The following is a 56,201-nucleotide window of genomic DNA, read 5'->3' as shown; positions in this document are numbered from 1 at the left end:
CCGCGCGGCGACATGATCGCCTTTACCAAGCAGAACAAGGGCCGCTTCCACATCGGCGTGATGCGCACCGATGGCGGCGAGGAGCGGCTGCTGACCGCCTCCTTCCTGGACGAAGGGCCGACCTGGGCGCCCAATGGCCGGGTGATCATGTTCACCCGCGAAAGCCAGGGCAGCGCCGGGCGCGCGCTGCTCTACTCGGTGGACATCACCGGCCGCAATCTGAAACCTGTGAAAACTCCGGACGGGGCATCGGATCCGGCCTGGTCGCCATTGCAGAAATAATGGAATAGATAAGGCGGGGATACCCGCTTGGAACCTGATCCGGGCCTGTGTTAATTTCCGGTCAAGAAACGCAAAAGGGATAGGCAGAAGACATGAGCAGTTTGAAATTGGCAATTGCGGCTGTTGCCGTCCTGGGCCTTGCGGCCTGCAGCAACAACCGGTGGGATGACACCGCAAATGGCGCCGGCGCCGGCGCAGGGGGCGGCGTGGGGGCAGGGGCCCTGGATCCGGCAAGCCCGGCCTATTTCCAGCAGACCGTCGGCGACCGGGTGCTGTTCCTGGTGGACCAGTCGACGCTGACGCCGGAGGCGCAGGGCATCCTGCAGGGCCAGGCTCGCTGGCTGACACAGAACGCCGATTATGTTGTCACCATCGAGGGCCACGCCGACGAGCAGGGCACCCGCGAATACAACCTCGCCCTCGGCGCCCGCCGGGCCAACGCCGCGCGGGAATACCTGATTTCCCAAGGGGTTGCTGGCCACCGCCTCAAGGTTGTCAGCTACGGCAAGGAGCGCCCGCTGGAAATCTGCTCGAACGAGGCCTGCTATTCCAAGAACCGCCGCGCGGTCACCGTGCTGGCCGGCGGGCTGACGGGGTAACGCCATGAAGTGCCTGCGCACCACCCTTCTGGCCTCAGCACTGATTCTGCCGCTGCCGCTGGCGGCGCAGGACAGCCAGACGCTGGCGGACATCCGCCAGGAGCTGACCGTCCTGCATGTGGAAATCCAGCGGCTGAAGCGGGAGATGTCGACAACCGGCGCCCCCTCGGCGGATGTGTCGGGGGACACGGTCCTGGACCGGGTCGCCGCGATCGAGAGCGAACTGCAGCGGCTGACCCTGCAGACCGAGCAGATGAATCACCGGATCGACCGCATCGTGACCGATGGCACCAACCGGATCGGCGACCTGGAGTTCCGCCTGGTTGAGCTGGAGGGCGGCGATCTCGGCGCGCTGAAGGAAACCACGACGCTGGGCGGCGGCGAGCTGCCTGCCTCCGGCGGCGCGGCGCTGCCCGCTGCCGGCGCTGAAACCTCTGGCGGCGGGACCGGCGGCGGTGAACTGGCCATCGGCGAGCAGGCGGATTTTGATGCCGCCGAGCAGCTGCTGGCGGACGGGGCCTATCAGGACGCTGCAGAAAAATTCGCAGCCTTCAATCAGTCATACCCGGGCAGCCCGCTGGCGCCCGCGGCCGAATTCAGCCGCGGCAAGGCGCTGGACGGGCTGGGGGATACCCGCGAAGCGGCGCGCGCCTATCTGGCGGCCTTCACCGGCAATTCCGCCGGGCCGGTGGCGCCCAAGGCCCTGTTTGAACTGGGCGCGGCCCTGGGCCGGCTGGGTCAGACCGATCAGGCCTGCGTGACGCTGTCGGAAGTCGGCGTGCGTTTTCCTGGTGCCGCGCAACAGGCTGAGGCCGCGGCAGAAATGGCCAAGCTGGGCTGTTCTTGACGGGGCTGCGGCGCGATATCCTGGGGCTGCTGCGCGGACAGTTTCAGCCCAGGCTGACCGGCAAACTCGGCATTGCCGTGTCCGGCGGCAGCGATTCGATGGCGCTGATGCATTTGATGAAGGAAGCCTTTGAGGGCGAGCCGGTCGATTTGCTGGCCGCAACCGTGGACCACGGATTGCGGCAGGAATCAGAAGCGGAGGCCAACTGGGTTGGCAAGGCCGCTGCCGCGCTTGGGATCACGCATGAGGTGATCCGCTGGGAAGACGGGCCTGGGCAGGGCAATCTGCAGAAACAGGCCCGTGAAGCGCGCTATGATCTGCTGTGCGCCTGGGCCAGGCGCAATGGCATCTCCACCCTTTGCGTGGCGCATACGGCGGACGATCAGGCAGAAACGCTGCTGATGCGGATGGCCCGGGCCTCTGGCGTGTCCGGGCTTTCGGGCATGCCGCCGCGCCGGGTGCACAAGGGCGTCACCCTGGTGCGGCCGCTGCTGGAGGTGACCCGCACCGAGTTGCGCCAGTACCTTCAGGAGCGCGGCATCGAATGGTGCGAGGACCCCAGCAACAGCGATCTGCGCTTTGAACGGGTGCGGGCACGCCGCGCCCTGGCTGATCTGGCGCCGCTGGGCCTGACGCCGACGGTGCTGTCCCGGGTTGCCGAAAATATGAACAAGGCCCGCGAGGCGCTGGACTGGTACGTGTTCCTGGCGGCGCGCGACATGGCCCACGTGCAGGCCGGCGCGGTGGTCCTGTGCCAGCGGAAATTCCGCACCTTGCCCAGCGAGACCGGCTACCGGCTGCTGGTCAAGGCCATCCAATGGTTGGCGGGATCCCCCTATCCGCCGCGCCGGGTGCCGATGGAAATCGCCGTTCTTGCCGCCCGGGGCGGCGGCGCGGCGACCGTGTCGGGCTGCCATCTCCTGACAACATCCAAACAGATCTGGATCTGCCGCGAGGCCAAGGCGGTTGCCGGCGTCACCTCGCTTCCCGGCCAGATCTGGGACGACCGCTGGAAGGTTTTCGGAGGCGACGCAAAGGGTTGCGAAGTGCGCCCTCTGGGGCGCGAGGGGCTGTTTGAATGCCCGTCCTGGCGGGCTACCGGCGTGCCGGGCACCGTGCTGGAGTCCTCGCCGGCAGTCTGGCGCGGCGCCGAACTGGCGGCTGCACCGGTGGCTGGACTGGGCAATGGATGGACGGCGGAACCGGTGGCAAACGAAGAAGAGTTCTTTGCATCCCTTTTATCGCATTGAACCTGCCCGAATGATCCTTATTTTAAGCACAACGCAGGCGGCCCGACGGGTGCGCCTATCTGATAGGGAGAACTTTCCTTGGGCAACGCTCGCAATATCGCCTTTTGGGTTGTTCTGTTTCTGCTGATTCTGGCGCTGTTCAATCTGTTCAGCGGTTCCGGCAGCACGATGCAGAGCCGTGAACGCACTTTCTCGGACTTCGTCAGTTCGGTGGAGACCGGCAAGGTCAGCACCGTCACCCTGGACGGGGAGCAGGTCCGCTACACCACGACCGACGGGCAGAACTACGTCACCATCAAGCCGGCTGATGCCGAAGTCACCGCGCTGCTGATCGAAAAGAACATTCCGGTGCGCGCCGAGAAACAGCAGCAGTCGGGCTTCCAGTCCTTCCTGATCACGCTTCTGCCGTTCCTGCTGCTGATCGGCGTCTGGATCTACTTTATGAACCGGATGCAGGGCGGCGGCAAAGGCGGCGCCATGGGATTCGGCAAATCCAAGGCCAAGATGCTGACCGAGAAGCACGGCCGCGTCACCTTTGACGACGTGGCGGGCATCGACGAGGCCAAGGAAGAACTGGAAGAGATCGTTGAATTCCTGCGCAACCCGCAGAAATTCTCGCGCCTCGGCGGCAAGATCCCCAAGGGTGCGCTGCTGGTCGGCCCTCCGGGCACCGGTAAAACCCTGCTGGCCCGCGCCATTGCAGGCGAGGCTGGCGTGCCGTTCTTCACCATCTCCGGCTCAGACTTCGTCGAGATGTTCGTCGGCGTCGGCGCCTCCCGTGTGCGCGACATGTTCGAGCAGGCCAAGAAAAACGCTCCCTGCATCGTCTTCATCGACGAGATCGACGCCGTGGGCCGCCACCGCGGCGCCGGCTATGGCGGCGGCAACGATGAGCGCGAGCAGACCCTGAACCAGCTCTTGGTGGAGATGGACGGTTTTGAGGCCAACGAGGGCGTCATCATCCTGGCCGCCACCAACCGCAAGGACGTGCTGGATCCGGCGCTGCTGCGCCCGGGGCGGTTTGACCGCAACGTGACCGTCGGCAACCCCGACATCAAAGGCCGCGAGAAGATCCTGGCGGTGCACGCCCGCAAGACCCCGCTGGGTCCGGACGTGGACCTGCGCATCATCGCCCGCGGCACCCCCGGGTTCTCCGGCGCCGATCTGGCCAACCTGGTCAATGAGGCCGCGCTGATGGCCGCCCGCGTCGGCCGCCGCTTTGTCACCATGGAGGATTTCGAATCCGCCAAGGACAAGGTGATGATGGGGGCAGAGCGCCGCTCGATGGTGCTGACCCAGGACCAGAAGGAAAAGACCGCCTACCACGAGGCCGGCCACGCGGTTGTCGGCATGGCGCTGCCGCTGTGCGATCCGGTATACAAGGCGACGATCATCCCGCGCGGCGGCGCGCTGGGGATGGTGGTGTCGCTGCCTGAGATGGACCGCCTGAACTACCACCGCGATGAGTGCCAGCAGAAACTGGCGATGACCATGGCGGGCAAGGCCGCAGAAGTCATCAAGTATGGCGAGGACCATGTCTCCAACGGTCCGGCCGGCGACATCCAGCAGGCCAGCCAGCTGGCGCGTGCCATGGTGCTGCGCTGGGGCATGTCGGACAAGGTCGGCAACATCGACTATGCCGAGGCCCACGAAGGCTACTCCGGCAACACTGCGGGTTTCTCGGTTTCTGCGAACACCAAGGAGCTGATCGAGGAAGAGGTGAAGCGCTTCATCCAGCAGGGCTATGAACAGGCGCTGGAGATCCTCAAGGACAAGACCGAGGAATGGGAGCGTCTGGCGCAGGGCCTTCTGGAATACGAGACTCTGACCGGCGACGAAATCAAGCGCGTGATGAATGGCGAGCCGCCGCAGGCCGGCGACGACGAGGACGACAGCGAGGATCAGGGCAACGCCTCTGTCACCGCAATCCCCAAGGCGAAGCCCAAGAAGACCCCGCCAGAGGGCGGCATGGAGCCCGAACCCTCCGCCTGATACCCTCTTGATACACCAAGGCTTGACCCCCGGATGCCGCTGGCCTCCGGGGGTTTTGCATTCACGGCGCTGAACCTTGGAATCACCAAAGAACATCGCCGCGCCTCTGGCGCCACCCCGCGCCGGCTGTATGCTCGCGGCAACGTCAAAGGACCATGCGAGGGAGAGCAGGCATGCCGGTGCTGCGGAAAACGGACTTCACGGGTGAAATCGTGTGGCTGGGCCATGTGCCTGCAGCCAGCGGCCTGCAGGCTGTGGCGTCGGAAACCTTGGACCTGGGATTTACCGGCATTGCCGGTGAGCGCCACGAGGGCGAAAACCGCGTGTCCTGCGTGCGGGTCAAGAACCTCTACCCGGAAGGCACCGAAATCCGCAACGTGCGCCAGCTGACCATCCTGTCCGAAGAGGAACTGGCGCTGATCGCGGCAGACATGGGGATGGGCAGCGTTAATCCGGCGCATCTGGGCGCCACCATCGTGCTGCGCGGCATCCCGGATTTCACCTTCGTGCCGCCGTCCTCTCGCCTGCAGGGGCCTGACGGGGTGACGCTGACGGTGGACATGGAAAACCGCCCTTGCGTCCTGCCGGGCCGCGAGATCGAGAAGGACCACTCGGGCTTTGGCGCCCGCTTCAAACCGGCGGCGCAGAACCGCCGGGGAATCACCGCCTGGGTCGAACGCCCCGGGTGCCTGCAGTTGGGCGGCGAACTGGCGCTCTTTGTCCCGGATCAGCGCGCCTGGGCGCCCTAGGCGGCCGTTTTCGGGGAAATCCGTTTCCTTTAAGGAACCCTTGCAGGGCCTGCGACAGACCCCACGCCGCATCGAGGCGTGATAATGTCGGAAATCACGCGCGTATTGTGCCGCATTTTGGCTAAGTCTACCGCCAAACCGGCATTCCCGTGCCGGCGATTGTATGCAAACTCAGCAGGAACCTTGCCATGAGCTACAAGAGTGACATCGAGATTGCGCGTGAGGCGCAGAAGAAGCCGATCCAGGAGATTGGCGCGAAGATCGGGATTTCCAGCGATGACCTGCTGCCCTACGGCCATGACAAGGCGAAGGTGAGCCAGGCGTTCATCAACTCTGTGCAGTCCAAGGAAGACGGCAAGCTGATCCTGGTGACCGCGATCAACCCGACGCCGGCGGGCGAAGGCAAGACCACCACCACCGTGGGCCTGGGCGACGGCCTGAACCGGATCGGCAAGAACGCGATGATCTGCATCCGCGAAGCGAGCCTCGGCCCGAACTTCGGCATGAAGGGCGGCGCGGCAGGCGGCGGTTATGCGCAAGTAGTGCCGATGGAGGAGATGAACCTCCATTTCACCGGCGACTTCCACGCCATCACCTCGGCCCACTCGCTGCTCAGCGCGATGATCGACAACCACATCTACTGGGGCAATGAGTGCGACATCGACACCCGCCGCGTCGCCTGGCGCCGGGTGGTCGACATGAACGACCGCGCCCTGCGCCAGATCACCGCGTCTCTGGGCGGCGTCTCCAACGGCTTCCCGCGCGAAGCCGGCTTTGACATCACCGTGGCGTCGGAAGTGATGGCGATCCTGTGCCTCGCGAACGACCTCAAGGACCTGGAAAAGCGCCTGGGCGACATCATCGTGGCCTACCGCCGCGACAAGACCCCGGTCTACTGCCGCGACATCAAGGCCGAAGGCGCGATGACCGTTCTCTTGAAGGACGCGATGCAGCCGAACCTGGTGCAGACCCTGGAAAACAACCCGGCGTTTGTCCACGGCGGCCCGTTCGCCAACATCGCCCACGGCTGCAACTCGGTCATTGCCACCAAGACCGCGCTGAAGGTTGCCGACTACGTCGTCACCGAGGCAGGCTTCGGTGCTGACCTCGGTGCCGAGAAGTTCATGAACATCAAGTGCCGCAAGGCAGGCATCGCGCCGTCGGCGGTGGTGCTGGTGGCCACCGTGCGTGCGATGAAGATGAACGGCGGCGTTGCCAAGGCGGACCTCGGCGCGGAAAACGTTGCTGCGGTGAACTCCGGCTGCGCCAACCTCGGCCGCCACATCGAGAACGTCAAATCCTTCGGCGTGCCGGTTGTGGTTGCGATCAACCACTTCGTCACCGACACCGATGCCGAAGTGGACGCGGTCAAGGCCTATTGCGCCACCCACGGCGTCGAGGCGGTGCTGTCGCGCCACTGGGAGCTGGGCTCCGAAGGCTCCGCGCCGCTGGCCGAGAAAGTTGTCGAGATCGTCGACGCCGGTTCCGCCAACTTCTCGCCGATCTACCCGGACGACATGCCGCTGTTCGAGAAGATCGAGACCATCGCCAAGCGCATCTACCGCGCCGACGAGGTGCTGGCGGACAACAAGATCCGCACCCAGCTGAAGGAATGGGAAGCCGCGGGCTACGGCAACCTGCCGGTCTGCATGGCCAAGACCCAGTACTCCTTCTCGACCGACCCGTCCTTGCGCGGTGCGCCGGTGGGCCATTCGGTGCCGGTGCGCGAAGTGCGCCTGTCGGCCGGTGCCGGCTTCATCGTGGCGGTCTGCGGCGAGATCATGACCATGCCGGGCCTGCCGCGCAAACCGGCGGCGGAAACCATCCGCCTGAATGCGGACGGCCAGATCGAAGGCTTGTTCTAAGACAGGATATGCGACATTCAGCGGCCCGGGGGCATCCCCGGGCCGCTGGAGTTTCAAGCGCAATCCGAAAAGTGGGAACCGGTTTTCGGAAACAATTGCGCGACCACAAAAAATGGTCAGAACCTCACATGGCCCAAAGCAATGAAAGCCGAGGTTCTGACGCATGAGCACAGAGACACCGCCGGAAGACTGTTCCTCGATGGAGGCGCTGCGCGCGGAAATTGACAGGCTCGATATTGAGCTGGTGCAACGCCTGGCCGCCCGGGCGGGGTATATCGACCGGGCGATCCAGCTGAAGCAGCTCAACGGCTGGCCGGCGCGGATCCCGGAGCGGGTTGAGGAAGTGGTCATGAATGCCCGCGCCGCCGCGCAAAGGGAGGGGCTGGACCCCGATCTGATCGAAAGCCTGTGGCGGCAGCTGGTGGACTGGTCGATTGCCCGCGAGGCGCGGGTGATCCGGGAGGAGTGATGCTGAGCAGGGCCACCTGCGGCTCGGGCATCGCGACCAACTGAAGTGAATAGGCGGGCCGAATGCCTGCGCAGGAAAGGAAGAGAGCAAATGGCAGCAACTCTGATTGACGGCAAGGCCTTTGCGGCCAAGGTGCGCGGCCAGGTGGCCGAACATGTCGCCCGGCTGAAGGAAGAAAACGGCATCACCCCCGGCCTGGCGGTGGTGCTGGTCGGCGAGGACCCGGCGTCGCAAGTCTATGTGCGCTCTAAGGGCAAGCAGACCGTCGAGGCCGGCATGAACTCCTATGAGCACAAGCTGGACGCGGACACCTCGGAAGCCGACCTGCTGGCGGTGGTTGAGCAGCTGAACAATGATCCGTCGGTGCATGGCATCCTGGTGCAGCTGCCGCTGCCGAAACACCTGGACGAGGATCTGATCATCAACTCGATCGCGCCGGAGAAGGACGTCGATGGCTTCCACATCTCCAACGTGGGCCTCTTGGGCACCGGCCAGAAATCGATGGTGCCCTGCACGCCCTTGGGCTGCCTGATGATGCTGCGCGAGCACCACGGCAGCCTGTCGGGCATGGACGCGGTTGTCATTGGCCGCTCCAACATCGTCGGCAAGCCGATGGCGCAGCTCTTGCTGGGCGACAGCTGCACCGTGACCATCGCGCATTCGCGCACCAAGGACCTTCCGGAGGTGGTGCGCCGCGCCGACATCGTGGTTGCCGCGGTGGGCCGCCCGGAAATGGTGCCGGGCGACTGGATCAAGGACGGCGCCACGGTGATCGACGTGGGCATCAACCGGATCGAGCGCGATGGCAAGAACGTGCTGGTGGGCGACGTCGACTTCGCCTCCGCCGCGGAACGCGCCGGCGCCATCACGCCTGTTCCCGGCGGCGTCGGCCCGATGACGATTGCGTGCCTGCTGGCCAACACCGTCACCGCCTGCTGCCGCGCAAACAACCTCCCGGAACCAGAAGGCCTCACCGCCTGACGCGCAGACCATTGAGCGTTGAATGAAAAAACACCCGCCGGAACCACTCCGGCGGGTGTTTTTTTAAAGTAGGCAGGGCGGGGACTAAGCGGAGACGGGGACCATGGTGCCTTGCAGGAGGGCGACCAGCTTTTCCTCTTGGCCCGTCACTGCGTGGACCTCTGCCGTGACGATCACCAGCCTGCGGCCGGGTTTGATTACCTTGCCGGTGGCGCGCAGGAGATCCCCGGCACCAGGGGCGAGCAGATTGATCTTCATCTCCGCCGTCATCACTTCGCTGTCCTCCGGCATCAGGGTCAGCGCCGCATAGCCTGCCGCCGTGTCGCCGATGGCAAAGCTGAGGGCGGCATGGGCCACACCGTGCTGCTGGCGGCTGCCGGGCAGGATCGGAGCGGTGATCACCACTTCGCCGGGGGCGACGCTGGCGATCTCTGCGCCCAGCGTCTGCATCATGCTTTGCCTGGCGAAACTGCTGCGGATGCGGTGGTCCATCAATTCTGTCCTTCTGCTGCTGAATGCCAGCATAGAGACGGCACAACCGCCATGGGCCTGTGACGCTGCGCCACTTAGCGGGGCATTGGCACCGGCAGCGCTTGCGCACCGGTCAGGATTGCCAGCGCATCTGCCGCCATCAGCGAGGTGAGCGCGGGATCACTGCTGCGCAGGCCGCCCGTATAGGTGCCGAAGGCCGGCAGGATCAGCCGCGACCGGTCCAGCAGGAAGCAGGGGCGGGAGGTGCTGCGCACACGTGCCTTGGGGTGGTAGTGGCCGGAGACTTCCGCCTTGGCAGCAGGATCGGCAATATGGCGGAAGGTGAGGGGGGCAAGATGCAGCTCTGCCATCTGCTCGCCACCCAGGTCCGCAGGTGCCGGGTCGTGGTTGCCGGTGATCCAGATCCAGCGGCGGCCCTGAAGCAGGGCGGCCAATTGCGATTGCTCCGCATCCGGCAACGCCCGCGAGGCGGCGTCATCGTCGAAACTGTCACCGAGGCAGACTACCGTGTCAGGCTGCAGGGCAGACACCAGTTCGGCAAGGCGGATTAGTGTGTCCCGGGTTTCATAGGGCGGCAGGGCGCTGCCGCCGCGCCGGATGTGGCGCTCGGATTTTCCCAGATGCAGGTCAGAGACGCAGAGCAGGCGGTGCTCCGCCCACCACAGCGCACCGGAGCTGAGGGCGGTCAGGCGGGTGCCTGCGAGAGAGAAGTCATATCCGGTCATGGCTTGGGTTTACCGGTCACAGTCGGGCTGGCAAGGGCTATTGCGGCAGCTGGTCCAGCCCGGATTGCCGCATCAGCGCCGCGGCCTCCTGCTGCAGCAGTTTCTCCTCCGCCGCGCCTTTGACCGGGACCTTTCCAGCCTCCAGCAGTAAGGGGGCCGCGAGGGGGGAAATCCGGCCCAGCCGCCTGAGCGTGATACGGCCGCGTGTCCGCTCCAGCATCTCCTCGATGCGGCCGAAATCCACCAGCCCGCGCAGGGCTTCCTCGCGGGTGACGTCCATCAGCAGGTGATCAGGGTCGTATTTCCTGAGCGTGTCATAGAGGATGTCGGAGGAAAACGCCGCCTGCCGCCCGTTCTTGCGTGCGCCCGGCGTGTTGCGCTCTATGAGGCCCGCGATGGTGGCTGCACCGCGGAAGGCGCGTTTCATCACCGCATTGCCGGCCAGCCAGCCCTCCAGCCCGTCACGCAAGGCGTCCGGGCCGAACAGCGGGGCTGGGTCTGCGATCTCTTGCAGCCCCCAGATCAGGGTGGCGTAGTCGGTGGCGACAAAACCCAAGGGATCAAGCCCCAGTTCCTCCATCCGTTTGGTCAGCAAGAGGCCCAGGGTCTGCTGGGCGTTGCGGCCGGCGAAGCCGTAGATGCAGATGTGCTTGCGGCTGTCATGCGGGAAGCTCTCGATCAGCAATTGGCCTGCGCGGGGCAGTTCGGAGACTTCGCGCTGCAGCTCCAGCCACTCGGCGGTGTGACGGGGCAGGGAGGGCCAGCTGTCCTGTTTAAACATCTTCAGGATGCGGGCGCTGAGCTGGGTGGAGGTGGCGAATTTGGTGCCGGAGAACACCGCGATCTTGGGCTTCCTGCCCGGATTACGGCTGACCTCGACGGTCATTTCGCGCAGCCCCTCGTAGCGCACGGTCTGGCCGCCGATCAGAAAGGTGTCGCCGGGGGTCAGAGTGGCAGCAAAGGCTTCCTCCACCTCGCCCAAGGGCTTGCCGCCGCGGCTGCGTTTCAGGCGGACCTTGATCAGGTCGGCGTCCTGGATGGTGCCGAGGTTCATGCGGATGCGCTGCGCCGCGCGCGGGTCGCGCAGCTGCCACTTGCCGTCCGGGCGCTGCAGCAGGCGCTGCCATTGGTCGTATGCTTTCAGCGCGTAACCGCCGGTGGCGCAGAAGGTGAGGCAGGCATCAAACGCGGCGCGGGTCAGGCTGGAATAGGCGCCGGCTTGGGTCATCTCTGCATAAAGCTCATTTGCGTCAAACGGGCCGGCGCAGGCGGCGATCAGGATGTGCTGGCACAGCACGTCGCGGGGGCCGGGCCCGCGCGGGTCGCCGTCCAGATCGTTTTCGCGCACGGCCTCCAGTGCGGCGCGGCATTCGACCACTTCAAAGCGGTTGGCAGGCACCAGCAGCGCCTTGGACGGCGCGTTGTAGCGGTGGTTGGCGCGGCCGATGCGCTGCACCAGGCGTTTCACGTTCTTGGGCGCACCGATCTGGATCACCAGATCCACGTCGCCCCAGTCAATGCCGAGGTCCAGCGAGCCGGTGCAGATGATCGCGCGCAGCTCGCCTCGGACCATCGCCGCCTCCACCCGCTCCCGCTGAACCCGGTCGAGCGAACCGTGGTGGATGCCGATCGGCAGCGCGTCCTCATTGGCAAGCCAGAGGTTGTGAAAGAAGATCTCGGCCTGAGCGCGGGTGTTGTGGAAGATCAGCGTGGTCTTGTGGGCCTTGATCTGCTCCATCACCGCCGGGATTGCATAGGCCGCGCCGCCGCCGGCCCAGGGCGGGGCTTCTTTGGTTTCCAGCATCCTTATGTCCGGTGCAGGGCCGGGATCGGCCAGCACGATATCGCAGGGGTCGGGATGGCGGGCGAGGTAGCGGGCAATGGCCTGCGGGTCGTCCACCGTGGCCGACAGGCCCACCCGGCGCAGATCCGGACACAACGTCTGCAGCCGCGCCAGCGCCAGCATCAGCTGGTCGCCGCGCTTGCTTTCGGCCAGCGCGTGGATCTCATCCACCACCACCCGCCTGAGGCCCTTGAAGGTCCGTGCGGCGTCCTCGTAGGAGGTGAGCAACGCCAGGCTTTCGGGGGTGGTCAGCAGGATATGCGGCGGGTCGGCGCGCTGGCGCTTCTTGCGGCTGGCCGGCGTGTCGCCAGTCCGGTCGTCGATGCGGATTGGCAGGCCGATTTCCTCAACCGGCGCGCGCAGGTTGCGCTTGATATCCGCGGCCAGCGCCTTGAGCGGCGAGATATAGAGCGTGTGCAGCCCGTCGTGGGACCCATCGGCCAGTTCCGCCAGTGTCGGCAGGAAGCCCGCCATGGTCTTGCCGCCGCCGGTCGGGGCGATCAGCAGGGTGCAGGGCGCCCCGGCCCGCTCCAGCATGGCGCGCTGGTGCGGGTGGATGGTCCAGCCGCGGGCACTGAACCAGGTTTCAATGGACTTTGGGAGTTCGCTCATCCGTCCTTATTAGAGGAAGGCCCAAAACTTTTCGAAAAGTTTTGGCAAGAGTTTTTGAAAACTCTTGCCGCCACCGGAGCCAGTCCCGGTGTCACTTTACGATGTGCTCGTCCTTGACGAACATGTTCGCCCAGGCCCGGTCGATCAGCTCCGGCGACATCTGGTAGGGGATGCCCTCGAACTCGCAGATGGAAATCATCTGGTCGATCAGGAACACCGGCTGGTAGTTGGCGTAGATGTTGTTGATCGTCGGGTACTTCTTCTTCAGCAGATGCACCAGCGCCGCCTCGTCCAGCGGCATGCCCTTCTTGCGGGCCACCATGGCAAAGATCTTGAGGAAGTTCTCCTGGTTCGGCCCGTCGATCTTGATCTTGAAGAAGATCCGGCGCAGCGCCGCCTGGTCAAAGATCTCATTCGGGTGGAAGTTGGTGGAGAAGATCACCAGCGTGTCAAAGGGCACTTCGAATTTTTCGCCCGATTGCAGCGCCAGGATGTCCTTGCTTTCTTCCAGCGGAACAATCCAGCGGTTGACCAGCGACTGCGGCGGCTCTGCCTGGCGGCCGAGGTCGTCGACGATGAAGATGCCGCCGGTGGATTTCAGCTGCAGCGGCGCCTGATAGGTGCGTGCAGTCGGGTTGTAGACCAGGTCCAGCATGTCCAGCGACAGTTCGCCGCCGGTGATCACGGTGGGGCGTTCGCACATCACGTAACGCTCGTCAAAACGGCGGCGGCGGCGCAGCGCGTTGGGATCTTCCTGCTCCTGCTCGACCGCGGTGTGCACGATCGGATCATAGACGGTGATCACCTGGCCCGCGTATTCGATGGCGCGCGGCACATAGACATGATCCCCCAGCGCATCGCGGATGCCGTTGGAGATCGAGGACTTACCGTTCCCCGGCGGGCCGTACATCAGGATCGAACGGCCGGCGCTCACCGCCGGGCCGAGGTGATCCAGCAGGCTGTCCGGCAGCACCAGATGGCCCATCGCATTGGTCAGCTGGTCCCGGGTCACCTGGATGTTGCGGATCGACTGGCGCTTCACCTGTTCGCGATAGACCGCCAGCGGAACCGGCATGGCACCGAAGTATTCGGACTGGCTCAGCGCATCCAGCGCCCGCGCCTTGCCCGCATCGGTCAGCTGGTAGCCCATTTCGTTGCCGCTGTTGGCATTCAGCGTGCCGGTGGCCTCCAGCAGGCGCTGCTCGCGGGCCATGTCCACCAGCTCCTGGGTGACAGAGGACGGCAGGCAGATCGCCTCGGCGATCTCGGTCACATTTTCCACGTTTTTGCGGAAGATGGTCTTGAGCAGGATATCCCGCATCATCACCACCGGCAGCTGCATCTGTTCCAGCCCCTTGGGGGCGGGCGGGGCCACAACGGCGAGGTTTTGCATGTTCATGGCGGTGCCTGTTCCTGATATCCGTATCCGGCCCCGGCAGACGGGGCGCTTCTGGAAACAGACTATTCAGGACTGTGGCAACAGCGGGGCAGAGCTGCAGCATTTCCGCGAAAGCGCCGTGAAATCCGTCACGGGCCGAACCATCAGGGGCACCGCCGGCGCGCGGCGGTGCCTGACGGCATCAGCTGCCGAACTTGGCAGCCAGGCCCAGGTAGATGGCCAGCGTGGCCCCCAGGCACAGGCCCATCGGGAAGCTCTTGCCGGTGTCCCAGCTTTGCCATTGCGGCGCCAGCTGCCGCAGGCGGGTGTATTTGGCAATCCGGTGCGCGGTAAAGCCGGCCAGCAGGGTGGCGGCAAAAACCACCATCAGGAACCGCAAGTCACCCAGCGCGATGAACGGCGCCGCGGCGCCCGCAAACTTGGCGTCGCCGGCGCCAACGGCCCCGGCGGCATAGAACAGGAACCCCAGGGCGATGCCGATGGGCAGATGCAGCAGCTGCCAGCCGTAGTCTGCCCAGCTGGGCATAACCAGAGCGCCGATCACCACATAGACCGCCGCCAGCAGGTCAACGGCCCAATTGGGAATACGCATGCCGCGCAGGTCAGTCAGCGCCACCGTGTAGCACAGCGGCAGCACGAACGGCAGGAACCACAGGGCGGCATGGGCCGGGAACTGCATGGCTCAGCCGTTTTCCAGCGCCGCCAAAGAGCGCGCGGCCTCTTCAAAGTGCTGCGGGTGGGTGGCAATCGCTTCGCGCAGCAGGTTTTCGCCCACCTTGACGTCGCCCTGCTTGATCGCGGACAGCGCCAGCGTGTGCAGCAGCAGGGCGCGTTCGGTCTGTTTCAGCGGGATCACCGGCAGGCTGTAATTGCGCTGTGCGCCGCGGGCCAGAACAAGGTTGTTCTTGGCGGTGAACAGGCTCTGGTCCTGACGGATCGCGTCGCCGAACAGCCGCTCGGCGCCTGTGAAATCGCCGCGGGTCAGCTTGGAGTAACCCCAGTTATTCATGATCTTGGCGGGCGTGGTGGTCAGCCCAACCGCGATTTCATAAAAGCTGTCGGCGCGCTTCCAGTCCTTGTTGGCGTCGGCGACAACAGCCTCGAGCCGGTAACGCTCATAGGTTTCATAGGTCGGCGGCACCTTGTCCAGTTCCGCCTTGGCCTCATCCCAAGCACCGCTGCGCACCAGCGCGCCGGCAAGGTGGACGCGGTCCTCGCTGGTGGTATCCTTCATTGACACAACCTGCTTCCAGGCAACGGCGGCTTCGGTGTTGCGCTTGGCGCGGATCAGCGAATGCGCCAGGCCGCGGTGCAGTTCGATCCGGTCCGGGCTGTTCCTGATGGTGCGCTGGAAATGGGCCACCGCTTCATTCGGGTCGGCCACGTTCAGCATCACATCGTTGAGATTGCTTTCGTCGATGACGTTCACTTCCTGCAAGGCACGTTCGACGGATTCATCGGCTTTGTCCGCGCAGGCCGACAGGACCAGCGCCCCTGCCAGAGAAGCGGATAGGATAATCTGCTGGCGCATTGGTGCGTCCCTTTTACTGCTCTGCCTCTGTTATGGTGTCTGGCGAATCAGGTAGCTGCCGCCGCCCTGCCGCACCAATTTGTAGTCTTCTTTTTGCGGAGCAGTATGCGCAGGATTTTCAAGTTTTGCGAGAGCCAGGCGCAAATTATCGCGGATTGCGTCACTTTCGCCATTGTCGAGCGCGTAGGCGCGATGGAACACCTGCACGGCTTCGGCGGTCTTGCCGCGTTCCATCAGCGTAACACCCAGATTGTTCATCGGTTCCGGCCAGTCCGGATCGGCGGCCACGGCCTGGCGCAGCAGGTCCTCGGCCTGTCCCAGCCGCCGCAGGCCCAGCTGGGCGCTGCCCATGCCGGACAGGACTTCCGGTGTCAGACCATGATCCAGCGCTGCCCGGGTAAAGGCCTCAAGCGCCAGATTGTACTCTCCCGCAGCCATCAGCCGGTTGCCGACCACCAGCCCGTCGGCCTCTTCGCCGCGCAGGTCCGCGCCCGGCGCCCAGGGGCTGCCCTTGTCTTGTCTCAAACCGCCCGGCGCACATGAAGCCGCCAGCGCAACAGCGCTGGCGGCGGTGAGGGCCAGGAGCAGCCGGGCAGCGGGTGCCCGTTCTGTCAAATTCATTATTGGGGTCCCAGATTGCCCAGATTTGCGATGTTCTGCGCCGAAGGGCCGACCAGGATGATCAGCAGCGGCGGAACTGTCAGCCCCATTGTGGCAAGTGTCATCTTCACAGGCAACTTGTTTGCGGCCTCTTCTGCCCGCATCACCCGTTTGTCGCGCATCTCGCCCGCGTAAACCCGCAGCGCGTCGGCGATCGAGGTGCCAAAGCTGGAGGATTGGATCATCACCGTCACAAAGGAGGAGACATCCATCACCCCGCAGCGGGTGGCGAAATCGCGCAGCACCTTGTCCTTGTCCTTGCCCGCCTTCATTTCATGGGCAACCACCTGGAATTCCTCCGACAGTTCCGGGTAGGAACTGTGCAGCTCCGCGGCCACCCTTACGATGGCCTGATCCAGCGACTGGCCTGCCTCGACGCAGACCAGCATCATGTCCAGCGCATCCGGGAACGCGTCAGTGATCGCCTCCTTGCGGGCCGCGATGCGCCGGGTGATCCAGTAACGCGGCAGGAAATAGCACGCAGCCGCCGGGGCGAGGATGCGGATGGCCATCTGCTGGCCGTCAAATTCCACATCCGCCTTCAGAACGTAGACAAAGAACAGTCCGCCCATCAGCCCGACCAGCCCCAGCGCAAACTGGGCAAAGTGGAACAGCCGCACGGAGTCTTTGGAGATATAGCCCGCCTGCCGCAGTTTCAGCGCCATCGCGGACAGCTCTTCCTCGTTCTGAGGTTCCAGGAAATTGGCGAATTTCTGCAGCTGTTCATTGCGGCCGGTCTGCCGCAGCCGCTCTTTCTGCGGCGACTGCCGGGTTTCCGGCCTGATGTTCTTCTGCAGCTTCTTCAGCGGGTCTTCCCGCTGGTTCATCAGCAGCGGAATGGCCAGCAGGATCATGAACAAGCCCGCAATGCCAAGCGCCAGAAGCGGGCCGAACGGGCCGAACTGCGAGGTGAGGAAGTCTTCGATACTGGTCAGAAAATCCACGGTCCGCTCCTTAGACTTTGATGTTGGTCAGCACGCGCATGACAATCAAATTGACGGTCAGCATGATGCCAACTGCGAAACAGGCAGGGATAAACCAGGCATGGTCCATCACGTCGTCATAGTAGTTGGGGTCCTTGACCAGGATCCCGATCAGGCACAGCAGCGGGAAACCGGACAGGAACTTGCCGGACCACTGCGCCTCGGCGGTGATCGCCTTGACGCGGCGGAACAGGCGGAAGCGGGCGCGGATCACCTTTGCCAGGCCGGCCAGGACTTCGGCCAGGTTGCCGCCCGATTGCTGCTGGATGGTCACCGCAACCGCCAGGAACCGCATGTCCTGCATGTCCAGCCGCTCTGCCATCTCCTTGAGCGCCTCGCCGACATCACGGCCATAGGCGCATTCATCGGAGATGACGCCGAATTCTGTGGCCAGCGGGTCCTCGACTTCGTTGGCAACGATCTGAATGGCGGAGGTGAACGGGTGGCCGACGCGCAAGGAGCGCACCATCAATTCCACCGCATCCGGCAGCTGTTCCTCGATCAGCGCCATGCGCTTGGCCGCCTTCTTGTTGACCCAGAAGAACACCGCGCCGACACCGATGATCACGGCACCCAGAATGCGGACCGGCAGCGGCGCCGCAGTGCCGATGCTGAGCCCGACAAAGGCCAGCCCGGCCAGCCCGGCCATGATCACGATCAGCTGTTTGGGGGAAAAGGCGATGGCCGCCTTCTGCGCCCGTTCGGACAGCAGCGAATACAGCGGGATCGACTGCGATTTGGCGTGCTGGCCCATCTCCTTGCGCAGCTGCTCCAGCACCTGCTCGCGGTTGTTGCCCTTCTCCATCATTTCCAGCCGGCGGTTGACCTTGCTGTTCAGGCTGATGGATTTGCCAAAGACAAACAGATACAGGCCTTCAACCAGCGCCAGGATCCCAAAGAAGATCGCGCCGTAGATAAGCGGTTCGGCACTCAGTTCCATCAGCGCGGCTCCATCGTGGTGGGTTCATAGATCGACGGCGGCAGGTCGTAGCCCCACAGGCGGAACCGCTCCGAGAAGTGGCTGCGCACGCCGGTCGCGGTGAAGTGGCCGATGATCTTGTTGTCCGGGGTCAGGCCGACGCGCTGGAACCGGAAGAGTTCCTGCATCGAGATCACGTCGCCTTCCATGCCGGTGATTTCGGTGATCGAGGTCATCCGGCGCGAACCGTCCTGCAGGCGCGAGGCCTGCACGATCAGGTTCACAGCCGAGGCGATCTGGCTGCGCACCGCCTTGATCGGCATCTCGATCCCGGCCATGGCGATCATATTTTCCAGACGCGAAATGCCGTCGCGGGCAGAGTTGGCGTGGATCGTGGTCATCGAGCCGTCGTGGCCGGTGTTCATGGCCTGCAGCATGTCGATCACTTCCTCGCCGCGGGTCTCGCCGACGATGATGCGGTCGGGGCGCATCCGCAGCGCGTTTTTCAGACAATCGCGGGGCGAAACCTCGCCTTTGCCTTCCACGTTGGGCGGGCGGCTTTCCATCCGGCCCACATGGGTCTGCTGCAGCTGAAGTTCCGCGGTGTCCTCAATGGTCAGAATGCGCTCCGCGTTGTCGATGAAGGAGGACAGCGCATTGAGCGTGGTGGTTTTACCGGACCCGGTACCGCCAGAAACGATGACATTCAGGCGGGTCGAGACAGCGGCCTGCAGATAGGCTGCCATTTCCTCGGTGAAGGCGCCGAATTGCACCAGGTCATCGATGCCCAGCTTGTCCTTTTTGAACTTCCGGATCGACACCAGCGACCCGTCCACCGCAATCGGCGGCACCATCGCGTTGAAACGCGAGCCATCGGCCAGGCGGGCGTCCACATAGGGGTTGCTCTCATCGACGCGGCGGCCCACTGCGGACACGATCTTGTCGATGATCCGCATCAGGTGCTTCTCATCCTTGAACCCGATGTCGCTGAGTTCCAGCTTACCGCTGCGCTCGACAAAGATCTGGTGCGGGCCGTTCACCAGGATATCGCTGACCGTCTCGTCCTGCAGCAGGGTTTCCAGCGGACCAAGCCCGGTCACCTCGTCATAGAGTTCCTTGTTCAGCGTCTGCCGGTCCTCGCGGTTCAGCACGATGCTCTTTTCGGCCAGGATCTCCGTCGAGATGTTGGAGATCTCCGACCGCAGCTCGGCCTCGCCCGCGCGCTCCAGCGCCGCCAGGTTCAGGTTCTCCAGAAGCTCCCGGTGCAGCTGGATCTTGATCTCGTTCAGCCGCTCCTTGCGCTTGCGTTCCTTGTCCATCGGGGCCGCTTCGGCCTCCTTGCGCTGGACCGGGCGCCGCAGGCTGACTGCCGGCTTGCCGTTTGCACCCGCGGCCGGCGCCGGAGCCGGAGCCGGAGCAGCAGGTTTCGCGGCCTGTTTCTTGTACTTGGAAAACATCAACTCACCCCCAATTCAAGCCGTTCAGGCGGCTTCTGCTTCACTGCGGCCCAGCTCGTGCAGCGAGGCTGCAAGCTTGGCGATTTCCTTGCGCAACGGGTTCTTCGCGGCAGAGACGGCCAGCGGCAGGCCGTGGTCGCAGCTCTGCAGGATCTGCTTGCCGCCGTCAGGCAGCTGCAGGTCGATCGAAATCCCCAGGGATTCGGCCATCCGCTTGACCCGGCTCTTGCCGGTCAGATCGGTGAACTTGGGCGCCCGGTTCAGCGCAAAACGCAGCTTCTCGAACGGCAGGTCTTCGGCCTGCAGCGCCCGCTTCAGCCGCAGCGCGTTCTGGGCCGAGCGCATATCCAGCTCGATCAGCGCAAAATAGACATGCGCCAGGTTCAGCACCGTTTCGGTCCACTGCACCAGCGTGTGCGGCATATCGATGACGACGAAATCGAAATGGCTGCGGGCCAGCGCGATGACCCGGGTGATGTCCTCGGGCGACAGCAGATCCAGCGGCACCATTTCGGCCGGCGCGGTCAGGACCTGCAGCCTCTCCTGGAACGGGATCAGGGCCTGGCCGAACAGATCCTCGTCCATGTTCTCCGGTTCGCCCAGCATCTCCATCACCGCGTCGCGGCGCGGCAGGTCCAGATAGGTTGCGGCCGAGCCCGCCTGCAAATCGAGGTCCAGCAGGCAGACGGTCGGCTCTTCATGCTCGCTGAGCGCCGCAAGCTCCCAGGCCAGGTTGACCGCCATGGTGGTGGAGCCGGTGCCGCCGGCCAGGCCGTGGCAGACGATCACCGCGCCTTCGCGCTGGCTGCCGGACTGCAGCTGTTTCTGGTTCGGCGCCGCCGCCGCCGGGGCCGGCGCCTGCAGCCGCTCGATGGCCGCCTGCAGCTCCTGTTCCGGCAGAGGGTAGGGGACAAATTCGTCCGCACCCTGGCGCAGCAGCGTGTGCAGCGCGGCCGGGGTCACGTCCTCGGCGATCAGAATCACCTTGATGCCGCGCGCCTTGGCCTGGGTGATGATCTCTCCCATCAGCGGCAGGTCGCCCTCGTCGGCACTGTCGATGGCCAGGGCGATGAATTGCAGCGGTTCCGCTTCCGCCTGGCCAAAGAATGCCAGCGCCTCGGTAAAGCCCAGATCGCCCCAGGCCTCACCCAGAGCGGATTCCATGTCTTCAATCAGGAGGTCGAAATTCTGCACGTCGCGGCTGACTGTGCAGGCAACAATCGCAGGTGTTTCTGTTTGCGGCATACCGCTGCTCATCGCCATCATCCTTGTTCACTTGGGCAGACCGGGCTTTGCGCACAGTCCACCTCTTGGAAACAATGTCGGCGGCAATCTAGGCGATATTGGGGCCAAAAATCCCCAAATATGGGGAATTGTTACTACTTCGTAACCGGCGGACCGCCAGGGGCAGGGCCTGTCGATCCTGCATTTCCGGCGTATGACCCGCTGCAAATCAGCGGCTTTGACGCCTTGGATTTGACGGATTTTGCCCTGAACTGCGTTAGGCCCGCTTGAATTTGAGCCGCTCTTTCAGCGGCTCATGCCTGATCAGGAACAATGTCAGGAAAACCGGCGGTGCAAAAAGAAGAAGGGCCCTGATCCCAGGGCCCGCCTTATTAACCTTCGTCGGTCGATGTGACCGCCAGAGTGGTCGGCGGCACAGCACTTTCGATATACTCGCGGTAAATGACCCTGGCGTATTTGCCGTCCAGCAGGGTCGGGTGCCGCTTCAGGAAGCCGCTGACCTCGGTCACGGTGCGGCGGTTGCGGCGCTCGCGGTCCGGCGTCGGAATCAGCGGCTGCGTCTCGCCAAAGGAGACCACCGCCTCAAGCCGGTTGCGGCTGATGCCGCGCGACACCAGGTAGTTGACCGCCGCGCGCGCCCGGCGCAGGCCAAGCGACTTGTTGTAGGCGTTGCTGCCCACCGCATCGGTGTGGCCGAACACCCGGAACCGCACTTCGGGGAACTGCTTGATCCAATGCGCCTGCCGGTCCAGCACCGCGCGGGCGTCCTGATCCAGGCGTGCGCTGTCGAAGTCAAAATTGATGGTGTTAGGCACTTCCTTGGCGAACCGGCCGGCCAGCTGAATGGCATAGCTGCGGTCGCCCTTCATGACCGCGGCGTTGGTTGCGGCCGCGTCACCGAAATGCTTTTGCTGCTGTGCGCTGAAACCCGTGGCGTCAGTGCAGGCTGCGGCACTCAGCATCAGGCCGGCCCAGGCGATTTTTCTGATCATCCGCTCAATTCCCTCTGCTTAGTCCAGCACGTAGCCGTAGGAGCCGTTGAAGTCCTGACGCGCAACCTCTGCAGCGGCGCCTTTTGCATTGCGCTCCGTCTTGCCGAACAGGAACAGCTCCCCTTCGCTGGGCGCCTTCACCCGGTCGGTCGGCAGCACCAAAGCCTCGCCGCGGGTCGGGGTGACCAGATGCGCGCTGACAATGATAACCAGCTCCGATTGCGAATGCTGGAAATCGGAGCTGCGGAACAGGGCGCCGAGGATCGGCACGTCACCCAGCCAGGGCACCTGTGCGTTGTTGTCGAGGAAGTTGTCTTCGATCAGGCCGGCAATGGCAAAGCTTTCACCATCCCGCAGCTCAACCGTGGTCGAGGCTTCACGGCGGGTGAAGGCGCTGACAGTCAGGTTGTTCAGGGTGAAGCCGTTGCTCGGGTCCAGTGCGGACACTGCCGCCACCAGTTCAAGGTTGATCAGATCGCCGTCGACAACGCGGGGGATGAAGCTTAGCTCGATGCCGAAGGGCTTGTATTCAATGCTGATTTCCCCTTCGTTCCCGGTGGTGGGGACGGGGTATTCGCCGCCTGCCAGGAAGTTCGCTTCCTGCCCGGACAGGGCCGAAAGGTTCGGCTCGGCCAGGGTGCGGACCAGCCCCTTGCGCTCCAGTGCTTCCAGCAGCAGGCGCACGCGGGCATTGCCAACACCGAAATCAAACAGGAATGCGCCCTGGATATCGGTCTGGGGTACGATCGTTTCTGAATTAAGGCCGTTGTCTGAAAGCAGCATGGTGCCGGTCTCAATTGCCTTGTTGCTCGAACCGGTCGCCAGCGACGCGCTCAGCGATTTGGTCACCGACCGCTGCATCTCGGCGAATCGGACTTCCAGCATGACCTGCTGAATGCCGCCAACCGACATCAGGTTGCTGACACGCTCAGGCGCATAGCGCTCCGCCAGGTCCAGCGCCCGCTGCAGGCGGGCAGAGCTGGACACCACGCCCGACAGCACGATGCCGTCGTTTGCAGTGCGCACTTCGATTGTCTCGTTCGGCAGGATCTGGCGCAGGCGCTCCTTGAACTCGGTCACATCCGCAGCCACCCGCACTTCCACGTTTGTGATCAGCTGGCCGGCCCCGTCAAGCAGCGTCAATGTGGTCAGACCCGGGGATTTGCCCAGCACATAAATAGTGCGGTCGGACAGGGACGAGATGTCCGCGATGCCCGGATTCGCGATGCTGAGTTCCGCAAAGGGGGTTTCGCTTTCAACCACCACGGCGCGGTTCATGGGCACATCCAGCGTCGCCGCCGTGCCTTTTTTCACCACCCGCAAGGATTGTGCCGATGCCCCATCCGCACCTGGTATGCCAATAAACGATAGACCCAAAAGGGCCGCCGCAACGAACCTACGAATTGTCATGTGACCTGCCTTTCCGATCACGCCTCATTATTCGGGTCTTTATGCCCGCTCTTTCCGGCACTGTGGGACAGTTCCCGAATTATTGCAAGAATCAATGGCTTCGAAGCCTTTCTTAAGCAGCGCGGCATGTGGGGCCTAAGCAACAGGCAATTCAGCCGCGCTCCGGGAGGAGGCGCGGCTGAAGCTTGTAATTTCCTGTAATGGAACGGAAATCTCAGTTGGTGCAGGGGATCGGAATGGCCACAACTTCTGCGCCGCGGCGGGTGCGGATGGTGCAGACTTGTTCCCGTTCAACCTCCTGCGGTGCTTCGATTGCGCCAAGGCCCAGAAGCTTGCGCTGGTCCACTTCGATGACCGAGGCAATGCTGTCATCGCCTGCACCCACCAGCGCCAGCGTCAGCTTGCCGGTGCTCTGCGCCTGGGCCAGGGCGGCAACTTGTTCGGGCCGCGCTGCAACTGTGACGGTACGGGCAATGACGGCCCCATCGATATCGTTGCTGGCCTTCTGGTCCACCGCGATCAGTTCCACATTGGTCTCGATCAGCCGGGTAAAGTCACCCTGTGTGGCGCCGGCCTGACGCACCTGGCCGGACCAGTAGATATCAACCTTGTCGCCGGGGCGCAGGAAGCCGGACACGCCAGAGGACACATCCACACGGATTGCAAAGGCACGCATGCCGCGTTCCAGCCGCGAGGTGATGCCCGCGTCTTCCCCGGGCAGGGTGACCTTGCTGGCCATGATCGCCTCGTTCTTCTCCATGGTGCGCAGAATCACGCGGGGCGTGTCGTCCGATCCCGGCGGGAACAGCGCTTCAAGGCTGGTGAAGACGCCTTCCGGCAGGCTTTCCTTGGGCCAGCGGACCTGACGCACGCTTTCCTTGGTCAGGCGGTGGCCGTATTTCAGAGTGTCCGTCGCTACAAAGATGTCGACAGTGGGAATGTTTTCCACCCGGGCCGCGCGTTCCTGGGCCAGAGCGTTCTGGTAGGAACTTACATATTTTTTTGCCATCATGACTGCACCGCCGGCAAGAGCGAGACCGACAATCAGGACCATACCGAATACGAGCCGCATGGGGGATTTCCTTCTGTGCTGCTGCCAAGTGTATTTTTGGCAAGGAACTGAATTACTGATACGTACAGCCGGTGACATCCGGCTGTTTTATCGAGACCTGTGCAAACCGGGAGTGGTGTACAGTTACTGCTGCAGTTGCGCGTCATAGACTGTCTTGGCGTTGGCGGCCGTTGCCTCCAGATACGCTCCTGTTCCAACGCGGAGCGATCTGACACCGTCGGTTACCGACAGCACTGCCATCGCGCCCAGGCCAACCACTGATGCTGTCAGAACAACCCAATCAACTGTGACCGCACCGTGCTCGTCAGACAGGAACCTTGAAAGCATGGTCTTCATGGGTGTTCCTCCCCTGGGTGTATTGATTTCTACGGCATATGGGCCGCGCCTTTTTCCAAGGCGCGGCCCTTGGCCAACTGGCATATCCGAGCAGGTAACTTTTCAGTTAGCCTGGAATTACTGGCTCAGGTCCAGACCGGTCTGATCGATGGTGCCGCCAGTTGCGGTCAGGAAGGTGCCGGTGTTGGTTGCAACGGTGTCGATGCCATCGCTGATCGAGGTGTATGCAACGCCAGCCAGAGCGGCAACAGCTGCGGTCAGAACGACCCAGTCAACAGTCACGGCGCCGTCTTCGTCTTTGCGGAAGTTTTTGATGAACTTGATCATAGTTTGGTCCCTCCAAAGGATCTCAGAATTTGGTTCATCCCGCCGTCGCTCTGGAACCTGCTCTCTCACCAGCTTTGGTTCCTGTCCGGCTTGGATGAGTACATATAGCCAGTGCAGCGTGGCAGGATTTGGGCTGAAAGCCGCAAAACGCTGCCCAATTTTAACTTTTCAACAATATCTCCCGTAACTTGCTGTTTTTGCGGGGTTAAAAAATCATTACCAGCGGGACTCCCGTGGTATTTTCGCGCCAGTTGGGGGCAAATATGGCGATTACGCCAGATTCCGGGGCGGAAAAGCTGGTATTCGCCCGCCGCTTTTCCGAGTCTCGGGCGATAAAAACCAACGGCAGGCAGAGCAATGTCCGTGCGAAACGCAATTTTGTCGGCAGCCCTGTGCGCCTTGCCCCTGACGGCGGCGGGGCAGGAGGCGCCCAAGCCCTTTCCCGCGTTCGAAGCAAAGCGGGTCAAACCGCCCGCACCGGGGTCCGGCAAGCGCATCACCGTGCAGATCGAGCCCGCGCCCGAGCCGGAGGCGGACACAGCAGCCCCGGCCGCGCCCGCCGCCGGGCAACCCGCCGCGCCGTCTGCCGGGCGCTACACCTGGTTCTGGGACAAGGTTGCGCCGGGGCTAGAGGGGGCCGGGCCGGGCAGGCTGGACGATGCCATGCAGGCCCTCAAAGGCGCCAAGGGGCTGGCAGCCCCGCGGCTGCAGCTGATGCAGGACATCGTACAGGAGCGCGGCGTGCAGATTCTGACCGAAAGCGCCGGCACCCAGGTCTCTCCGGCCTTGGTTCTTGCAGTGATTGCCGTCGAATCCGCCGGTAAACCTGATGCGGTCAGCTCTGCCGGGGCGCAGGGGCTGATGCAGCTGATGCCGGACACCGCCGCGCGGTTCGGGGTCAGCGATGCGCTGGAGGCCAAGCAGAACATTTCCGGCGGCGTCCGCTATCTGGATTGGCTGATGAAGGAGTTCGGGGGCGATCCGATGCTGGTGCTGGCGGGCTACAACGCAGGCGAGGGCGCGGTGCGGAGCCACAAGGGCGTGCCGCCCTATGCCGAGACGCGCGATTACGTGCCCAAGGTGCTGGCCGCCTATCAGGTGGCGCGCGGATTGTGCACCACACCGCAGATGTTCCTGTCTGACGGCTGCGTCTTCCGGATGCAGAACTAACGCTGCAACCGGCGGCTCAACCGGATCGTGGCTGGGACGGCGAGCCCGGGCAGGTGTTCGCCCGGCGGGGCTGTGCTGCTTGTCCCAGGCAAAGGGTGTTGCGTACCCACCGTACGCCCCCTTCACGCAATCCTCATGCCCCTCTGCCATACTCCCGGATGATCGCGATCCCCCGCCATGGCTCCGCGCATGGGCCATGATACGAGGCGCAGGCATCTTTGGGCTGCCTGCGCGACACCCCGGAGACCGGCCCTGACAAAAAGGGGGTCGTCCAGGATATCCTGTCCGAGCAGGCCCCCGGCGGGGTCTGTCCAACTCCATCCGGCGGCGGCGCCCCCTTAACTGGGACACAGCGCAGAACCGAACGGAAAGACCGGAACAACAGAGACCCGCAGAAAAGAAAAAACCGCCCAGGCAGATGCGCCCCGGCGGCTCGAAGGCCTACGGCAGAGGCAGGCGTTTGGCTATGTTCGCGGCAGCAGCGCCGCGTCAGTCCACGATGGTGGCTTCGGTGGCTGCACGCAGCTCGTCTTCGCTGACGCCCTCGGCGCATTCCACGATTTTCAAGCCGCCCTCGACCACATCCAGCACGCCGAGGTTGGTGATGATGCGGTCGACCACGCCGCGGCCGGTCAGCGGCAGGGTGCATTCCTTCAGCACCTTGCTGTCGCCATGCTTGTTGGCGTGATCCATCACCACCACCACGCGGCCGACGCCGGCCACCAGGTCCATGGCGCCGCCCATGCCCTTGACCAGCTTGCCGGGGATCATCCAGTTCGCCAGGTCGCCGTTCTCGGCCACTTCCATCGCGCCCAGGATCGCCATCGCGATCTTGCCGCCGCGGATCATCGCAAACGATTGCGCGCTGTCGAAATAGGCGGTCTGCGGCAGTTCGGTGATGGTCTGCTTGCCGGCGTTGATCAGGTCGGCATCCTCTTCGCCCTCAATCGGGAAGGGGCCCATGCCCAGCATGCCGTTTTCCGACTGCAGGGTCACTTCCACACCCTCGGGGATGTAGTTGGAGACCAGCGTGGGGATGCCGATGCCAAGGTTCACATACCAGCCGTCCTGCAGTTCCTGCGCGGCGCGTGCCGCCATCTGATTGCGGTCCCAAGGCATTAGGCTTGCTCCTTCTTCTGACGGACGGTGCGCTGTTCGATGCGTTTCTCGTGGTCGCCCTTGATGATGCGGTGCACATAGATGCCGGGCAGGTGGATCGCATCCGGGTCCAGCGAGCCGGTGGGCACGATCTCTTCAACCTCGACCACGCAGACCTTGCCGCAGGTCGCGGCCGGCGCGTTAAAGTTGCGGGCGGTCTTGCGGAACACCAGGTTGCCGGTCTCATCCGCTTTCCAGGCCTTGATGATGGCGAGGTCGGCAAAGATGCCTTCCTCCATGATGTAGTCCTCCATCGCGCCGTCCGGCCCGGTGGGGAACTGCTTCTCCATCTTGCCCTCGGCAATCACGGTGCCAACGCCGGTCTTGGTGAAAAAGCCCGGGATGCCCGCGCCGCCGGCGCGCATGCGCTCCGCCAGGGTGCCCTGCGGGTTGAACTCCAGTTCCAGCTCGCCCGACAGGTACTGGCGCATGAACTCGGCGTTTTCCCCCACGTAGGAGGAGATCATCTTCTTCACCTGCCGGGTCTGCAGCAGGATGCCGATGCCAAAATCATCAACGCCCGCGTTGTTGGAGGCAAAGGTCAGGTCCTTGGTGCCCGCGTCCTTGATCGCCTGCAACAGCAGCTCGGGGATGCCGCAGAGGCCAAAGCCGCCCGCGGCGATGAACATGCCGTCGTGAAGCAGCCCGTCGAGCGCTTCAGCGGCGCTGGAATATACCTTTTTCATGGAGATCTCCCATTATGCCGGTTGCGCTGAGTTCTGGCGCCCGGGCGGTGCAGAGTCAATGAATACGGAGAGGGCTGCGTATTTCTACGGACCGGAGGGCGGTCCGCCTTGACCGGCGGCCCGCCAGTGCCCGGGGCTCAGCCGGGCAGGGCGTCTTCGGCGTATTGGGCCGCGAAGGCTGCGCTGGGCGGGATCGGGGTGATAACATCGATCAGCACGCCGTTCGGGTCCGCCGTGATGAAATGGCGCTGCCCGAAGTCCTCGTCCACAAGCGGTTTCAGTATCGGCAGGCCAGCGCCGGTTAGCCGGGTGTATTCAGCTGCGGCGTCCTCTACCTCGAAGTTCAGGATGACACCGGCACTGCTGCCGCGCCCGGCCTCTGGGATCGTGGGGTGCGAGTCATCCAGGATTGCCAGGTTCACCGCCGGGTCGGTGCAGGACTGCAGATGCACGTACCAGTCTGCCTCGAATGCCGGCCGGAAGCCAAAGTGGGTTTGGTAGAATGCGGCGGTGCCCGCGACGTCGCTTGTTTGCAGCACCGGGTAGTATTGAGTCACTTTCATCTTGCACCTCTTCTGAAAAGCATACAGGCTGTATGTACGTGGAAATAAACATACAGGCTGCATGTATGCAAGAGGGAAATGCCCCCGTCCCAAACACCGCACGCCGGGCCGCCATGCGCGAGCGGCTGATCGCTGCCGCCCGCACTCTGTTTTCGGAAAAGGGCTACGCCGAGACTTCAACGCCGGAAATCGTCAAGGCCGCGGAGGTCACACGCGGCGCGCTTTACCATCACTTTGATGGCAAGGAGGCGCTGTTCCGCGCTGTTGCCGAGGCCGAGGCCCAGGCGGTTACCAAGGCAATCGAGGCTGCGGCCAAGGTGCCGGGCGGGGAGGGGCTGGAGGCGGGCAGCCGGGCCTTCTTTGCCGCTATAGCCGCGCCGGGCCGCGCCCGCATACTGCTGGTGGACGGACCTGCCGTTTTAGGAGCTGCCGCGATGGACGAAATCGACGCCGGCGGGGGGCGCAATGCGCTGCGCGCGGGGCTTGCGGCTGCCGGCACGGGCTTGGAAGAAGGTGAGCTTGATGCGCTGGCGACGGTGATGTCGGCTGCCTTCGACAGGGCGGCGCTTGCCATTGCCGAAGGCGCTGCGACGGCGCCTTACGAGGCGGCGATGGCGGCACTGATGCGCGCCGCCATCGGACCGGGGACTTAGGTCGAGGCTTTCTTGGCGGCAGGTTTCTTCTTGGCTGCGGGCTTCTTCGCTGCCGCCTTTTTCTTGCCGCCCTTGGAGGATTTCTCGGCGATCAGCTGCACCGCCATCTCCATGGTCACGTCTTTGGGCTCCACGTCCTTGGGCAGGGTGGCGTTCACCTTCTCCCATTTGACATACGGCCCGTAGCGCCCGTCCATGATGTTGATGGCGCCGCCGCTTTCCGGGTGTTCGCCCAGCTCCTTCAGCGGCTTGGCGGCAGCCCGGCTGCCGCGGCGGCCCGGGTTGGCGCGTTTCTCTGCCAGCATCTCCACCGCCCGGTTCATGCCGATCTCAAAGACGTCCAGGGTCTCCTTGAGGTTCACGTAAACCGGCTTTTCCTCATCCGGCAGCTGATGCGCAATATACGGCCCGAACCGGCCCAGGTTGGACTGGATCGCGCCGCCGTCCGGGTGCTGGCCAATGTCGCGCGGCAGGGTCAAGAGGGTCAGCGCCTGCTCCAGGGTGATCTCATTCGGGCCCCAGCCGGGCAGGAAATCCTTGCCCTGTTTGGGCAGCGAGGAGCGTGGCGGCTTCTTGTTCTCGGGCGTCGCCTCACCGCGCTGCACATAAGGCCCGAAGCGGCCGGACTTCAGGTGGATCTCGTCACCGTCGTCCTCGCCCAGAATACGTTCGTAACCTTCTGCGCCTTCGCCGGAAATCGGCCGGGTGTAGTTGCACTCCGGATAGTTGCCGCAGCCGACAAACCCGCCGGTGCGCGAGGTCTTGAGGTGCAGCTGGCCCGCGCCGCACTTCGGGCAGGTGCGCGGATCGGTGCCGTCTTCGCGCGGCGGGTAGAGCTGCGGCGCCAGGGCGTCGTCCAGCACGTCCAGCACCTCGGTGATGCGCAGGTCGGAGGTTTCCGAAATGGCGGCGGAGAAATCGCGCCAGAACCGGCCCAGCAGATCCTTGTAGTTGCGGTCGCCGGCGCTCACGTCATCCAGTTCTTCCTCCAGGTTGGCGGTGAATTCGTAACCGACGTATTTGCGGAAGAAGTTCAGCAGGAAGATGGTAACGATCCGGCCCTTGTCCTCGGGGAACAGGCGGTTCTTTTCCTTGCGGACGTATTCGCGGTCCTGGATCGTGGTGATCACGGAGGCATAGGTCGAGGGGCGGCCGATGCCCAGCTCTTCCATCCGCTTGACCAGGGTCGCCTCGGTATAGCGCGGCGGCGGCTGGGTGTGGTGCTGCAGTGCCAGCACGGCGCCGTCATCGGACAGAACCGAGGCATCCTTGCCGGCCTTGTCCGCCTGCGCCGCCAAGGACGATGCGAATTTCAGCGCCTCGCCCTGCATGATCTGCGGCAGGCGCTTGTCGTCCTCATCCGCTACATCGTCGCGGCCTTCCTCGTAGACTCGCATGAAGCCGTCAAACAGCACCACCTGGCCGGTTGCGCGCAGCACGACCTGCTGGTCGGCGGAGCCGATATCGACGGTGGTGCGCTCCAGCCGGGCGCCTTCCATCTGGCAGGAGAGGGTCCGCTTCCAGATCAGGTCATAGAGCTTGCGCTGGTCGTCTTCGGTCAGCTTCAGCGAGGCGGCATCGCGGCCCATGTCGGTCGGGCGGATACACTCGTGCGCTTCCTGCGCGTTCTTCGCCTTGTTCTTGTAGATGCGCGGACTGGACGGCACGTAGTCCGCGCCATAGCGCTTGGCAATCTCGTCGCGTGCGGCCTGCACGGCTTCGGGTGCCATGTCGATGCCATCGGTCCGCATATAGGTGATGTAGCCCGCCTCATAGAGCCGCTGGGCGGCGCTCATGCATTGCTTGGCACCCATACCGAACTTGCGGCTGGCCTCCTGCTGCAGGGTCGAGGTCATGAAGGGCGCAGAGGGGTTGCGGGCCGCAGGCTTGGCCTCGACCGACAGCACCGACAGCTTGCGGGACGCCACCGCCTGCACCGCCATTTCGGCAGAGGTGGAGTTCTTGAGGCTGTATTTGTCGAGCTTGTCGCCGCCCATGACGGTCAGGCGCGCCTCGAATTCCTGGCCGCGCGGCGTGGCCAGATTGGCGCGCACCGACCAGTATTCCTGCGCGTTGAACGCCTCGATCTCCATCTCGCGTTCAACGATCAGCCGCAGGCAGACGGACTGCACCCGGCCCGCCGAGCGCGCGCCCGGCAGCTTGCGCCACAAGACCGGCGACAGGTTGAAGCCGACCAGATAGTCCAGCGCGCGCCGCGCCAGATAGGCCTCGACCAGCGGCATGTCGACCTGGCGGGGGTTCTTCATCGCCTCGGTCACCGCTTCCTTGGTGATCGCGTTGAAGGTTACCCGGCTGACGGCGGTGTCCTTCTTGATCGAGCGCCGCTTGGTCAACGCTTCCTGCAGGTGCCAGCTGATCGCCTCTCCCTCGCGGTCGGGGTCGGTGGCGAGAATCAGCGCATTGTCGTCTTTCAGCGCGTCGGCGATGGCCTTTACGTGCTTGCGGGAATCGTTGGCGACCTCCCAGGTCATGCCGAAGTCATTGTCGGTGTCGACCGATCCGTCCTTGGCGGGCAGGTCGCGCACATGCCCGTAAGACGCCAGAACCGTATAGTCGGGGCCAAGATATTTATTGATTGTTTTTGCTTTGGCCGGGGATTCGACAACTACTACTGGCATAAATTCTGATACCTCTTCGGACCGGTTTGCCGGGTTCTATGGCGGGGCAGGATGTGGGGCGCAAGGGGAGAATGTCAATCCGGGCTCAATGGACGCGGCGCAAGTGCAGCCTTTGCGGTCCTGCTGGGGCGGGTTGCAGCGGGGGGCGGTACCGGTGTCAGCGGCGCCGGCGGGCGGGGTCAATCCTTGTCCTCGGGGTAGGCCCGGGACAGCAGGCCGCCGGGGTCGCGGCAGATCGCCCCCTCCAGTTCCAGGTCGGTCAGGGCCGGTCCAAGGTCCTGCGGCGGCAGGGACAGGTCGCGGATCAGTTGCGTTTCGGATGTCGGCGAGGGGCCGAGGCTGCCGAGGATCTGCTGGTGCAGGGCGTGGGTCTCAGCCAGGCTGCGCCGCTGCGGCGGTGGCGGCGGCAGGGCGGCCAGCGCCTGCTGCAGGTCCTGCGGCGCGGCGGCCTGCACGGTCGGCATTTCCTGCGGCGGCAGGGCTTCCAGAACATCATTTGCGTCACGCACCAGCGTGGCGCCGTCCCGGATCAGCCGGTTGCAGCCGGAGCTGCGCGCATCAAACGGGTGGCCGGGCACCGCCAGCACCTCGCGGCCATAGTCCAGCGCATCCCGCGCGGTGATCAGGCTGCCGGATTTGGAGGCGGCCTCCACCACCACCAGCGCGCGCGACAGGGCGGCGATGATCCGGTTGCGCTTGGGGAAATCGCGGGCCTGCGGCGCAAGGCCCATTGGCTGTTCCGACAGCCGCAGCCCGGTTTCGCTGATCCGGGCGGCCAGGTCTGCGTTTTCCGCCGGGTAGATCACGTCAGCGCCGCCTGCCAGCACCGCGATCGTGCCGGTTTTCAAGGCTGCCTGATGGGCTGCGGTGTCGATACCGCGGGCCATGCCGGACACCACGATATATCCGGCCTCGCCCAGGGACTGGGCCATTGACCGGGCCATCCGCACCCCCAGGGAAGAGGCATTGCGCGCGCCCACCATGGAGATCCCCGGACGGTTCAGCACCGACAGGTCGCCGATGGCCCACAGCAGGGGCGGGGCATCTTTGAGGCCCCTGAGCAGGGCGGGATATTCGGGGTCCGAAAAGCACAAAAGCCGCGCTTTGGCGGCTTCTGCGGTCTTGAGTTCTGTGTCCACCGCCTTGGCAGAGCATGTTTCATACCCTTTGATGCCTGCGGAGCGCGCCACTTCGGGCAGCGCATCCAGCGCGTTCTGCGCCGAACCGTATTCTGCGAGCAGCCGGTGAAAGGTCACCGGGCCGACCCGTTTGGAGCGCAAAAGGCGAAGCCATGAATACCGGTTATCTTCCGTGGTGGGTGGGAGTGGGGGGTGAGTGGAAGAAAGTGTTTCTTCGGTCATCCGCAGCTCCGCCTGTTTGCAGGACAAGAATTAACCTTGTGGGGGTTAACAGGTGGTGAACACCCGGCAATTTTTTGGTAATGCCCTGAAAATTTTTGCTAAGTTGCGAAAACTGCTTAAGAAATTCACATTCAAGCAAAGGTTGTGCGGCGGCGCTTGCCGCGTCCGGGCCCGGCCGGCTGTGCAGCCGGGCCCCGGATTTTGCGGCAAGTACATGGTTTCGCCGGGAATTTACGCAGCAGACCCGCCGACTGTCAGCCCGCCCATCAGCACAGACGGCTGGCCGACGCCGACCGGCACCCATTGCCCGGCCTTGCCGCAGTTGCCCATGCCGGGGTCCAGCGCCATGTCGTTGCCGAGGCCGCGGATCTGCTTGAGCGCGGTGGCGCCGTCGCCGATCAGGGTTGCCCCCTTAACCGGTGCGCCGACCTTGCCGTCCTTCACCCGGTAGGCCTCGGTGCAGGAAAACACGAACTTGCCGTTGGTGATATCGACCTGGCCGCCGCCAAAGCCCACCGCCCAGATGCCGTCCCTGATGCCCGCCACCAGGTCGCCGGGATCGGCCTCGCCGCCCAGCATGTAGGTGTTGGTCATCCGCGGCATCGGCGCATGGGCATAGCTTTGCCGCCGCCCGTTGCCGGTGGGGGAGACCCCCATCAGCCGCGCGTTCTGGCGGTCCTGCATGAAGCCGACCAGCACGCCGTCCTCGATCAGCGTGGTCTTCTGGCTTGGGGTGCCCTCGTCATCCACGGTGATGGAGCCGCGCCGGTCCGGGATGGTGCCGTCATCCAGCACCGTGACGCCCTTGGCGGCGATCTGCTGGCCCATCAGCCCGGCAAAGGCCGAGGACCCCTTGCGGTTGAAATCGCCCTCCAGCCCGTGGCCGATTGCCTCGTGCAGCAGGATGCCGGGCCAGCCGGGGCCAAGCACCACATCCATCTCGCCAGCGGGGGCCGGGACCGCATCAAGGTTAACAAGCGCGATGCGCAGCGCCTCCTGCACCTGGGCCTGCCAATGCGCGGGATCGACCAGCCCGTCGAGGCCCAGCCGCCCGCCGCCGCCGGCGGAGCCGCTCTCGCGGCGGCCGTCCTTTTCGACGATGACGGAGACATTCAGGCGGGCCATCGGGCGGGTATCGCGCACCCGCACCCCGTCGGCGCGCAGGATCTCCACCTCCTGCAGGGAGGCGGCCAGCGAGGCAGACACCTGCACCACGCGTTTATCGAGGTTGCGGGCATAGTCGTCGATCTCGCGCAGCGTCTCCACCTTGACCGGGAAGGGCATGGCGCTGATCGGATCGGCGTCCGTATAAAGCTTTGTGTTGGTGGCCTGCGGCGCGTCCGAGTAGGTGCCGCCGCCCGCGCCGACCGCCAGTTTCGCGGTTTCCGCCGCCCGCCGCAGCGAGGCGATGGAGACATCGGTGGAATGGGCATACCCGGCGACATCGCCGTTCACCGCCCGCAGGCCGAAGCCTTCGGAGGCATCGTAGCTGGCACTGCGCAGGCGCCCGTCATCAAAGGAGAGCGCCTCCGACTTGCGGCGTTCGGCAAAAATCTCGCCGTCCTCGGCGCCGTTCAGGGCATCGCGCAGGGTGGCCAGGGCCTCATCCTCCGGAAGCGCGGTTTCGAAGGGTCGGAAGGATGGGTTTTCCATGGCACGGTCCTCAGATTTTTTGATCTAAATCAAGAAAGCGACGGTTTGACGCTTGGCTGCCTCTTTATCTGCACGTCCGAATATGGTTTTAAGCTGCATCAAAGACAACGGGGCAGGTGCGTTTTGCGGAATCATTGATTCCCGTGCATTTCGTGCTGCCGCAGGAACAATACGATCAACCGATCAGGACAGAACATGAAAAACGCTTTGATGCTTTCGGGCCTTTTCGCCGGCCTTTCGAGCCTTCCAGCAATGGCGCAAGAAGGCCTGAAAACCATTGGTAAGCCGGTGGACGGCGGCCTGAACTTCCAGCCGGCGGCGACCTCGCTGATGGAAGGGATCCACAAGCTGGACTGGATGATCCTGGTGATCATCACCGTAATCTGCGTGTTCGTGGCCGGTCTGCTGCTGTGGGCGATCCTGCGGTTCAACAAGCGCGCCAACCCGACCCCGGCAAACTTCAGCCACTACACCCCGATCGAGATCGCCTGGACCGTGATCCCGATCCTGGTGCTGGTGTTCATCGGCTCCTTCTCGCTGCCGCAGCTGTTTGCCCAGCAGGAAATCCCGGAAGGCGACATCAACATCAAGGTGACCGGCTACCAGTGGTACTGGGGTTATGAGTATTCCGACCACGAGTTCGGCTTTGAAAGCTTCATGCTGCCCAAGGACCAGCTGGCCGCAAACGGCTATGCCGAGGACGAGTATCTGCTGGCCACCGACACCGCCGTTGTGGTGCCGTCGGGCAAGACCATCGTGATGAACGTGACCGGCGCCGACGTGATCCACTCCTGGACCATCCCGGCCTTCGGCGTGAAGCAGGACGCGGTTCCCGGCCGTCTGGCCCAGCTGTGGTTCAAGGTCGACGAGGGCAAGGAAGGCATCTACTTCGGCCAGTGCTCCGAGCTGTGCGGCAAGGACCACGCCTATATGCCGATCACCGTCAAAGTGGTGACCCAAGCCGAATATGACGCCTGGCTGGAAGGCGCCAAGGAAGAATACGCGGGCATCCCGCAGGCCTATCAGGTCGCTTCCAACTGATCCCCTGGTTGCAGGGGCCCCGAGGGGGCGCCGTGCCGCACAGTGACAAGACCTGGGTGCGCAAGCTTGCGCACCCGTTGCCGCCAAAGGACCCAAGATGAGCGACGCAAGCATCAACGCAAGCCGGGCATATGAGGACGAGGCCAGCTTTGGCGATTATTTCGCCCTGCTGAAGCCTCGTGTCATGTCGCTGGTGGTGTTCACCGCTCTGGTCGGGCTGCTGGCCGCGCCGGTTTCCGTGCATCCGGTTGTCGGCTTCTGCGCGATCCTGTTCATCGCCATTGGCGGCGGTGCCTCCGGCGCGCTGAACATGTGGTGGGACGCGGATATCGACAAGGTGATGAAGCGCACCAAGTCGCGTCCGATCCCGGCCGGCAAGGTTGAGGCCGGCGAGGCGCTGGCGTTCGGCCTGGCGCTGTCGGGCCTGTCGGTGATCATGCTGGCGCTGGCCGCCAACGTCTTTGCCGGCGCGTTCCTGGCCTTCACCATTTTCTTTTACGTGGTGGTCTACACCATGTGGCTGAAGCGGGCGACGCCGCAGAACATCGTCATCGGCGGTGCCGCCGGGGCGTTCCCGCCGGTCATTGGCTGGATTGCTGCCACCGGCACCATGTCGGTTGAGCCCTGGCTGATGTTCCTGCTGACGTTTATGTGGACGCCGCCGCATTTCTGGGCGCTGGCGCTGTTCATGCGCTCTGACTATGACGACGCGGGGGTGCCGATGCTGACGGTGACCCATGGCCGCCGCTCCACGCGCGTCCACATTCTGGCCTATACCGTGCTGCTGGCCGTGCTGGCTGTTGGCACTGCGTTCTCCGGCATCGGCGGGCCGCTGTATCTGGCCGTGGCGCTGGTGCTGAACGCGCTGTTCCTGCATGGCGCCTGGAAGATCACCCGCCGCGACGAGGATGATTCCGAGGCCGACAATTTCAAGGTTGAGCGCAGTTTCTTCAAGCTGTCTCTGCTGTATCTGTTCCTGCATTTCGGCGCCATCCTGGCCGAGGCCCTGCTGAAGCCCTATGGCTTGGGAGGCTGGTAAGATGGCCCTGCGCAAGGAACATGAGATCCACAAGCGCCGGTCCGGCCTGAACAAGGGCGTCGGCATTCTGCTGGCGGCCTTCGTGGTGCTGATCATGGCGCTGACCATGGTCAAGGTGACCTCGGCCAGCTTCAAGTTTCCCGACGCACAGGGGGAGCAGAACTGATGGCGCTGCAGGGACCCAGGAAGACTGTTGTTCAGCTGGTCGGCGTCGTCGTCCTGATGGGCGGGCTGTCCTGGGCGTCGGTGCCGTTTTATGACTGGTTCTGCCGCGTCACCGGCTTTGGCGGCGTCACCGGCGTGGCCAGCGCGGGGTCGGATACGGTTCTGGACCAGACCATCAAGGTCCGCTTTGACGGCTCCAAGGAACGCGGCATGCCGTGGGAGTTCAAGCCGATGCAGCGCGAGATGGAGATCCGCCTGGGCGAAACCGGCCTGGCCTTTTACGAAGCTTACAACCCGACCGACCGGCCCGTGGCAGGGCAGGCGTCCTATAATGTGGCGCCTTATCAGGCCGGCGGGTTCTTTTCGAAAATCGACTGCTTCTGCTTTACCGAGCAGGTGCTTCAGCCGGGGGAGCGGGTGCAGATGCCCGTGACCTTCTATGTCGACCCGGAAATCATTGACGACCGGGACGCGAAATACGTGCATACGATCACGCTGTCGTACACGTTCCATGAAATCGATCTGCCCGAGGGCGTCGCCGCTCTCGACACCGGGGATAACACCGGGGCAGGTTCAACCACGAACTAGGCCGCTAGGTGAGGGACACTTAAATGGCGCACGCTAAAAATCACGATTATCACATTCTGCCGCCGTCGATCTGGCCGCTGGCTGCCGCTTTGGGCACCTTCGTCATGCTGGTCGGCGCAGTGTTCTGGATGAAGGGCATCACTGCCTGGCCGTTCTGGATCGGCTTCGTTGCCGTGCTCTACTCGGCCTATGCCTGGTGGGCGGAAGTTGTTGCCGAGAGCAAGGTCGGCGACCACACACCGGTCGTCCGCATCGGCCTGCGCTATGGCTTCATCCTGTTTGTGATGTCCGAGGTGATGTTCTTCTTCGCCTGGTTCTGGTCGTTCTTCAAACACGCCATGTACCCGATGGAGACCTATGTCGGCACTGAATATGTGGCGCCGGAGATCTATGCCGTCGACCCGTTCCACCTGCCGCTGATCAACACCCTGATCCTGCTGCTGTCCGGCTGTGCGGTGACATGGGCGCACCACGCGCTGGTGCACAACAACGACCGCAAGGCGCTGATCCAGGGCCTGGCCATCGGTATCGCCTTCGGCATCGCCTTCACCGCGCTGCAGGGCTATGAATATGCCCACCTGCTGCACGAAGGCTGGCAGTTCGGCGGCGACGAGTTCTACTCGAACTTCTTCATGGCAACCGGCTTCCACGGCTTCCACGTCGTCATCGGCACCATCTTCCTGACCGTCTGCCTGATCCGCGCGATGAAGGGCGATTTCACCCCCGAGCAGCACGTCGGTTTCGAGGCCGCCGCGTGGTACTGGCACTTCGTGGACGTTGTCTGGCTGTTCCTGTTCTTCGCCGTCTACATCTGGGGCACCTCTGGTTTGTAACGGTTACATGTTTGCGGTTGATTATCCGCAGGCATGAGGCCACACACGGGGCGCGCAAGGGACACCTTGCGCGCCCTGAACTTTGAAGCGGAGCAGCGATGATGCAGCGTGTCATCTTCCTGTTGATCATCGGCGGCGCGGGCCTGGCCATACTGATCGGCCTTGGCACCTGGCAGCTGCAGCGCAAGGCCTGGAAAGAAGACCTGCTTCAGACGATTGAAGCCAGCATCGCGGCTGCACCGGCGGCTTTGCCGCAGGTCCCGGTGAAAGAGCAAGACCGCTACCGGGCCGTTACCGTCGAAGGTGAAATCGAAGGCAATGCGCTGCATGTGTTCTGGGTCACCAAAGACGCCGAGACGGGGTACCGGGTCATTGCCCCGTTCGTGACCACCGATGGGCGGCGTGTCCTGTTGGACCGGGGCTTCATCCCTGCTGCTGAAAAGGCCGCACCTCTCACCATCGGGCAGGCCACGGTCACCGGCAATCTTCTCTGGCCGGATGAGGGCGACTGGACGACCCCCGCGCCGGAACCGGACACCAATATCCTCTATGCACGGGACGTTGCCTATATGGCAGAGCGCCTGAACACCGAACCCGTTCTGATTGTCGCCCGCAGCGCAGCGCCCGAGGCCGCGGTCACGCCGCAAGCCGTGACGGCTGCGGGCATCCCCAACAACCACTTGCAATATGCGATCACCTGGTTTTCGCTGGCCCTGATCTGGGGTGCGATGACCGTCTACTTCCTGCGGCGCAGCCGCCCCTGAACCCGAAAGAGCTGAAGGCGATGAAATATATCTCGACCCGGGGCCAAGCGCCCGAGCTGACCTTTGAAGATGCGATGCTGACCGGCCTCGCGCGTGATGGCGGACTGTATGTGCCGTCTGAGATCCCGCGGATGTCCGAGGGCGACATCGCGGCGCTGGCTGGGCTGTCCTACGAGGAAACCGCCTTTCGCGTCATGCGCCCTTTCATCGGCGACTGCTTCACCGATGAGGAGTTCCGCGCCATCATCGCCCGCGCCTACGAGGGGTTCGGCCACGCTGCCCGCGCGCCGCTGAAGCAGCTGGCACCGAACCATTTCCTGCTGGAGCTGTTCCACGGCCCGACGCTGGCGTTCAAGGACTTTGCGATGCAGCTGATCGGCCAGCTGTTCCAATCCGCCCTGGAGCGCCGCGGCGACCGGGTGACCATTGCGGGCGCCACCTCCGGCGATACCGGATCGGCGGCGATGGAAGCCTTCCGGGGCCTCAGCAATGTGGATGTGTTCATCCTCTACCCGCATGGCCGTGTCTCTGAGGTGCAGCGCCGCCAGATGACCACGCCGCAGGACGCCAATGTGCATGCGCTGGCCGTGGATGGCGACTTTGATGACTGCCAGGCGCGTGTGAAGGACATGTTCAACGACTTCGACTTCCGCGACGGCGTGAAGTTGGCGGGTGTGAACTCGATCAACATCGCGCGGGTGCTGGCGCAGGTGGTTTATTACTTCTCCTCGGCCGTGTCGCTCGGCGCGCCGCAGCGCAAGGTGAGCTTTACCGTGCCGACCGGCAATTTCGGCGACATTTTTGCGGGCTTCATTGCCAAGCAGATGGGCCTGCCGATTGACCAGCTGGTGGTTGCCACCAACCAGAACGACATCCTGCACCGCTGCCTGTCCGGCCAGGGCTATTACAAGGGCGAAACCCAGCCCTCGATCTCGCCGTCGATGGACATTCAGGTGTCCTCCAACTTCGAGCGCGCGCTGTTCTATGCCTATGGCAAGGACAGCAAAGCCATCGCCCAGCTGATGGATGAGCTGAAGAACGGCGGTTTTGACGTGTCGCAAGGCGCGATGCAGGCGCTGGCGGAAAATTACGTTTCCGGCCGCACCTCCGAGGCGGAAACCCTGGCGACCATCAAATCCGAGCTGGCGGCCTCAGGCGAGTTGCTGTGCCCGCATGGCGCGGTTGGCGTGAAGGTCGCAAAAGAGCATCGCAGCGCAGAGGTGCCGATGATCACGCTGGCCACCGCGCACCCGGCGAAATTCCCGGCTGCGGTGGAAGAGGCCAGCGGCATTCATCCGCCCTTGCCTGCGCGCATGGCAGACCTGTATGAGAGGCCGGAACGGGTCACACGGATCGCCAACGATCTGGACGCCCTCGAGGATCACATCAGAAAGAACATCGCGCATTGACAGTTCAGCAGCACACACTCGCCAACGGGTTCCGCATCGTCTCCGAGCATATGCCGGGCCTGGAATCCGCGGCGGTCGGGATCTGGGTGAGCGCCGGCGGCCGCCACGAGCGGCTGGAGCAGAACGGCATCGCCCATTTCCTGGAGCACATGGCCTTTAAGGGCACCAAGCGGCGCTCGGCCCTGCAGATTGCAGAGGAGATCGAGGATGTGGGCGGTTACATCAACGCCTACACCTCGCGCGAGGTGACGGCCTATTACGCCCGGGTGCTGAAGGACGACGTGCCGCTGGCGGTGGATGTGATCGGGGATATCCTGCTCAATCCGGTGTTCGATTCACGTGAAATCGAGGTCGAGCGCGGGGTGATCCTGCAGGAGATCGGCCAGTCGCTGGACACGCCGGACGACGTGATCTTTGACTGGCTGCAGGAGGAAAGCTACCGCGGGCAGCCGCTGGGGCGGACGATCCTGGGGCCTGCGGAACGTGTGCGCAGCTTCAGCCGCGAGGATCTGCAGCGCTTTGTCGGTGAACACTATGGCCCCGGCCAGATGATTCTGGCAGCGGCGGGCGGCGTCGATCACGATGCGCTGGTCAAGCTGGCGGAGCAGCTGTTCGGCCATATGGAGGCCAAGCCGGAGTTCACCGCCGAGGGCGCGCAGTTCACCGGCGGCGAGGCGCGGCAGGTGAAGGATCTGGAGCAGGCGCATTTCGCGCTGGCCTTTGAGGGGCCGGGCTACCGCGACCAGTCGATGTACACCGCGCAGATCTATGCCAGTGCGCTTGGCGGCGGCATGTCCTCGCGGCTGTTCCAGGAGGTGCGCGAGAAGCGCGGTCTCTGCTACACGATCTTCTCGCAGGCGGGCTCTTATGCCGATACCGGCTCGATGACGGTCTATGCGGGCACCTCGGGCGAGCAGCTGGCGGAGCTGGCGGGCATCACCATCGACGAGATGAAACGCGCGGCGGACGACATGAGCGATGCCGAGGTCGAGCGCGCCCGCGCCCAGATGAAGGCCGGGATGCTGATGGGGCTGGAAAGCCCGTCGAACCGTGCTGAACGGCTGGCGCGGCTGGTGCAGATTTGGGGCAAGGTGCCGTCGCTGGAGCGCACGGTGGAGCGCATCAACGCGGTCACCACCAAGGACGTGCGGGCGCTGGCTGAGACCATGGCGGTATCGGCGCCTGCGGCGCTGGCGCTGTACGGCCCGGTCGCGGATGCCCCGGCGCTGGAACGGCTGCAGGAGAGGCGCGCCGCCTGATGCTGCTCACCCGCCGCAAGGTCCGTATCGAAACCGAGCGCCTGACCCTCAGGCCGCCGGTGCATGCGGATTTTCACGGCTGGGCGGCGCTGAGGCTGCAGAGCCAGCCCTATCTGACCCCGTGGGAACCCAGCTGGGCGGCGGATCACCTCAGCCGCAAGAGCTTTACCAACCGGGTCTACTGGGCGCGCCGCTCGGTCGCTGGCGGCACCGCGCTGCCGCTGTTCCTGATCCGGCGCGAGGATCAGGTTCTGGTGGGGGCGATCACGCTGGACAACATCCGCCGCGGCCCGGCGCAGGCGGGCACGCTCGGCTATTGGACCGGGCTGCCCTTTGCCCGCCAGGGCTATATGCGCGAGGCCATCGGCGCGGTGGTGCATCATGCCTTCACCAGGCTGGACCTGAGCCGGATCGAGGCCGCCTGCCTGCCGGAAAACCAGGCCTCCCGGGGGCTGCTGGAGAAATCCGGCTTCAAGTATGAGGGCGTTGCCCAGTCCTATCTGCAGATCAACGGCCGCTGGCGCACCCATGTGCTTTATGCCTCCCTGCGCCACGACCGCCGCGGCAAGACACTGGCGGGGCAGGCCTAGGGGCGGGACCCGAGGGCGGTCACTCTCCCAAGCAGGTGCTCCCGCCCGTCGCTGGCGCATCAGGGGATGCGCCGCTCCCGTTGGGCCGGGCGCCGCCCCTGCGGTGCGGCGCGGCGTCCTTGGCTGGCGGTCCCGCGCCCTGCGCCCGCAGGGCGCCACGCCCAACTGCGGGGCGGAATTTTCAATTCTGCCTCAGCAGGCGGGAGAGCCTACGGCGCAAATTTTCTGGGATCAGGGCTGACAATGCCGGTTTGCGCCCTAGAACCTGCCTCATGCGCGCGTTTGCCTCTCTCCTGTGTTTCATTCTGTGTTCCGCGGCCCTTCAGGCGCAGGAGCGGCGGCAGAGCCATTGCATCGCGCTGGCCCGGTCCGTGCCGGGGATGGAGTACCTGCAGCAGGCCAGCTGGCAGGACCCGGTGGCTGAGGACAGCGTGCAGATCCGCTACATCGCCCATGCGTCCTTTCTGCTGCGCACCGAGGGCGGGCTGAATGTGGTCACTGATTTCACCGGCTTCACCGGCGCTGCGCCGATGATCCCGGATGTGGTCACCATGAACCACGCCCATGAGACCCATTGGACCGCCCATCCCGACCCAGCCATCCCGCATGTGCTGGAGGGCTGGGGGCCGTTCGGGGCCGGCATCGAGCATCATCTGGACCTGGGGGAAATGCTGATCCGCAATGTGCCCACAGACATCCGCAACATGTTCGGCGGGGTGGAGGCGCGCGGCAATTCGATCTTTGTCTTTGAGGCCGCGGGCCTGTGCATCGGCCATCTGGGCCACCTGCACCATGTGCCGACGCCGGAGCAATATGCCGCGCTGGGGCGGCTGGATGTGGTGATGGCGGCAGTGGATGGCGGCATCACCCTGCCGCTGGATCAGATGCTGGAGGTGCTGGGGCGGCTGCGGTCCTCGGTGATCATTCCGATGCACTGGTTCAGCGACTACTCGTTGCAGAGTTTCCTGGCCCGGATCGGCCCGGAGTTTGATGTGGTGGACGAGGGCAACAGCGCGCTGACTGTCTCCCTGCGCAGCCTGCCTGGCCGCCCGACCATCCATGTTCTGCGACCCAAGTACCTGCTGGAGGGCGAGTGAGCCGCCTTGCCAGCCGCGGGGCCTTGCGGCATGGATAGGGCATGACGCTGAACCCTGCTGATCCCGCCTTTGCTGCCCGTCTTTCCCCCTTGCTGCCTGAGGGCGTTTTGCGGGATGCAGAGCCGCGCTACCTGGAAGAGCCGCGCGGCCGCTATCAGGGGCAGGCGGGGCTGCTGGCGCTGCCGCGCAGCGTGGAGGAGGTGTCTATTCTGGTCCGCGAAGCCAATGCTGCGCGGGTGCCGGTGGTGCCTTATGGCGGCGGCACCGGGCTGGTGGGCGGTCAGGTGATGGCGGACGGGCCGACGCCCCTGGTGATCTCGCTGGAGCGGATGGCGGCGATCCGGGCGGTTCATGCCCGGGAGAATGTGCTGATCGCAGAAGCGGGCGCCATTCTGGCCGATGTGCAGGCGGCGGCGCAGGCAGCGGGCCGCCTGTTCCCGCTGTCGCTGGCGGCGGAAGGCTCGGCGCGGATTGGCGGCAACCTTGCGACCAATGCGGGCGGCGTCAACGTGCTGCGCTACGGCAATGCCCGCGACCTCTGCCTGGGGCTGGAGGCGGTGCTGCCCTCAGGTGAGATCTGGCACGGGCTGTCGCGGCTCAGGAAGGACAATACCGGCTATGACCTGCGGAACCTCTTGATCGGGGCGGAGGGCACATTGGGGGTGATCACCGCAGCGGCGCTGAAACTGTCGCCGGTCCCGGCGTCGCAGGGCACCGCGGTCTTTATCGTGGCGGGCCCGCAGGCGGCCATAGATCTGCTGGCCCTCGCGCGGGATCACGCGGGCGAGGGTGTGAGCGCCTTTGAGCTGATCCACCGGCAGGGGCTGGAATTCCTGGCGGAGACGCTGCCGCAGGTCCGCCAGCCCTTTGCTGAGGCGCCGGAGTGGTGCGTGCTGATCGAACTGGGCCTGCCGCGCGGGCTGGAGGCGGAGGACACTTTGGCTGCGCTGTTTGAAGCCGCCGAGGCGGCGGGGCTGGCCAGCGACGGGGTGATTGCCCAGTCGGACAGCCAGCGGCAGGCATTGTGGGCCGTGCGCGAGCATATCCCGCTGGCCAACAAGGCCATCGGCTCGGTGTCCAGCCATGACATTTCGGTGCCCATTTCGGAGATCCCGGCCTTTATCGAACAGGGCAGGGCGGCGGTCGCCGGGCTTGGCGATTTCCGCATCAACTGCTTTGGCCACCTGGGCGACGGCAACCTGCATTACAACGTGTTTCCGGCCAAGGGCCGCAAGCGGGAAGAGTACGACGCCTTGTGCGGTGCGGTCAAAGAAGCGGTGCATGATCTGGTGCAGGCCTCCGGCGGTTCCTTCAGCGCCGAGCACGGGGTCGGGCGGATGAAGACCGGTGATCTGGAGCGCTATGGCGACCCGGCCAAGCTGACAGCGATGCGGGCCATAAAACAGGCGCTGGATCCCAATGGCATCATGAACCCGGGCGCGGTGCTGCGCGCGCAGTGATTTGATTCAGTATCTTTGGGGGCTCCCGCACCCGCGGCTGCCCGGCTGTGCCGGACCGCCTCGCGGCTTTGGGCCCGGCGCCGCGCATCCGCGCGGCGCGCCCCTTCCGGCCCAAGGGGCCTGAAGGGGCCATGCCCAACGGGAACAGCCTTTCCCGGAAAGGCGCCTGACCGGCGGGAGCCTTCCGGCCACGCACAGATGCTGTCAGGAGAGGAGTTTCAGAGGCCCTCAAACTCGCAGAGCACATGCACGTCCATGCCCATATCCTCCAGCAGCTTGCGCCCGCCCAGTTCCGGCAGGTCGACGATGAAGGCGCAGGAGACGATCTCGCCGCCCAGCCGTTCGATCAGCTTGATGCCCGCGCCCGCGGTGCCGCCGGTGGCCAGGAGGTCATCGACGACCAGGATCTTCTCGCCCGGCTGGATGGCATCGTCGTGGATCTCCACAATCGCCTCGCCGTATTCCAGCTTGTAGTCCTGGCTGATGGTGGTGCCGGGCAGCTTGCCCTTCTTGCGGACCGGCACAAAGCCGGTGCCGAGCTGGTGCGCAATGGCGCCACCGAGGATAAAGCCGCGCGCCTCAAGCCCCACCACCTTGTCGATCTGCTCGCCGGCATAGGGGTGCAGCATCTGGTCGATGGCCATGCGAAAACCCCGCGGATCGGCAAACAGCGTGGTCACATCGCGGAACATGATCCCTTCATGCGGGAAATCGGCGATGGTGCGGATGTAGTCCTTGACGGCGGGTTTCTTGGGCATCGGCGCGGCTCCCCTCGGGCTAAGTCGGTGGCACGGCCCGGCAACGGGCCAGGCCAGCAGCGGTTTGGACGATCCAGGGCCTTGTTGCAAGCGAAAGCAGGCGGCGGCCCGCGGCGGTGTTCTGACTAGCGGGCCAGGTTTGTGCTCCAGTGCATCAGCGCCTCCAAAGGCCCGCGTTTGGCAAACAGGTTCCAGACCCAAACCAGCACCATGGACAGCGCGCAGAACCCCAGCGAGAAGCCGAAGATCTGCGCCGGGCTGAGCGCGCCGTCCAGCTGTCCCATGGCCTCCAGCGTGCCCATGCCCAAAAGGATATGCGCCGCATAGAGGCTGAGCGCCTGCCGTCCCGGCGCGGCCAGCCAATCCGCCAGCCCGGCCTTGTCCAGCGCAGGCGTGAGGGCCAGCACCAGCCCGGTGACCGCCAGCGCGCTGCCGGAGGCCGACAGGATGTAAAAGGGGCCGGGCGGGATTGCGCTGGTGCCGAACAGCTCTGCCAGTTCCGGGTCCTGTACCAGCATGCCGGGAACGGTGCCCAATACCGCGGCTGCAGCTCCCCACAGGACCAGATGCGCCTGCACCCGGCGGCTGGAGAGCTGAAGGCGCCCGGCCCACATTCCCAGAAACAGGAAGGCGGCCCAGGGAAACACCGGGTGCCAGCCGTTGTACAGGGAATGGCGAAGGAAGCCTTCGACGGTCCAGAAGTTCGCATAGGTGAGGGTCTTCCAGTCCCAATTCGCCTCGTAGTCCAGGCTGATCACGCTGACGAACCCGATGAGCAGGATCATGGCCGCGGCCCGCAGGAGCATCCGCCCGGGGGCGGTCAGGAACGGCAGCGCCAGCAGGAAGTAGAGCGCGTAGAAATGCAGGATGTCGGCCTCGAAGATGGTGAGGTTCAGGAGCCCGATCACAAACAGGAACACGGCCCGGCGGAAGACTGTTATGCGGTCCGGGCGGCCCAGCGACAGGCCAATGCCTGCCAGCACCACAAACAGCGCGGCGGCGCGCCCCTCCAGTGCGCTGGTGAGCAGGGATGCGGTGTCCGTGCCCGGCGTCACCCCTGCTGCAATGCGGAAGTTCACCAGCACCATGCCGCAGAAGGCCAGGAAGCGGGCGATGTCCAATCCGTGCAAACGCATGAAAACCCCGTGAAATCAGGAATGTGAAAAGAGCTTGTCCTGCTAGGATAAAGGAACTGCCGGCGGCAAAGAAAAGGGGCGGCCTGAAAAGACCGCCCCCCTGTGTTGCTGAATGCAAGGGCTGCCGGTCAGCCCAGAACCCGGCCCGCGACCGCGTCCAGCTTGGCCAGCAGTGCCGGATCGCGTTTCTCCGGGGCGGTCATGATGGCGTATTCCAGCGCGGTGTCGCAGCCATGCGGGCAGGCCTGCCGGTCCTTGCCCAACAGGCCGGGCAGGCGGCGCACCAGTGCCCGGGCGTTGGCGGAGTTGCCCTGCAAAGTGGCAATGATATCCGTGATTTCCACCGCGCCGTGCTCCGGGTGCCAGCTGTCGTAATCGGTGACCATGGCGACGGAGGCGTAGCACAGCTCCGCCTCGCGGGCGAGCTTGGCCTCGGGCATGTTGGTCATGCCGATGACGTCGCAGCCCCAGTGTTCGCGGTACATCTTGCTCTCGGCCATCGAGGAGAACTGCGGCCCCTCCATGCACAGGTATGTGCCGCCGCGGTGGACCTTGACGCCGGCATCGCGCGCCGCCGCCTCTGCCGCGTCCGAGAGCCGCGCGCAGGTCGGGTGCGCGACGCTGACATGGGCGACGCAGCCGGTGCCAAAGAAGCTTTTTTCACGTGCAAAGGTGCGGTCAATGAACTGATCCACAACAACAAAATCACCAGGTGCCATCTCCTCGCGGAAGGAGCCGCAAGCGGAGACGGAGAACACATCCGTCACTCCCAGCCGCTTCAGCGCGTCGATATTGGCGCGGTAGGGAACCTCAGTCGGGGAATGCACATGGCCGCGGCCGTGGCGGGGCAGGAAGGCCATTTTGACGCCGTCGAGCGTGCCGGTCAGGATCTGGTCCGACGGCGCGCCCCAGGGCGTTTCGACCGTGGTCCAGTTGGCATCCTCCAGCCCGTCGATTTCATAGATGCCGGAGCCGCCGATCACGGCGATCATGGTTTCCTGTGTCAAATCCTGCCCTCCTGTTGCTGCTGGTTTTGGATATGCGCAAGCGGGGCGGGATTTGGCAAGAGCGGGGCGGTCAACAGGGGGTGACATGCGTGCACCCCTTGTGCACCCCCTGTGCACCGGGTGGCTGCCGAAGGCGGGGGAGCCTCCCCTCCCGGCGGCAAAGCCGCCTGCCGGGCAGCGGGACGCGAGTATTTGGGGAAAGATGAAGGCAGCCTGTCCGCACCTGAGGGTGTGGGGCATCGGGGTGGCAAGTATGCCTTAGTGAAGCGGAAGCACCCGGCATTTGCGGAATTTGAACAGGCGCGCGTAGCCGCCGTCGCAGAGCGCTGCTTTCAGCCTGTCGCTGAAGAACAGCCCGCCCAGGAGTTTTGGGTCATACCAAAAATCCAACCCATCAAGCTGTCTTGGGGCAATTGCGATGTCGCCGTCTTTCATGTCCCAAGGCATGCGCCAAGCTTTTGGCGGCGCAGGATTGGGCAGGTGCCGTGTCTTCGTGTGCCCTCGCAGTCCCCGGCTTTCTTCCTCCACCAGGAAATTGGGATTGTCCCAGCCCGCAATAATCGAGAAGTCGCGGTCAACCCGGGTTACCCGGTCATGCCGGTATAACTCTGCCGGGCAGATCCATGTGGAGCCAAGGTTGAATTGCCTGAATATTGCAGCAAGCCGCGGGGAAATCTTGGTGCCGCCTTTACCGAAGAACAGCTCGGGCATTTTCTTGGGGAACTTCTGGTTCCTGTACTTCGCATAAATCCGGATTGGCAATTCCTCCGCCGCAGGCACGTCTCCCCGCCTGGTGGCCGGCCAAGCCGGTTCGGAGCGGTCGATATCAGTGCCGACCACACGGCTTGAATCGTTCAAGACTGCCGAGACCCAAAAATCACCTTCCGCCATGGTGGCTTCCTTATGCTTATCCAAAAATATGCGGCTGTTGTGCTCCGCGAGCAGATCAATGTGCGGCGCAGCGTCCTGCAATGTTTCAAAATTTCCATCAAGGACATGGGCCGGTTCCGGCGGTAAGCGCAAGTCTTCCCTGCTTTTCAACCCCAAAAGCTTCACTTCAGCGCCTCTGGCCAATTGGTTTGTGTGCAGAACAGTGCGGCTATAGCCGCCCGGAAACGCGAAGACCCCGCCGGGGGGCGGGGTCTCGGTGGTCAGCAGGGGCAGGGCGGGCGGGGTCAGCCCTCGTAGTCGGGCATTGCCTTCAGTTCTGCCTCGGTCATCGGGATGTAGACCCGCAGGTCGGAGCCGTCGCCGGCGCGCAGGATGTCGATCTTGGACAGCTCCAGCTCAACCGGCTTTTCGCCAAGACCCAGGAAACCGCCGACGTCGATGACTGCGGATTTGACCTTGCCTTCGTCGGTCAGCAGCAGTTCGGAGACCTCGCCGATCCATTCGTCATTGGCGTCATAGGCGGCAGCGCCGGTCAGCTTCCCGGCGGTCAGATCAGTCTCTTCCGCAGTCATGTAGCCGTCGCGCTCAATCGGGGTGCGGGGCTGCATCGCGGCGGTGGTTCCGGTATCAGACATGGTTTCGGCAGACCCGGCTTCGGCGGCAGCGCTTGCCTCGGTCCCGGCTTCCACCGCAGCTTCGGCCTCTGCAGCCTCTTGGGCGATCTCTTCTGCCGCAGCTTCCGCTGCCGCTTCCGCCTCGGCTGCCGCTTCGCTGGTTTCCTCGGCAATTGCCCCGCCGGCTTGTTCAGCCGCGTTGGCGGCGTCGGACGCCAGTTCAGCGCCCTGTTCGGCGGTTGCCTCTGCCGCGTCCTCAACGGTGGTATCGGAGGCAAAGGCGGGGAAGACGGTCACGGCGGCAACCGCCGTGGAAAGTAGCAGCTTTTTCATAGCGTTCACTCCTCGGTGTGTTGGTGGCTTGTGCGTGAGTACTCATCGGAGAAACGTCCTGCGCGGGGTTCGGTTCCCGCGGGATTTCAGAAAAGATGCTGCGGTGCTGCCGGGCAAAGGCAGGCGGGGAGGGTGGAGGGGCGCAAATACCCCGCGCCCTTGCCCCGTTGGCAGATTTCCGCTAGGGGCGGGCGGCGAACACTCCTCCTCCCGAGCACAGGTACACCTTATGAGACGCGCAGCCATGGCTTTGCTGGCCAAGCAGATTTCCCCGCCCAATCTTTCGATCATGCAGGACGAGGGCTTTACCGTGGGCCGCGTGCGCACTGAATTGCTGTCCGGCCTGACCGTGGCGCTGGCGCTGGTGCCGGAGGCGGTGGCCTTTGCCTTTGTTGCTGGGGTGCATCCGCTGGTGGGGCTTTATGCGGCCTTCATGGTGGGGCTGATCACCGCGGTGTTCGGCGGGCGGCCCGGGATGATTTCGGGCGCGACCGGCGCGCTGGCGGTGGTGATGGTGGCGCTGGTGGCGCAGCACGGGGTGGAGTACCTCTTTGCCACCGTGGTGCTGATGGGGATTTTGCAGATCTTTGCCGGTGTCATGCAATGGGGCAAGTTCATCCGGCTGGTGCCGCATCCGGTGATGCTGGGCTTTGTGAACGGGTTGGCGATTGTGATCTTCCTGGCGCAGCTGACGCAGTTCAAGGTGCCGGGCTCAAACGGGGCGGAATGGCTGAGCGGGATGCAGCTTTATATGATGCTGGGGCTGGTTGGCCTCACCATGCTGATCATCTGGGGGATGCCGAAGATCACATCCGTGATCCCGGCGCCGCTGGCGGGGATCGGCGTTGTGGCGGTTCTGGTGATTGCGCTGAACATCGACGTGCCGACCGTTGGCGATATGGCCTCGATCAAGGGCGGGTTCCCGAGCTTTCACAATCCTTTTGGCACCGGTGAGGGGCTTTATGGCACGGCACTTGCGCCCTTCACGCTGGAGACGCTGTGGATCATCCTGCCCTATGCGGTCATTCTGGCTGCCATCGGCCTGATCGAGAGCCTGCTGACGCTGAACCTGGTGGGGGAGATCACCGGCAAGCGCGGCGGGGCGAGCCAGGAGTGCATTGCGCAGGGCGCGTCCAATGTGGTCACCGGTTTCTTTGGCGGCATGGGCGGCTGCGCGATGATCGGCCAGTCGATGATCAACGTGAAATCGGGCGGGCGGACGCGGATTGCGGGCATTGCCGCGGCGCTGTTCCTCTTGTTGTTCATCGTGGCGGCCTCGCCGCTGATCGAGCAGATCCCGCTGGCGGCGCTGGTGGGTGTGATGTTCATGGTGGTAATCGGCACCTTTGCCTGGAACAGCCTGAAGATCATGACCAAGGTGCCGCTGATGGACGCCTTTGTGATCGTGCTGGTCACGGTGGTGACGGTGATGTCTGACCTGGCGGTTGCGGTGGTTGTGGGCGTCATCGTCTCGGCCCTGGCCTATGCCTGGAACAATGCGCGCCGTATCCACGCCTATACCCGCGAGTCTGCGACCGACAAGGGCGCCAAGGTCTATGAGATCGAAGGGCCGCTGTTCTTTGGCTCCACCGACGGGTTTATCGAGCTGTTTGATGTGGCAGGTGACCCGGAGCGTGTGATCGTGGACTTTGCCCGCAGCCGGGTGGTGGACCAGTCGGCGCTGCAGGCGATTGAGGCGATTGCCGGCAAGTATGAGGCCGAGGGCAAGACGCTGGTGCTGCGGCACCTGAGCCGCGACTGCCATCAGCTGCTGTCAAAGGCAGGCCACCTGATGGTCGATAGCGACGACGACCCGGATTACGAGATCGCGGTGGATTACTCCGTCAAGACCGGGATCCTGGGCGGCCACTGAGCGGTTCGGAGTGTAAAGTGAGAAAACCCGCGGATTGGCTGATCCGCGGGTTTTTCTGTTATTCCGGCCGCGCGGAACAAGGCCGCAGGCCGCCGCGCATCACCGGCGCGCGCCCACGCGGCGGTGATTTGGTGAGGCTGGGCGCAACAGAGAGAGGGTCTACGGACTTGGCAGAGATAAATTGCCAGTCACGACCGTCGGGATCACCCCCGCGCGCGCCTGTGATGCGCGGCTTGTCGCGGGGGCAGGGCGTCAGTCGGGGGCGATGCTTTCGAGCATGTCGAGGTCGCCGGACAAAAGCGCCGGTTCGGCGCGGGTAATGAGGTCGGCGGGCCAGTCCCACCATTTGAGCGCCAGCAGGCGGGCGATCTGGGGTTTGGAGAAGCGGTAGCTTTGCACCGCACCCGGATTGCCGGTGACGATGGCGTAGGGCGGCACTGTGCCGCGCACCACGGCGCCGGCGCCGATGATGGCGCCGTCGCCGATGCGGGCGCCGGGCAGGATCAGTGCGCCGTAGCCGATCCAGACGTCATGGCCCACGATGGTGTCGCGGGTGTCGGGCTGGAAGCCAGCCATCTGCTCCGGGTCAAAGACCGGGAAGGGATAGCAGCTGAGCCCGTCCTGCGCGTGATTGGCCGAGGCGGTGATGAAGCGCGCGCCATGGGCGATCTGGCAGAAGCGGCCGATGACCAGCCGCTCGCGCGATCCGGGGAACAGGTAGGGGGCCAGGTGCTGCGCCCAGTCCTGCGGCGGGTCGAAATCGGAGGCATAGGTATAATCGCCTGCCTTTATGTTCGGGTGATCGAGCACCTGGCTCAGCATCACGGTGCCCGAATGGGGCGTGCCGTCGGGCAGGATGATCGGATTGTGCTTGCGGGGATCGGGGAGCGGCATGGCGGGTCTCAGTCGTCGGGGCGGGTCAGCGGGAACAGGTCGCGCACCACCGAATAGTCGCGGTAGCCGAGGCGCGCCAGCGGCTGGAAGGAGGTGACGTCAAAGGTGCCGTCGCGCAGGCAGTCGTCGCGCAGGTGCACGCCGGTAACCTCGCCGAAGACCACCTTGTTGGCCTCGCCCGGCAGGGTGACGATCCGGGTCAGCTTGCATTCAAGCGCCGCCGGGGCGGCGGCGACGCGGGAACATTTGATGGTTTCGCAGTCCGCGGCCTCCAGCCCCGCGTGGGCGAACTCATCCACGTCTTTGGGCAGCGCGCCGGAGCTGGCGTTCATCGCATCGCGCAGCGCGTAGGAGACCACGTTGACGCAGAACACGCCGGTGGCCTCGATATTGGCGACCGAATCCTTGGTGCCCTCCTGGTCCGGCTTGGCGCTGGTGGAGGCAAACATCACCTGCGGCGGGGTATAGGCAACCGCGTTGAAGAAGGAATAGGGCGCCAGGTTGTTCACCCCGTCTGCCGACCGGCTGGAGATCCAGCCGATCGGGCGCGGCGTGACAATGGCGTTGAACGGACTGTGGGGGAGGCCGTGGCCGTCCTCGGGCCGGTAGAACATTTCTGTTTCCTGCTCAGTTCATAGATGTTTGCCCAAGGCTTACGCGCATGCTAGGCCAAACGCCAGCCTGCAGGGAAGAATGCGGAGGCAGGGCAGCGTGATCGAATTGAGGGCAGAGCAGCCGGACGACCGGTGGGAGGTTGAGGCGCTCTATGACCTGTGCTTTGCGCCCGGGCGCGAGGCGCTGTCGTCGTACCGCCTGCGCGAGGGGGTGCCGCCGGTTGAGGGTCTGAGCGAGGTGGCGCGCGACAGCGACGGGATCTTGGCCGCAGCAATCCGGTACTGGCCGGTTCTGGTGGGCGGATCGCCTGCGTTGCTGCTGGGGCCGGTGGCGGTGCATCCGACGCGGCAGGGCGAAGGGCTGGGCGGGTCGCTGGTTCGCGACAGCCTGGCCAAGGCAGAGGAAGCCGGCTGGGCACGGGTGATGCTGGTGGGGGATGCGCCCTATTACCAGCGGTTCGGCTTCACCAGGCTGACAGGGGTGGAAATGCCGCCGCCGACCAACCCGGAGCGGGTTCTGGGACTGGCGCTGCAGGCGGGCGCCTGGGACGGCGTGCAGGGGCAGGTGACCCGCTGGCAGGCTTGAAATTGTGCCTTTCGCTGCCGATCTTTAGTGGGCAGAGGAGACACATGTGGCAGATGTTCTGACAAACGCGCGGGCCTACACCCCGCAGGAGATCGACGCCGCGCTGGACGTGCTGGCGGCGCGCTACCAGGCGGCGGGCGGGTTTGGCGTGGATTTGCTGAACCGGCTGGGCGGCAGCGGCGAGAGCCTGCTGGAGCGGCTGCCGGAGCCGGTGCGGGCCGGGCTGACCGGCGCCACGGAGACCGCCTTGCGGGTTGCGATGAAGGGCGCCAGCCAGTCGCGCCGTCTGGTGCCGGATCAGAAGCCCGGTGTCGACCGGATGGTGAGCGCGGCGATGGGGGCTGCGGGCGGCGCTGCCGGCCTGCCGGGCGCGCTGGTGGAGCTGCCGGCCACAACCGCCTTTCTGCTGCGCACCATCCAGAGCGCAGCGGCAGAGGAGGGGTTTGATCCCGAGGCCGAAAGCGTGACCTTCGACTGCATCCGGGTCTTTGCCGCGGCAGGGCCGCTGGCAGAGGGTGACGGGGCGGATCTGGGGTTTGTTTCGGTCCGGCTGGGGCTGCCCGGGGGCTTGCACAAGCTGATCGCGCAAGTGGCGCCCAAGCTGGGCACGGTGCTGGGGCAGAAACTGGCGGCCCAGGCAGTGCCGATTGCCGGCGCGGTGGCGGGGGCTGCGGTGAACTATGTCTTTTCCGGCTATTACCGGGAAATGGCGCATGTGCATTTCGGCCTGAGACGGCTGGCGGTGGAGGCGGATGTGGCGCCGGAGGAGCTGACGGCGCGGCTGCGGCAGCGGCTGCAGGACCGGAATGGCGTGCAGTAGCTGCCTGGCGGACACAGAGACCTCTTGCGCTTGCCGGAAAGGCAGATTTAATCAGCCTTTCCTGCTAAGAGAGTAAGCATGATTCAATACAGCCTCAAATGTGCCGACGGGCATGCGTTCGACAGCTGGTTCCAGTCGGCGGCGGCTTTTGACAAGCTGGCGGCAGCAGGGATGGTGTCCTGTGCGGTCTGCGGTGGCTCCAAGGTGGCAAAGGCGATCATGGCGCCGCGGGTGCGGACGGGCCGCACGGCAGTGTCGGGGGTCGGGGAACCTGAGCCGCAGGCCGCGCCCGCTGCCGCGCCGGCCCCCGCACCGGTACCGGCTCCGTCCGGGCCGGGCATGCTGAGCCGCCCCTCGGGCGAAGTGGAAAAGGCGCTGGCCGAGCTGCGCAAGAAGGTTGAGGAAAACTCCGACTATGTCGGCGGCAACTTCGTGCGCGAGGCCCGGGCGATGCACCTGGGCGAGGCGCCGGAGCGGGCGATCCACGGCGAGGCCAGGCTGGAAGACGCGCGGGAGCTGATCGAGGAAGGCGTGCCGGTGATGCCGCTGCCCTTCCGTCCGGGCCGGAAATCAAACTGAGGGGCAAGGCAGAATGCATGCAGTTGTAACAGGAACCAGCCGCGGGATCGGCAAGGAGCTGGTGAAGCAGCTGCGGGAGGCGGGCCATGAGGTGACGGGCACCTCGCGCGATCATTCCTCGGGTGTCAAGCTGGATGTCTCCGACCCGGGCCAGCAGGCGCGCTTTGCCGCCCAGATCAAGGGGCGCCCGGTGGATCTGCTGGTCTGCAATGCCGGCGTCTACATCGACAAGATGATGGGGCTGCAGGATTACTCGGCTGAGGTCTGGGCCAAGACGCTGGCGGCGAATGTGACCGGCGTGTTCCTGACGGTGCAGGCGATGCTGCCGAACCTGCGGCTGGCGGAAAGCCCCAAGATCGCCATCCTGTCGTCGCAGATGGCCAGCCACAGCCGGGCGCCGGGCGGCAGCTATGCCTACCGCGCGTCCAAGGCGGCGGCGCTGAATATCGGGCGCAACCTGGCCACCGATTTGAAGCCGGAAGGGATTGCCGTCGGCATCTATCATCCCGGCTGGGTGCAGACCGACATGGGCGGGTATGACGGCGATATTACGGTGCAGGAGTCAGTTGCCGGGCTGATCAATGAATTTGATGTCCTGACCCTGGACACCAGCGGTTGCTTTCACACCTGGGACGGCCGCATCCACCCCTACTGACCCGAAACGGCCAGAACGGAGGCAGCGGCGCGCTCCCGCGCCCGCGGGCGCCTGGCTATGCCAGCCGCCCTGGCGGCCTTGGGCCGGGCGCCGCGCGAGTGCGCGGCGCAGCACCGTGCGCAGGCACGGTGCCCTGCCCAACGGGCTGAAGACCCGGCAGGGTCCGGTGCCGGGCGGGAGGGCTGCGCTGCCGCAGAGACTGCGGGGGCTGCAAAAAGGAAAGCCGGCGCGAAATCCGCGCCGGCTGTTTCGTGTCAGCAGTTTGCCTGCATGCGG

General features: G+C 64.5%; 57 protein-coding genes (1 of these 57 cut by a window edge). 27 read left to right on the top strand and 30 right to left on the bottom strand.

The annotated features are described in order from the left end of the window. The 9 genes from tolB to folD all read left to right on the top strand — a co-directional run. Nucleotides 1-282, top strand: the 3' portion of a protein-coding gene (tolB, locus tag K3725_RS14355; RefSeq protein ID WP_260015983.1) for a Tol-Pal system beta propeller repeat protein TolB. 1,044 nt of this gene lie to the left of the window's left edge; 282 of the gene's 1,326 nt are visible here — the last part of the coding sequence; the start codon falls outside the window, past its left edge; it ends in the stop codon at nt 280-282. Nucleotides 283-374: 92 nt separating this feature from the next. Then, the gene (pal, locus tag K3725_RS14350; RefSeq protein ID WP_260015982.1) at nt 375-881 is read left to right on the top strand and encodes a peptidoglycan-associated lipoprotein Pal; all 507 of its coding nucleotides are present in this window, start codon (nt 375-377) and stop codon (nt 879-881) included. A gap of 4 nt (nt 882-885) precedes the next feature. Next, nucleotides 886-1,728 (top strand): tol-pal system protein YbgF, encoded by an 843-nt coding sequence (ybgF, locus tag K3725_RS14345; RefSeq protein ID WP_260015981.1) that lies wholly within the window; start codon nt 886-888, stop codon nt 1,726-1,728. Then, nucleotides 1,725-2,978, top strand: coding sequence for a tRNA lysidine(34) synthetase TilS (gene tilS / locus K3725_RS14340; RefSeq protein ID WP_260015980.1), 1,254 nt, complete (start codon nt 1,725-1,727; stop codon nt 2,976-2,978). Before ybgF ends, tilS begins: the two co-directional genes overlap by 4 nt. Before the next feature lie 78 nt (nt 2,979-3,056). Further along, complete coding sequence (gene ftsH, locus K3725_RS14335) at nt 3,057-4,970, top strand: ATP-dependent zinc metalloprotease FtsH (RefSeq protein WP_260015979.1); 1,914 nt, start codon at nt 3,057-3,059, stop codon at nt 4,968-4,970. A 173-nt stretch (nt 4,971-5,143) separates the two neighbouring features. Continuing rightward, the gene (locus K3725_RS14330; protein WP_260015978.1) at nt 5,144-5,719 is read left to right on the top strand and encodes an MOSC domain-containing protein; all 576 of its coding nucleotides are present in this window, start codon (nt 5,144-5,146) and stop codon (nt 5,717-5,719) included. 188 nt (nt 5,720-5,907) lie between these two features. Next, entirely contained in the window at nt 5,908-7,584 is a 1,677-nt protein-coding gene (locus K3725_RS14325) for a formate--tetrahydrofolate ligase (RefSeq protein ID WP_260015977.1), read from the top strand. Between the two features lie 163 nt (nt 7,585-7,747). Further along, nucleotides 7,748-8,053: a chorismate mutase gene (locus K3725_RS14320; protein WP_260015976.1), complete on the top strand. Its 306-nt coding sequence runs from the start codon at nt 7,748-7,750 to the stop codon at nt 8,051-8,053. 90 nt (nt 8,054-8,143) lie between these two features. Then, complete coding sequence (gene folD, locus K3725_RS14315; RefSeq protein WP_260015975.1) at nt 8,144-9,034, top strand: bifunctional methylenetetrahydrofolate dehydrogenase/methenyltetrahydrofolate cyclohydrolase FolD; 891 nt, start codon at nt 8,144-8,146, stop codon at nt 9,032-9,034. Between the two features lie 84 nt (nt 9,035-9,118). Here the strand turns inward: folD and K3725_RS14310 are convergent, their stop codons facing one another. The 17 genes from K3725_RS14310 to K3725_RS14230 form a co-directional block, all read right to left on the bottom strand. Further along, nucleotides 9,119-9,526: a PaaI family thioesterase gene (locus K3725_RS14310; protein ID WP_260015974.1), complete on the bottom strand. Its 408-nt coding sequence runs from the start codon at nt 9,524-9,526 to the stop codon at nt 9,119-9,121. 74 nt (nt 9,527-9,600) lie between these two features. Beyond that, nucleotides 9,601-10,251 (bottom strand): ligase-associated DNA damage response endonuclease PdeM, encoded by a 651-nt coding sequence (gene pdeM / locus K3725_RS14305; RefSeq protein WP_260015973.1) that lies wholly within the window; start codon nt 10,249-10,251, stop codon nt 9,601-9,603. A gap of 37 nt (nt 10,252-10,288) precedes the next feature. Then, nucleotides 10,289-12,706, bottom strand: a complete 2,418-nt coding sequence (locus tag K3725_RS14300) for a ligase-associated DNA damage response DEXH box helicase (protein WP_260015972.1) — start codon at nt 12,704-12,706, stop codon at nt 10,289-10,291. Nucleotides 12,707-12,797: 91 nt separating this feature from the next. Further along, nucleotides 12,798-14,105, bottom strand: a complete 1,308-nt coding sequence (locus K3725_RS14295; protein WP_260015971.1) for an ATPase — start codon at nt 14,103-14,105, stop codon at nt 12,798-12,800. Between the two features lie 181 nt (nt 14,106-14,286). Continuing rightward, a complete protein-coding gene (locus K3725_RS14290) occupies nt 14,287-14,784 on the bottom strand; it encodes a prepilin peptidase (protein ID WP_260015970.1) in 498 nt (165 codons plus the stop codon). A gap of 3 nt (nt 14,785-14,787) precedes the next feature. After that, a complete protein-coding gene (locus K3725_RS14285) occupies nt 14,788-15,636 on the bottom strand; it encodes a lipopolysaccharide assembly protein LapB (RefSeq protein ID WP_260015969.1) in 849 nt (282 codons plus the stop codon). 30 nt (nt 15,637-15,666) lie between these two features. Further along, on the bottom strand, nt 15,667-16,257 hold the full coding sequence (locus K3725_RS14280) for a tetratricopeptide repeat protein (protein ID WP_260015968.1): 591 nt from the start codon (nt 16,255-16,257) through the stop codon (nt 15,667-15,669). Next, a complete protein-coding gene (locus K3725_RS14275; protein ID WP_260015967.1) occupies nt 16,257-17,240 on the bottom strand; it encodes a type II secretion system F family protein in 984 nt (327 codons plus the stop codon). The genes K3725_RS14280 and K3725_RS14275 overlap by 1 nt, the downstream gene beginning before the upstream one ends. Nucleotides 17,241-17,250: 10 nt before the next feature. Further along, nucleotides 17,251-18,219, bottom strand: coding sequence for a type II secretion system F family protein (locus K3725_RS14270; protein ID WP_260015966.1), 969 nt, complete (start codon nt 18,217-18,219; stop codon nt 17,251-17,253). After that, complete coding sequence (locus tag K3725_RS14265) at nt 18,219-19,655, bottom strand: CpaF family protein (protein WP_260015965.1); 1,437 nt, start codon at nt 19,653-19,655, stop codon at nt 18,219-18,221. Before K3725_RS14265 ends, K3725_RS14270 begins: the two co-directional genes overlap by 1 nt. Nucleotides 19,656-19,679: 24 nt before the next feature. Continuing rightward, on the bottom strand, nt 19,680-20,912 hold the full coding sequence (locus K3725_RS14260; RefSeq protein WP_260015964.1) for an AAA family ATPase: 1,233 nt from the start codon (nt 20,910-20,912) through the stop codon (nt 19,680-19,682). A 359-nt stretch (nt 20,913-21,271) separates the two neighbouring features. Next, the gene (locus tag K3725_RS14255; RefSeq protein WP_260015963.1) at nt 21,272-21,892 is read right to left on the bottom strand and encodes an OmpA family protein; all 621 of its coding nucleotides are present in this window, start codon (nt 21,890-21,892) and stop codon (nt 21,272-21,274) included. 18 nt (nt 21,893-21,910) lie between these two features. After that, entirely contained in the window at nt 21,911-23,302 is a 1,392-nt protein-coding gene (locus K3725_RS14250) for a type II and III secretion system protein family protein (protein WP_260015962.1), read from the bottom strand. A 214-nt stretch (nt 23,303-23,516) separates the two neighbouring features. Further along, nucleotides 23,517-24,374 (bottom strand): Flp pilus assembly protein CpaB, encoded by an 858-nt coding sequence (gene cpaB / locus K3725_RS14245; RefSeq protein WP_260015961.1) that lies wholly within the window; start codon nt 24,372-24,374, stop codon nt 23,517-23,519. A 123-nt stretch (nt 24,375-24,497) separates the two neighbouring features. Beyond that, complete coding sequence (locus K3725_RS14240) at nt 24,498-24,710, bottom strand: hypothetical protein (RefSeq protein WP_260015960.1); 213 nt, start codon at nt 24,708-24,710, stop codon at nt 24,498-24,500. Between the two features lie 117 nt (nt 24,711-24,827). Next, nucleotides 24,828-25,037 carry a hypothetical protein gene (locus K3725_RS14235; RefSeq protein ID WP_260015959.1) on the bottom strand — a complete coding sequence of 70 codons (210 nt, stop codon included), beginning with the start codon at nt 25,035-25,037 and terminating at the stop codon, nt 24,828-24,830. Nucleotides 25,038-25,102: 65 nt separating this feature from the next. Next, nucleotides 25,103-25,504 carry a hypothetical protein gene (locus K3725_RS14230; RefSeq protein WP_260018652.1) on the bottom strand — a complete coding sequence of 134 codons (402 nt, stop codon included), beginning with the start codon at nt 25,502-25,504 and terminating at the stop codon, nt 25,103-25,105. Between K3725_RS14230 and K3725_RS14225 the strand changes: the two genes are divergently transcribed. Beyond that, nucleotides 25,395-26,207 (top strand): lytic transglycosylase domain-containing protein, encoded by an 813-nt coding sequence (locus tag K3725_RS14225; protein WP_260015958.1) that lies wholly within the window; start codon nt 25,395-25,397, stop codon nt 26,205-26,207. The two genes, K3725_RS14230 and K3725_RS14225, sit on opposite strands and share 110 nt — an antisense overlap. Before the next feature lie 489 nt (nt 26,208-26,696). Here the strand turns inward: K3725_RS14225 and K3725_RS14220 are convergent, their stop codons facing one another. The 3 genes from K3725_RS14220 to K3725_RS14210 all read right to left on the bottom strand — a co-directional run bounded on the left by K3725_RS14220 (nt 26,697) and on the right by K3725_RS14210 (nt 28,614). Continuing rightward, a complete protein-coding gene (locus K3725_RS14220; RefSeq protein WP_260015957.1) occupies nt 26,697-27,326 on the bottom strand; it encodes a 3-oxoacid CoA-transferase subunit B in 630 nt (209 codons plus the stop codon). After that, nucleotides 27,326-28,051: a CoA transferase subunit A gene (locus K3725_RS14215; RefSeq protein ID WP_260015956.1), complete on the bottom strand. Its 726-nt coding sequence runs from the start codon at nt 28,049-28,051 to the stop codon at nt 27,326-27,328. Before K3725_RS14215 ends, K3725_RS14220 begins: the two co-directional genes overlap by 1 nt. 137 nt (nt 28,052-28,188) lie before the next feature. Beyond that, nucleotides 28,189-28,614, bottom strand: coding sequence for a VOC family protein (locus K3725_RS14210; RefSeq protein WP_260015955.1), 426 nt, complete (start codon nt 28,612-28,614; stop codon nt 28,189-28,191). Between the two features lie 65 nt (nt 28,615-28,679). Here K3725_RS14210 and K3725_RS14205 point away from each other — a divergent pair, with 65 nt between their 5' ends. Then, a complete protein-coding gene (locus K3725_RS14205) occupies nt 28,680-29,267 on the top strand; it encodes a TetR/AcrR family transcriptional regulator (protein WP_260015954.1) in 588 nt (195 codons plus the stop codon). Here the strand turns inward: K3725_RS14205 and topA are convergent. The 3 genes from topA to tldD all read right to left on the bottom strand — a co-directional run bounded on the left by topA (nt 29,264) and on the right by tldD (nt 34,920). Then, nucleotides 29,264-31,906, bottom strand: a complete 2,643-nt coding sequence (topA, locus tag K3725_RS14200; protein ID WP_260015953.1) for a type I DNA topoisomerase — start codon at nt 31,904-31,906, stop codon at nt 29,264-29,266. The two genes, K3725_RS14205 and topA, sit on opposite strands and share 4 nt — an antisense overlap. Before the next feature lie 179 nt (nt 31,907-32,085). Then, entirely contained in the window at nt 32,086-33,267 is a 1,182-nt protein-coding gene (gene dprA, locus K3725_RS14195) for a DNA-processing protein DprA (protein ID WP_260015952.1), read from the bottom strand. 231 nt (nt 33,268-33,498) lie between these two features. Continuing rightward, entirely contained in the window at nt 33,499-34,920 is a 1,422-nt protein-coding gene (tldD, locus tag K3725_RS14190) for a metalloprotease TldD (protein WP_260015951.1), read from the bottom strand. A 195-nt stretch (nt 34,921-35,115) separates the two neighbouring features. Here tldD and coxB point away from each other — a divergent pair, with 195 nt between their 5' ends. The 11 genes from coxB (at nt 35,116) to K3725_RS14135 (ending at nt 45,165) form a co-directional block, all read left to right on the top strand. Continuing rightward, on the top strand, nt 35,116-35,961 hold the full coding sequence (coxB, locus tag K3725_RS14185; protein WP_260015950.1) for a cytochrome c oxidase subunit II: 846 nt from the start codon (nt 35,116-35,118) through the stop codon (nt 35,959-35,961). A 97-nt stretch (nt 35,962-36,058) separates the two neighbouring features. Further along, nucleotides 36,059-37,000, top strand: coding sequence for a heme o synthase (cyoE, locus tag K3725_RS14180; protein ID WP_260015949.1), 942 nt, complete (start codon nt 36,059-36,061; stop codon nt 36,998-37,000). 1 nt (nt 37,001) lies between these two features. Continuing rightward, nucleotides 37,002-37,166: a cytochrome C oxidase assembly protein gene (locus K3725_RS14175; RefSeq protein WP_260015948.1), complete on the top strand. Its 165-nt coding sequence runs from the start codon at nt 37,002-37,004 to the stop codon at nt 37,164-37,166. After that, the gene (locus tag K3725_RS14170; RefSeq protein ID WP_260015947.1) at nt 37,166-37,753 is read left to right on the top strand and encodes a cytochrome c oxidase assembly protein; all 588 of its coding nucleotides are present in this window, start codon (nt 37,166-37,168) and stop codon (nt 37,751-37,753) included. Before K3725_RS14175 ends, K3725_RS14170 begins: the two co-directional genes overlap by 1 nt. A 23-nt stretch (nt 37,754-37,776) precedes the next feature. Further along, entirely contained in the window at nt 37,777-38,586 is an 810-nt protein-coding gene (locus tag K3725_RS14165; protein WP_260015946.1) for a cytochrome c oxidase subunit 3, read from the top strand. Nucleotides 38,587-38,687: 101 nt separating this feature from the next. Beyond that, nucleotides 38,688-39,350 (top strand): SURF1 family protein, encoded by a 663-nt coding sequence (locus K3725_RS14160; protein WP_260018617.1) that lies wholly within the window; start codon nt 38,688-38,690, stop codon nt 39,348-39,350. 20 nt (nt 39,351-39,370) lie between these two features. Further along, nucleotides 39,371-40,759 (top strand): threonine synthase, encoded by a 1,389-nt coding sequence (gene thrC / locus K3725_RS14155; protein ID WP_260015945.1) that lies wholly within the window; start codon nt 39,371-39,373, stop codon nt 40,757-40,759. Next, nucleotides 40,756-42,018 (top strand): pitrilysin family protein, encoded by a 1,263-nt coding sequence (locus K3725_RS14150; RefSeq protein WP_260015944.1) that lies wholly within the window; start codon nt 40,756-40,758, stop codon nt 42,016-42,018. The genes thrC and K3725_RS14150 overlap by 4 nt, the downstream gene beginning before the upstream one ends. After that, nucleotides 42,018-42,608 carry a GNAT family N-acetyltransferase gene (locus K3725_RS14145; protein ID WP_260015943.1) on the top strand — a complete coding sequence of 197 codons (591 nt, stop codon included), beginning with the start codon at nt 42,018-42,020 and terminating at the stop codon, nt 42,606-42,608. The genes K3725_RS14150 and K3725_RS14145 overlap by 1 nt, the downstream gene beginning before the upstream one ends. A 272-nt stretch (nt 42,609-42,880) precedes the next feature. Beyond that, nucleotides 42,881-43,705: an MBL fold metallo-hydrolase gene (locus K3725_RS14140; protein ID WP_260015942.1), complete on the top strand. Its 825-nt coding sequence runs from the start codon at nt 42,881-42,883 to the stop codon at nt 43,703-43,705. Nucleotides 43,706-43,746: 41 nt separating this feature from the next. Continuing rightward, on the top strand, nt 43,747-45,165 hold the full coding sequence (locus K3725_RS14135) for an FAD-binding oxidoreductase (RefSeq protein WP_260015941.1): 1,419 nt from the start codon (nt 43,747-43,749) through the stop codon (nt 45,163-45,165). A gap of 218 nt (nt 45,166-45,383) precedes the next feature. On the opposite strand, the gene K3725_RS14130 is transcribed toward K3725_RS14135, so the two are convergent. The 5 genes from K3725_RS14130 to K3725_RS14110 form a co-directional block, all read right to left on the bottom strand. Then, nucleotides 45,384-45,923, bottom strand: a complete 540-nt coding sequence (locus K3725_RS14130; RefSeq protein ID WP_260015940.1) for an adenine phosphoribosyltransferase — start codon at nt 45,921-45,923, stop codon at nt 45,384-45,386. Nucleotides 45,924-46,048: 125 nt separating this feature from the next. Next, complete coding sequence (locus tag K3725_RS14125; RefSeq protein WP_260015939.1) at nt 46,049-47,059, bottom strand: DUF418 domain-containing protein; 1,011 nt, start codon at nt 47,057-47,059, stop codon at nt 46,049-46,051. Nucleotides 47,060-47,187: 128 nt separating this feature from the next. Next, entirely contained in the window at nt 47,188-48,051 is an 864-nt protein-coding gene (locus tag K3725_RS14120; RefSeq protein ID WP_260018616.1) for an S-methyl-5'-thioadenosine phosphorylase, read from the bottom strand. A 273-nt stretch (nt 48,052-48,324) separates the two neighbouring features. Beyond that, entirely contained in the window at nt 48,325-49,140 is an 816-nt protein-coding gene (locus K3725_RS14115; protein WP_260015938.1) for a hypothetical protein, read from the bottom strand. Between the two features lie 101 nt (nt 49,141-49,241). After that, nucleotides 49,242-49,904, bottom strand: coding sequence for a PRC-barrel domain-containing protein (locus K3725_RS14110; protein WP_260015937.1), 663 nt, complete (start codon nt 49,902-49,904; stop codon nt 49,242-49,244). Nucleotides 49,905-50,133: 229 nt separating this feature from the next. Here K3725_RS14110 and K3725_RS14105 point away from each other — a divergent pair, with 229 nt between their 5' ends. After that, nucleotides 50,134-51,777: a SulP family inorganic anion transporter gene (locus K3725_RS14105; RefSeq protein ID WP_260015936.1), complete on the top strand. Its 1,644-nt coding sequence runs from the start codon at nt 50,134-50,136 to the stop codon at nt 51,775-51,777. Between the two features lie 252 nt (nt 51,778-52,029). Here K3725_RS14105 and K3725_RS14100 read toward each other — a convergent pair whose 3' ends face one another. Together K3725_RS14100 and K3725_RS14095 are read right to left on the bottom strand one after the other, a co-directional pair. Further along, nucleotides 52,030-52,671 carry a CatB-related O-acetyltransferase gene (locus K3725_RS14100; RefSeq protein ID WP_260015935.1) on the bottom strand — a complete coding sequence of 214 codons (642 nt, stop codon included), beginning with the start codon at nt 52,669-52,671 and terminating at the stop codon, nt 52,030-52,032. 8 nt (nt 52,672-52,679) lie between these two features. Beyond that, nucleotides 52,680-53,285 carry a flavin reductase family protein gene (locus tag K3725_RS14095; RefSeq protein WP_260015934.1) on the bottom strand — a complete coding sequence of 202 codons (606 nt, stop codon included), beginning with the start codon at nt 53,283-53,285 and terminating at the stop codon, nt 52,680-52,682. Nucleotides 53,286-53,364: 79 nt separating this feature from the next. On the opposite strand from K3725_RS14095, the gene K3725_RS14090 reads away from it, so the two are divergent. The 4 genes from K3725_RS14090 (at nt 53,365) to K3725_RS14075 (ending at nt 55,925) form a co-directional block, all read left to right on the top strand. Further along, on the top strand, nt 53,365-53,871 hold the full coding sequence (locus tag K3725_RS14090) for a GNAT family N-acetyltransferase (RefSeq protein ID WP_409201573.1): 507 nt from the start codon (nt 53,365-53,367) through the stop codon (nt 53,869-53,871). A gap of 46 nt (nt 53,872-53,917) precedes the next feature. Then, on the top strand, nt 53,918-54,691 hold the full coding sequence (locus tag K3725_RS14085) for an EcsC family protein (RefSeq protein ID WP_260015932.1): 774 nt from the start codon (nt 53,918-53,920) through the stop codon (nt 54,689-54,691). 78 nt (nt 54,692-54,769) lie between these two features. Continuing rightward, on the top strand, nt 54,770-55,270 hold the full coding sequence (locus K3725_RS14080) for a DUF1178 family protein (protein WP_260015931.1): 501 nt from the start codon (nt 54,770-54,772) through the stop codon (nt 55,268-55,270). Between the two features lie 13 nt (nt 55,271-55,283). Continuing rightward, nucleotides 55,284-55,925, top strand: coding sequence for an SDR family oxidoreductase (locus K3725_RS14075; RefSeq protein ID WP_260015930.1), 642 nt, complete (start codon nt 55,284-55,286; stop codon nt 55,923-55,925). Nucleotides 55,926-56,201: the final 276 nt, after the last annotated feature.

This window comes from Leisingera sp. S132, assembly GCF_025144465.1.
Classification (GTDB): Bacteria; Pseudomonadota; Alphaproteobacteria; order Rhodobacterales; family Rhodobacteraceae; genus Leisingera.
This window is presented reverse-complemented; position numbering and strand designations above follow the sequence as displayed.

Coding starts and splice junctions, on each gene's coding strand:
- K3725_RS14265 (WP_260015965.1), bottom strand. CDS start 19,655: ATGTTTTCCAAGTACAAGAAACAGGCCGCGAAACCTGCTGCTCCGGCT.
- pal (WP_260015982.1), top strand. CDS start 375: ATGAGCAGTTTGAAATTGGCAATTGCGGCTGTTGCCGTCCTGGGCCTT.
- cpaB (WP_260015961.1), bottom strand. CDS start 24,374: ATGCGGCTCGTATTCGGTATGGTCCTGATTGTCGGTCTCGCTCTTGCC.
- folD (WP_260015975.1), top strand. CDS start 8,144: ATGGCAGCAACTCTGATTGACGGCAAGGCCTTTGCGGCCAAGGTGCGC.
- K3725_RS14100 (WP_260015935.1), bottom strand. CDS start 52,671: ATGCCGCTCCCCGATCCCCGCAAGCACAATCCGATCATCCTGCCCGAC.
- K3725_RS14320 (WP_260015976.1), top strand. CDS start 7,748: ATGAGCACAGAGACACCGCCGGAAGACTGTTCCTCGATGGAGGCGCTG.
- K3725_RS14250 (WP_260015962.1), bottom strand. CDS start 23,302: ATGACAATTCGTAGGTTCGTTGCGGCGGCCCTTTTGGGTCTATCGTTT.
- K3725_RS14110 (WP_260015937.1), bottom strand. CDS start 49,904: ATGAAAAAGCTGCTACTTTCCACGGCGGTTGCCGCCGTGACCGTCTTC.
- K3725_RS14240 (WP_260015960.1), bottom strand. CDS start 24,710: ATGAAGACCATGCTTTCAAGGTTCCTGTCTGACGAGCACGGTGCGGTC.
- K3725_RS14160 (WP_260018617.1), top strand. CDS start 38,688: ATGCAGCGTGTCATCTTCCTGTTGATCATCGGCGGCGCGGGCCTGGCC.
- K3725_RS14105 (WP_260015936.1), top strand. CDS start 50,134: ATGAGACGCGCAGCCATGGCTTTGCTGGCCAAGCAGATTTCCCCGCCC.
- K3725_RS14165 (WP_260015946.1), top strand. CDS start 37,777: ATGGCGCACGCTAAAAATCACGATTATCACATTCTGCCGCCGTCGATC.
- K3725_RS14090 (WP_409201573.1), top strand. CDS start 53,365: ATGCGGAGGCAGGGCAGCGTGATCGAATTGAGGGCAGAGCAGCCGGAC.
- K3725_RS14205 (WP_260015954.1), top strand. CDS start 28,680: ATGCAAGAGGGAAATGCCCCCGTCCCAAACACCGCACGCCGGGCCGCC.
- dprA (WP_260015952.1), bottom strand. CDS start 33,267: ATGACCGAAGAAACACTTTCTTCCACTCACCCCCCACTCCCACCCACC.
- thrC (WP_260015945.1), top strand. CDS start 39,371: ATGAAATATATCTCGACCCGGGGCCAAGCGCCCGAGCTGACCTTTGAA.
- K3725_RS14080 (WP_260015931.1), top strand. CDS start 54,770: ATGATTCAATACAGCCTCAAATGTGCCGACGGGCATGCGTTCGACAGC.
- K3725_RS14170 (WP_260015947.1), top strand. CDS start 37,166: ATGGCGCTGCAGGGACCCAGGAAGACTGTTGTTCAGCTGGTCGGCGTC.
- K3725_RS14075 (WP_260015930.1), top strand. CDS start 55,284: ATGCATGCAGTTGTAACAGGAACCAGCCGCGGGATCGGCAAGGAGCTG.
- K3725_RS14225 (WP_260015958.1), top strand. CDS start 25,395: ATGTCCGTGCGAAACGCAATTTTGTCGGCAGCCCTGTGCGCCTTGCCC.
- K3725_RS14280 (WP_260015968.1), bottom strand. CDS start 16,257: ATGAATTTGACAGAACGGGCACCCGCTGCCCGGCTGCTCCTGGCCCTC.
- K3725_RS14130 (WP_260015940.1), bottom strand. CDS start 45,923: ATGCCCAAGAAACCCGCCGTCAAGGACTACATCCGCACCATCGCCGAT.
- K3725_RS14285 (WP_260015969.1), bottom strand. CDS start 15,636: ATGCGCCAGCAGATTATCCTATCCGCTTCTCTGGCAGGGGCGCTGGTC.
- K3725_RS14255 (WP_260015963.1), bottom strand. CDS start 21,892: ATGATCAGAAAAATCGCCTGGGCCGGCCTGATGCTGAGTGCCGCAGCC.
- K3725_RS14125 (WP_260015939.1), bottom strand. CDS start 47,059: ATGCGTTTGCACGGATTGGACATCGCCCGCTTCCTGGCCTTCTGCGGC.
- ybgF (WP_260015981.1), top strand. CDS start 886: ATGAAGTGCCTGCGCACCACCCTTCTGGCCTCAGCACTGATTCTGCCG.
- K3725_RS14330 (WP_260015978.1), top strand. CDS start 5,144: ATGCCGGTGCTGCGGAAAACGGACTTCACGGGTGAAATCGTGTGGCTG.
- topA (WP_260015953.1), bottom strand. CDS start 31,906: ATGCCAGTAGTAGTTGTCGAATCCCCGGCCAAAGCAAAAACAATCAAT.
- K3725_RS14135 (WP_260015941.1), top strand. CDS start 43,747: ATGACGCTGAACCCTGCTGATCCCGCCTTTGCTGCCCGTCTTTCCCCC.
- cyoE (WP_260015949.1), top strand. CDS start 36,059: ATGAGCGACGCAAGCATCAACGCAAGCCGGGCATATGAGGACGAGGCC.
- coxB (WP_260015950.1), top strand. CDS start 35,116: ATGAAAAACGCTTTGATGCTTTCGGGCCTTTTCGCCGGCCTTTCGAGC.
- K3725_RS14175 (WP_260015948.1), top strand. CDS start 37,002: ATGGCCCTGCGCAAGGAACATGAGATCCACAAGCGCCGGTCCGGCCTG.
- K3725_RS14120 (WP_260018616.1), bottom strand. CDS start 48,051: ATGATCGCCGTGATCGGCGGCTCCGGCATCTATGAAATCGACGGGCTG.
- pdeM (WP_260015973.1), bottom strand. CDS start 10,251: ATGACCGGATATGACTTCTCTCTCGCAGGCACCCGCCTGACCGCCCTC.
- K3725_RS14210 (WP_260015955.1), bottom strand. CDS start 28,614: ATGAAAGTGACTCAATACTACCCGGTGCTGCAAACAAGCGACGTCGCG.
- K3725_RS14310 (WP_260015974.1), bottom strand. CDS start 9,526: ATGGACCACCGCATCCGCAGCAGTTTCGCCAGGCAAAGCATGATGCAG.
- K3725_RS14235 (WP_260015959.1), bottom strand. CDS start 25,037: ATGATCAAGTTCATCAAAAACTTCCGCAAAGACGAAGACGGCGCCGTG.
- K3725_RS14095 (WP_260015934.1), bottom strand. CDS start 53,285: ATGTTCTACCGGCCCGAGGACGGCCACGGCCTCCCCCACAGTCCGTTC.
- K3725_RS14295 (WP_260015971.1), bottom strand. CDS start 14,105: ATGAACATGCAAAACCTCGCCGTTGTGGCCCCGCCCGCCCCCAAGGGG.
- K3725_RS14300 (WP_260015972.1), bottom strand. CDS start 12,706: ATGAGCGAACTCCCAAAGTCCATTGAAACCTGGTTCAGTGCCCGCGGC.
- K3725_RS14140 (WP_260015942.1), top strand. CDS start 42,881: ATGCGCGCGTTTGCCTCTCTCCTGTGTTTCATTCTGTGTTCCGCGGCC.
- K3725_RS14215 (WP_260015956.1), bottom strand. CDS start 28,051: ATGAAAAAGGTATATTCCAGCGCCGCTGAAGCGCTCGACGGGCTGCTT.
- K3725_RS14270 (WP_260015966.1), bottom strand. CDS start 18,219: ATGGAACTGAGTGCCGAACCGCTTATCTACGGCGCGATCTTCTTTGGG.
- K3725_RS14145 (WP_260015943.1), top strand. CDS start 42,018: ATGCTGCTCACCCGCCGCAAGGTCCGTATCGAAACCGAGCGCCTGACC.
- K3725_RS14260 (WP_260015964.1), bottom strand. CDS start 20,912: ATGAGCAGCGGTATGCCGCAAACAGAAACACCTGCGATTGTTGCCTGC.
- K3725_RS14290 (WP_260015970.1), bottom strand. CDS start 14,784: ATGCAGTTCCCGGCCCATGCCGCCCTGTGGTTCCTGCCGTTCGTGCTG.
- tldD (WP_260015951.1), bottom strand. CDS start 34,920: ATGGAAAACCCATCCTTCCGACCCTTCGAAACCGCGCTTCCGGAGGAT.
- K3725_RS14220 (WP_260015957.1), bottom strand. CDS start 27,326: ATGCCTTGGGACCGCAATCAGATGGCGGCACGCGCCGCGCAGGAACTG.
- K3725_RS14325 (WP_260015977.1), top strand. CDS start 5,908: ATGAGCTACAAGAGTGACATCGAGATTGCGCGTGAGGCGCAGAAGAAG.